Source organism: Pseudoalteromonas ulvae UL12 (genome assembly GCF_014925405.1).
In the GTDB taxonomy this organism is placed as follows: Bacteria; Pseudomonadota; Gammaproteobacteria; order Enterobacterales; family Alteromonadaceae; genus Pseudoalteromonas; species Pseudoalteromonas ulvae.
On sequence record NZ_AQHJ01000028.1, the window covers coordinates 1 to 57,671 of the forward strand.

Below are 57,671 nucleotides of genomic sequence, written 5' to 3' on the forward strand. Positions count from 1 at the left end.
GGCTTGCGCTCATTCTTCGCTTAGTTTAGCCTGCTATTTTCCGCCGTTTATTAAGGCGTTAAATTTCAAAAGAAGTATCGAGATGGACGAAAGAGATCAGAAAGCATTAGATGATATTGAAGAATATGGATGTCATGTTATGAATGTTATGAATGTTATGGAAGGTGATGATGAGCCTTCTTTTACATATTCTATTGGTATTAACAAGAAACAAAATAAGCCGGATGTAGTAATTCTAGGGTTGAAGTCAGAATTGGCCCACTCAATGGCAAATAACTACAAAAATCGTCTTCTCGATGGAGAGGTATTTGAGCCAGGAAATTATTATTCAGACTTTCTTGGTGATTTCGATGTGTGTTTCGTGAAAGTCTCAAAAAAATATTTCAAAGATTATTTTGGTTGGGGACTTTGGCTTCACAAAGGAGACGATTTTGAAATGCTTCAAATGGTCTGGCCTACAACTGACGGTGTTTGGCCCTGGGGCGAGAATAAGTCGGATTTTTACAAGTGGGCACAACCAATATTAAATGAAGATGGTGTGCTAAATGAAATTTAACAAGGCCAGTCAATCTGACCTTCGTAAACTGTCTTCTTTTTTGCAAAAAGACGCAAAAAAGCCGCCAATTCACTCCGGCAGTTGCTGGCGGCGTTAGGTGAATAGGGAATATCTGGAGTATGCTGTCATGGAAGTAGTTAAATATCATCCTGAACATAATTCAACAATGTACTCAGGTTCAAAAGGTGAATATCTCCTGTATGTGCACGTACATGCGCCAAGTGTAGGTTTTGATGTAATTCATGAACTACCTAAACATGAGCTTAAGTCGTATAAAAAAGATCCTGAATCTTATGTTTCCGAAAAGGCTGCATATATGGCAAAGTATCCAACTAGTTTCAAAACGCTATCGGATAAGTAGTGGTGTATTATTCACCTAACAAGAGACTATGGCGTCAATAGCTAATTTTAAATTTTTGGCGCTTCCCACATTACCCCGTCTCTGAGCATCGAATTTAAGATCACAATCATCTTCCTGACACACGCAATAAGCGCTACTTTTTTTGATTTCCCAGCAGCAACTAATCGCTGATAAGTTGATTTAAAAACAGGGTTTGATTGGATGGCTGACATCATCGCCATGTATAAAACGGTGCGCACTTGATGTCGCCCACCTTGAATTTTCCGAAGCCCTTTATAGCGGCCACTTTCGCGATTCATAGGCGCAACGCCAACCAATGCACCGGCTTCTTTATTCGACATATAGCCAAGCTCAGGTAAGTTGCTGATGATGGAAGCAGCGGCAATTTTACCAATGCCTTTCATGCTTTGCAGAATCGTGTTTTTGGCTGAATATTCAGGGCATGATTCAATGAGTTTTAGAATTTTATTTTCAATTTTTTCAATCTGATTTTTAAAGGCTGTTAAAATAGGTTTGATGGTTGAAATCAGCTCTTTTGGTAAAATTTGCAGGCGGTTTTTTTCCATCGTTTGCATGACTAACAGCTGATTTCTTCTGGCAACCAAATCACTCATAATCTGCATGATGTCAGGCTTTAGGGTGGAGAGTGTGGGTTTAATTGCTTCGCCATAATGTGCAATCAACTGTGCATCTAGCTTGTCGGTTTTAGCGCGTTGACCAATGGCACCAGCAAAGCGTTTTATGTGTATTGGGTTGGCAATGACAAAGGGTAAATTGGCCTTTGCACATGCAATAATAAAGGGCATTTCAAGACGGCCAGTGGCTTCAATAAAGATGCGGTTTGGAGAGTGAATTTTGATTTTTTTAATTGCCTCAGCAATCCCTTTTTCATCGTTCTTAACGGTGAAATAGATATCAAGAGGGCGAATATAAATATCGAGTTGAAATTTGCCGGTATCGACACCGACATTAATGTTTTGATTAGTATTTGTTTTCATAATAAGCTAACTCTTGCTTGCATAATGCGGGTTCGAGACCCAGTAGACTATTCGAGTGTGATGCTTGGAGTCTTTTGTGGCGTTCATTCTTGTTATCGGTCTCTCAACAGAGGATCCATCGCTTAATCGAACTACCACAAAAGAGAGCTTTAGTTGCAGCTAAAGCCTGGGTCTCACATTACCCGAACTTGGTTTAAAAGAATAATTAGATGGGTTTATTATCCATACAAGCTAATTAATAAGGACAAAAAACAGTTGGCTGTTTTCGTTCCTCAACATTTTAGCCAACAATTTTTTGCCCATTATTAGGGCGTTACATTTCACGGAGGATTTAGGTTGTCATTTCCAGTTTTAGAGACAAATCGCTTAAGGTTAGATCAATTATCAGAAGATGATTCAAATAGTTTGTTTGAGTTGTTCTCGGACAACACAGTTGTCAAATACTATGATTTAGAAGCATTCACTGAACTGTCACAAGCGAGTAAATTAATAGAATTCTTTAACTCTCGATTTAAAGAAAACTCTGGTATTCGTTGGGCTATTCGCTTAAAAGAAAAAAATGAATTCATAGGTACTTGTGGCTTTAATTCTTGGAGCCCTAAAATGAAGAATGCCACTATTGGTTATGACTTATTGCCCAAGTATTGGAGTAACGGTTTTACCACGGAAGCAGTTCATCGAATAGTTAAAACTGCATTTTTAGGTGAATTATCTTGCGGTAAACTTAATCGTATTCAAGGAGATACCGTTCCGGGTAACTCTGCTTCTGAGTCGCTCCTTTTAAAAATAGGCTTCAAAGAAGAAGGTCTAAGGCGTCAAAGCGGTTACTGGAAAAATCAATTCCATGATCTTAAGTGCTTTGGGTTAATTAGGTCTGAGTATAGAGAAATATAACAATCAGTTGGTGTGCGCCCCTGCGGGGCTGGGACGGTTACACTTCGCTCGTTCCTCGCTACGTTTCACCGCCCCACAACAAAAGCGTTATGTGTCACATCTAACACGGAGAGTAGTTTGAAAAATCCTACAGGGACTAAAAAGAATCATCGTGGCACTTTTTTAATGAATGGTGGTTTAACTCATGTGAGGTATGATCACAAAAGTCGCCCATCAAAATTGATATTAAATGCCCAAATTGTAGTTCTTTAGCAATTGCTAAAGATGAAGAAGTAGGTGACTCTTTATTTGTCGCTGATATGTCACCAAGCTTTAAAGGCTCACCATTTTCAATTACATGCACGTCATGTATGTACCGCAAAAAGAGGTTAGCCTATGAAGAGCTAACTGAACCTTACTTTCAGTTTGAAGGCCGTGGCGAGATTCTTTGGGCATGGAATCGAGAACATTTAGATATGATTTATAAATATTTAAATGGCGTATCGATCAAAGAACATGACTATGAGTTTTATAACACATACATTCATGGTGATTGGAAAAATATAAAACAACTTATTTAAAAACAATTAGTAAAGGTTTAAGTGACACATAACAAGTCATTAAAGCAGGACAAAAAACAGTTGGTTTTTGCTCGTGCCTCGCTTATTTTAACCAACTATTTTATTGCCTCTTAATGAGGCGTTATGTTTTAAGGGAAGTATGAAGAAAGTAATCGGATTATATGTTCTTGTTGTAGTAGTTGGTGTATTCACATCAATAGCTGTTTCAGAAAAGGTAACAGAAGAAACTTTCAAGTTTTATTCTGGAGCCACTATGAATCAAATGGATTATGGTTTAACCCTAGAAAACTCCTTAGCTATTTTAGCTGCATACGAAAACAGTGATGAAGCTGAATTTTATCAATCAAGTTGTGTGCAAATTGATTTATCGCTAAGAGCTTTACGCTTGTACAGTGGCAATATTGATGGGATGCAACAAGTTCGAACAGAGTCTGCTATTACCAAAGGCGATGAAGTACTTTTAAAACTACAGCAATCAGGCAAGTGTTAATTAAAACATAACAAGAGACTATGGCGTCAATAGCTAATTTTAAACTTTTGGCGCTTCCCACATCACCCCGTCTCTGAGCATCGAATTTAAGATCACAATCATCTTCCTGACACACGCAATAAGCGCTACTTTTTTTGGTTTCCCAGCAGCAACTAATCGCTGATAAGTTGATTTAAAAACAGGGTTTGATTGGATGGCTGACATCATCGCCATGTATAAAACGGTGCGCACTTGATGTCGCCCACCTTGAATTTTCCGAAGCCCTTTATAGCGGCCACTTTCACGATTCATAGGTGCAACGCCAACCAATGCACCGGCTTCTTTATTCGACATATAGCCAAGCTCAGGTAAGTTGCTGATGATGGAAGCAGCGGCAATTTTACCAATGCCTTTCATGCTTTGCAGAATCGTGTTTTTGGCTGAATATTCAGGGCATGATTCAATGAGTTTTAGAATTTTATTTTCAATTTTTTCAATCTGATTTTTAAAGGCCGCTAAAATAGGCTTGATGGTTGAAATCAGCTCTTTTGGTAAAATTTGCAGGCGGTTTTTTTCCATCGTTTGCATGACTAACAGCTGATTTCTTCTGGCAACCAAATCACTCATAGTCTGCATGATGTCAGGCTTTAGGGTGGAGAGTGTGGGTTTAATTGCTTCGCCATAATGTGCAATCAACTGTGCATCTAGCTTGTCGGTTTTAGCGCGTTGACCAATGGCACCAGCAAAGCGTTTTATGTGTATTGGGTTGGCAATGACAAAGGGTAAATTGGCCTTTGCACATGCAATAATAAAGGGCATTTCAAGGCGGCCAGTGGCTTCAAAGATGCGGTTTGGAGAGTGAATTTTGATTTTTTTAATAGCCTCTGCAATCCCTATTTCATCGTTCTTAACGGTGAAATAGATATCAAGAGGGCGAATATAAATATCGAGTTGAAATTTGCCGGTATCGACACCGACATTAATGTTTTGATTAGTATTTGTTTTCATAATAAGCTAACTCTTGCTTGCATAATGCGGGTTCGAGACCCAGTAGACTATTCGAGTGTGATGCTTGGAGTCTTTTGTGGCGTTCATTCTTGTTATCGGTCTCTCAACAGAGGATCCATCGCTTAATCGAACTACCACAAAAGAGAGCTTTAGTTGCAGCTAAAGCCTGGGTCTCACATTACCCGAACTTGGTTTAAAAGAATAATTAGATGGGTTTATTATCCATACAAGTTGCTTAAACGGAAAAATAACAGTTGGCCATCGCTTCGCGATTTTAGCCAACCATTATTTTAACGCTTAACTCGTTCCCTTCGGTCACTGGGACACAAACGCAGCGGCGCTTCGCTATTTTGCCGCTACGTTTGCGCCTGTTAGCTTAAAGTTAGTTGCCTTTTCAATACCGCATGTTCAATTTACTGTACACGTATGTGAGAGAAGATTATACTTGTTCCATTAAATGTACATGTGAAGGTTCTTATGAGAATCATATCTTTTACTGAAGCTAGAAATGGTCTTAAAGCTGTCTTGGACGGTGTAGTTAATGATGCAGATACAACAGTCATTACACGTCGTGATTCTGAGGATGCTGTGGTTATGTCTTTAGATTACTACAACAGCCTTATGGAGACAGTGCACTTACTTCGCTCTCCTCAAAATGCTGAACACCTAAACCGATCAATAGCACAGTACCGTGCTGGCAAAACGACAGCACGAGAGTTAATTGATGAGTAGTAGTCAACGTTTACTATCGTGGACTGATGAGGCTTGGGGTGACTACCTGTATTGGCAAACCCAAGATAAGAAAACACTTAAGCGTATCAACAAACTTATTAATGATGTTAAGCGTTCTCCTTTTGAGGGTATTGGTAAACCTGAACCGTTAAAAGAGAACCTATCTGGTTTTTGGTCTCGCCGCATTGACGATACTAATAGGCTTGTTTACGCAGTCGATGATCAAGCAATAACAATAATTTCATGTCGCTACCACTACTAAATCAGGTTCAACGGTCGGGCATCTAACAAACAATTTAAGAGTGATTCAGCACGCTTGGCATTTTTGGTTTGGTTTTAGTTCAGTGTTTACGGTGGTCAAATGGAGTGTCGTGGCTGCGTGCTTCACACCTTAATTGGGCGTTAGAGTGAAAGTGAATTTTATGCGTAATCGTCACTTTGGGGAACATTAATCAAAATGATGAATTTAAAAATTAAATCGCATTTAGTTGCCCGAATACTTTCTATTTATATAGTTACCTTTTTATTATCGGGCTGCTTTAAAGACGTAGATATAAATCCGAGAGTAACAGCTGATAAATTAGTTGGTGAATACTCAAATATGGAACAAGTTTTATTTATTGAATCAGATAAAACTTATCGAATAAACTCAGGGGGTTCAAAAGAGGAAGGTTTCTGGTCTATTCTCGATTCTACAGTTACATTGACTTCAAATAATCAAAAAGTAACTCGTATTAAAGTTTACGAAGTAGAAGGGCTGTATGAGTTAATTACTCTTGATAGAAGCCCGCAGGATCCTGATACTTATGATTTCTCTAAAACAATGAGACGTAAGGCTTTGGAGTAATTTTACTCTAACAAGGCATTAAACAGGGGCGTTAGTAGCAATCCAACAAAAGGAGGAAACATGAAAATCAGTATTGAAACTGAAGTGAAAGCGTCGCCAGCCACCGTCTGGAATGCATGGGTCAGTCCCGAAGATATAACAAGTTGGAATTTTGCTATCGACGAATGGTGCTGCCCCAAGGCAGAAATAAGTCTGGAAGTAGGCGGGAAATTCAATTACCGAATGGAAGCGAAAGATGGTTCTATGGGTTTCGATTTCGAAGGTACTTTCACTGAGATCAATCCACAAAAATCCATTCGTTTCGAGCTTGGAGATTCACGAGTTGTTACTGTGGAGTTCTTGGAAACTGCCGAGGGAGTCAGGGTTATAGAATCATTTGATGCTGAAGATGAAAACTCAGCAGAGCAACAAAAACAAGGTTGGCAAAGTATTCTCAATAACTTCAAAAAGCATGTTGAAAGTAAAAGCAACTAACACAATGAGCCTATCTCTCGTCAATAGGCATTACTTATCTTTTTGACCGCGCAAGCGGTCAAATCCAAATCAATCAACAAATTCATCTGTCGGTTAGCTGTTAAATCGTCAACACATAGAGAGGCTCTCTTAGTGCGATCTTATCGCTGCCTGACGTTTTACACCGGCGGTTAAGGCAAGCAACTGGCTTTGTTAAAGAAGTACCTGACTTCGTAGTCTTCGCAAGTGGTGTTGCTGCTACTGCCTCCATTACTAGAATTCCAGCAGGCAAAGCCTGTTTGGTCATTAACTAAATTTTGCCCAGTTAACAACGAGTCGAGTTTATTGCTTGCAACGCGTGCGACAATGCCAGCAATATCAGTTGATTCACAGCTAGAAGATATGTTTCCTGCATTTTTATGAGCGTTAAATAACTCATTATCGCCATTATTTGGGCCATCAATATTGAGCCAATCTGTCGCGTAAACACCTTCTTCAATTAGTGTGTTAGCTATTTTGTACACGCCTAACGAATTAATTTCTTTACCTTCTTGGCCATGAAAAGCAAAAAGTTGTTGTGTGGTGGTTGAGGAATAAGTGGTACAACTACCAGATTGTGAACCGCCAGAAATACTGTTTCCAGCATTCGAAGTTAGTTTTATGTAATACACAGTGTCGTATCCGTATTTATGATCGTCTGTACAGATGGTGATATCATCAAGATATTCGCCTTTACTGGCGTCAAAACTTAATGTATTTCCCCAATTACCGCTGCTGCCTCCATATGTGACGCAATGCTCTTTAGTACCCACGCTGGCATGACTAATGGCTTGTCTTGTTTCGTAACACGCTTTTAACCCATTGATTCGATTGCCCGAACGCAGTTTCACAGAGCTCAAATTGAGTGCGCCACCTTGTAGTGCTTTGCGTTTTAAGATGCCGATATCATTAAAAGCATCTCCTTTATTGGTTGAGCCTACTTGTGCTTTTTCAACAAATTGCCAATCAATATAATTACTTGAATTAGCATACCAAAAGTCATCAAATGCTTTGTAATAGTTGACCCACACATCATCGTTGTTGAGATTGATGGTCGTTAAGAGTTGGGCATGTTCGTATGCATTAAATGGCATACCGAACGTAAACGATCCGCTTAAGTTTTGGCAGGCTTCAAACCCTGATTGCCACGATCCTTTCGATGTAGATAGCGCCCAATTTCTATTTGCATCAACACATGTGTGATATTGATAGGTGGAGCAGGCTTCATCGATGATGCTTTCATCTGAACTTAAACTTGCACAGTTGCCTGAACCGTTTGGTCGGTTGCTTTTCCACGACCAGATAAAATCTTCAATTTGAACTTCGTTTGCACCATAGCCACTTGCTGCGCTGGTATTGTTTGTTTCAACAAGTGCCAACTCTAATATTTGTGCCCCTTTACTGGCCCATTTTTTGATAACATTTTCGCCTGTTTTGTCTGGGTTGGGGCCATCGGTATTGAGTTGGGTCGCATCATCTATGACGACCGTCATATTGCCGGCTTGATAGTGGGCTGTGTGGTCTTTGTTGACACATTTATCGTTACCATTTTGACAAAATGGCTGGTTGCTTTTTAAGTTACCTGTTGAATCGAAAGCATCAACGCCAATAAAAACGGTATTCCAAAACTTAGAGTAGTTACCTGCATCATGGTGGTTACACAGATCGCTGCTGTCGCGCGGAGTTTGTACAACTGCAACGAGTTGTTTTCCTGCTGCTAGAATGTCTTTTTTTGTCAAGTGGGAAACAGGTAAAGATGCACAGCTCTTATCTTTATAACCCCAATCTGAGGGAAGTAGGAGATAATCACTGATATCATTTTGTAAACGCTCGCCTATTTTATTGTGCCAATTGTTGTGGTCATTATGTTTATAAGCTTCAATTTTCAAAAGAATGACTTCGTCAGGGTTACTCTGTAAAAAGTCTTTTATATCATCAAGGCCTTCTGATAGTTTTGCATGAAAACTGGAACATAAAGCTTTCTTTTCGAGTGAATTATGGCAAAGCATGGGGGTTGAGTCGAAGGTACCCTCAGGGTAAATATCAAACTCCACTACACGGATCCCCCGCTTCAATAAACTGTTAGGTGAGTAGTATTGGTTGACGTCTGTATAGGTACCTTTATTCCAAGAATGTGAAGCATATGCGTTATGAGCGCCTGCCCAAAAAGTTTTAGAAAAAGGGGCAACGTTATCAATTTGTCCTTGTAAATCTAGACGTTTGACTTTTTCATCATTGATTTCTATTGCTGCACTACAAGACAGGCTTAATACCAACAATCCTGATGTAACTAGTTGTGTAAGTTTTGCGATTCTATGAATTGAATTCATCTGAATATTCCTTTGCTTTAAAGTTAGGTTTCAGGCCCTTGTCTGGAGTGTGGTTGAGCTGCCCCCCATCTAAGTGACCAAAGAAACAATAAACATGAAAAGTGCAAACAATGTGAATTAGGATGAAAATAAGGAACAAATATTTAAGCGGCGCTTAGATTGAAAGATTTACTCATCTAGATGACTGATTTATATAAAATTATAAAGAGTTCCTGTTGAAGATCCTCAGGAGTCATGCGCCCATTTTGGATCTTCTTGAATATTCTTGAATCATTTTTAGCAATTAGTTAGCGACTGGCTGTTGATTCAACTGCTGTTCAAGCTTATTGCTTAGGGCTTGCAAAGCGCTAATTTTATCTTTGGCTTCGTTCAGTTGCTCTGTGCTTAATTGTGCGGCTTGGCCGCGGTTAAGCCATTGTGCTAACTCATCAATTTTTGCCTTGCTGGCACGAATATAAGCTTGTTTGATGCGAGTTTGCTGGTTGTGTTCAAACGCTTGGTAGGCAGCTAAGTCGTTTAAGTCGCCTTGATAGCTTTCTTTGGGCGGGTTGTGTTTAGCAATCGGTGGCACATATTGGGGCGCAAAGTCTAAGTGCCGCGGCTTCGAAATTGAGGGCTGTTGATCATGCAGTTTGGGCGCGGTTTGTGTTAATTGTGGCTGAATTGCTTGTGGTTTGGTGTGCATCGCCAATTGAGTGGATTGTGCATGCTGGGTGGAGGTGTCTTTTTTTGAGCTGCGCTCTGTCATTTGTTCTGTTTCAATTGGGTCTTTGCTTTGAAGCCCATTCAGCCACATCACAATACTGATAACACACAAGAAGATAAGCCCAACACAGACCTTAAGTGTATGGGCTTTTTTTGGGCGAAAAGGGCTGGTATTCATATTAAAGTGCCTTGAGCCATTGGGTTTTAGCTTGTTGATAGCGGGCCAAAGCATGTTGTTTTGCCAGCGATTTTGTTGCTAAGTATCGCACGGTTTCGCTTTGTGCTGGGTAGTAACTTTCGGTTTTATCGAATGTTTGAATGACAAGCCATTGTCCTTGTGGCGTTCTAATCACTGGGGATAATGACTGCTCAGGTAAGTTAAAAGCACTTTGGATTAACCAATTGCTGCGGTTGTCTGTGCGAGTTAAGTGGTTTTGATATTTCGCAAAAATATCAGGCTGCTTAAATGTGTCACGGGCGGTGGCAAAGCCGTGTTCGCTTGCTTGATGGTGGAAGCGTAATGCTGTTGCTTGATCTGCAAACATCACCCCAGATGCGTTGACATCACTATGAAAACGAAACTCTGCTTTGTTTTGGCGATAAAACTGATTGATTTGTGCCACAGTCAGTTCTTTCGCGATAGCTTCAAGCACAGGGCTGTGGCTATGCATCATTTCACCGACGCCTAAATAGGCACGCATCGCGGGACTGATGATAGCCGCAGTGGCGATATCAGTTAAATGGCTTAAAGATAAACCATGTTGCTCTAAGGCATTTATTTGGCTTGCTAACTGCTGATAATGCAGCTCATTGTGTATTTCAGCATGTAAATAATTGCTATCGCCTTGATGCAGTTTGAAACGACTTTGCATCGATAAACTGTCATACAGGTGATAAAAATTAAGCGATTGCGATCCTAGTTCGATATTCACTTTACCCAGGGTCTCGGCTGTTTCGGGGTTCAGTTGTCCATTGGCTGGGTATGGCCCGAGCTGTGCGATTAACCAAGGTGCGTTGTATTTTGCCAGCACTTCATCGCTGAGTGTCGGTTGGGTGAGCGGCACTTGGCTATGCTGAATTAAATCAATCAGGTAGCGTTTTACATGATACTCAGTACTAAAACCAACGGCAGATAAACGTGTTGTTAATTGGGGTTGAGACTGCTCAGCTTGCCAGAGCAAAAATTGTTGCTCAAGCAAGTGGTTATGCACGTCTGTCGTGCTCATCTGCGGCGAATGTTGCTGATAGCTCTGGGTGAGCAACGCGATCTCTTGTTGGCTAAAGTGGGCAGTTACTGCATAAATAGGCAGGCTGATTAAGCCCACCAATAAGGTTAAAACTCGCATTTACTGTTGTTCCATCGCGTGATTGAGTAAATGAACGACCATCGCAATGGCATGGGGGATCACTTGTTTGGCGGTAATGACCCGATCATAATGATCTTGAGAGTTGAGCACGATGCCACCTTGCGCATACGACAATGCGCCCCCTTGGGTGAGCAGTGGGCGAATATCTTGGCTTTGACTTGCCAATGGCGAGAACGAATCCATGGCCGCGCTGACTAAACTGAAATCATTTAAAGATTCGTGATCGTAGTAGTCTTTCACCCATGTTTCCCAGCCACTGTGATTGAGATCTGAGGTCGTCCACGTATGGTGTGGTTGCAGCAAATCGGTAGTATGAAACACAAAACCGAGCAGTTGTGGGTTTTTATGAGTTAAGTAACTTTGATACCAATACTGTCCTAAGTTATCGATAGGTTGAAACGGTATTTTTTCAAAATCTTTGTACATGCTGTACTGAGAGTGGCTTTCGATTCGGTAATTTTTTTCGGTGATCTGAAAGCTATTGTACTGGCTTTTGTCTGCTCCAAACCAACCGGTTTGGCCTCCTTGACCATCATCGAGATGATCGCCTTTGAGCCACGTGGCCGCTAAGGTATCAACGGTTCCCCACACTGTTAATTTATCGTAGTTATAGCCGCCAAAATCATTGCCATGGGGATCTGCGCCTTGAGTATGATTTTGAAAATGCCAATAGCTAGTATATTTAACGATGCTTTGCGCTGCTCCCCAAATGGGTGCTTGTACGCAGTTACCAGTAATGGCACCACATAAAAAGGTATCTTCAAAATCATCGACGTCATAGGCTGCTTGGCCCATAAATTCGCCTAATTGCTGTGGGGTGAGTCCGAGTTGTTGGCTCCACGCTTGTAGCTTTTGGTATTGTGTGGTGCTCGGGTGTTGCGCCATATAAGCAACGGCATCTTCTACGATACGTTTATGGGTTTCTTGGCTAAATGCCTGTGCCTGTTGGGTGCAAAGCAGTAAACTTGCAGTTAAAAGTAAGTGTTTCATGGTACCTGTCTCTTTGTTTGTTAAATAGGTACTTGAAAGTGTAGCGTTAGAGTAATGACACTAACTTTACAATAAAATGAAGGTTTAAATTTTATTGAGTATCAGGCGCTCGCTAATAATTAATCTGAACTCTAGCTAAGAGCTGGATTATGCAAAGTTCAGATTAATATGTAAGTATTTTGAGTCGTGGCAATGCTCGTGGAATGCCAGCGTACTACCGTTGATGTGTAACCTTAGCTTGTTAGTTAAACAACATACTGATCGCCATGGCGAGCAATAACCCAGCGAATATTTTTTTGATAAAAGGTACCGGCAAGGTGTGAGCAGCCTTGGCACCTAAGGGCGCGGTAAACCACGACGTAGACACAATGCCCAATAGTGCAGGTAAATAAACAAAGCCCGCAAAGCCATCGGTCAAGGCAAAATGTGCGCTGCCAGAGCTGATATAACCTATCGATCCAAACAAAGCGATAACAATGCCACAAGCAGAGGCGCAGCCGATGGCTTTTTTCATATCTAACGAGAAATACGTCAGTAACGGTACCAACAATGCACCGCCGCCAATGCCGATCATGGCCGAAATACCGCCAGTTAAGGCAGTAAACAACGTCATCACGCCTTTGTGTGGCAAGGGGCGATTTGTGGTATCGCTCTGATTGCTGGATAAAAACATTTTTAAAGCAATCAGCACGACGCTTACCACAAATACGATGCGGACGATCTTATCGGGCAACAGTGCCGCCATAAAACCACTGATCAGCGCACCAAGGGCGACACCTGTCATGATCCAAGGGGCGAGTTGCCATGGCACATTGCCATTTTTATGATGGGCGAGGGCCGAAGACGTTGAGGTAAATAAAATTGAGGCGAGTGAAGTTGCAACGGCGATAATCACCACCTGATCAGGCGGAAAATCAGCTAAATGAGCTAAGATGCTGCTTAAAATAGGCACAATCACTAAGCCACCGCCAATGCCAAGCAGGCCAGCTAAAAACCCAACACCCGCGCCCAATATGGCGCAATAAATAACCAACATCATCATTTCGTTCATTCGGTTGCTCTCTTTTTATTATCAAGTTAGTGGATACACCTTGAACGTTTTTAAGGTGCGATACCTGAAGGGGTCAATGTCACAAAGCGCCCATATCTGTTTGTAATCGGCACTCTTTTTATTCGTTTTCATTATCACAAAATCAGCGTGTTACTTAATCGCCACTGGTAGTTGTAATGAGCTTGAAGGTGCTACAGCTCTGTAGGAGGTTCCACAGCGTCGCTGCAATTTTCGCGGCCAGTATAGCAATTTACACAGCCACTAAAATCGTTTTCTCCTTGATAACTGTTGAATATTCCTCATGTTTTAAATGAAATTAACGCACGTTTCATTATTTAATTTTAGATGTCCATCCATCTAAATGAGTTGTGCGGTTTTTTAGAGTACAGAATTATCATTATCAGCTTTTGCGCTTGTTCCTTTTTACTCATGCATGAAGCAGCTTCAAGTTGCAGGTGAAATTAAACCGTTTTTCAATTTGTACCGATCCACGTATAAATATCATAACGCTCAGAACACAACGCATTTAATCGGTTCACACGAGCATCATTGCATACACATACTGGATACCTGACGACTATGAACACAGACTTTATCTTTACACTCAAACGCACAGCGCTTGATGAACATTACCAACCCGCCAGCAATACGCGTATTACGACTAACTTTGCAAATTTAGCCAGAGGCACAAGCCGCCAAGAGAATTTGCGTAATGCACTGAAAATGATCAATAACCGCTTTAATGCATTAGCCGATTGGGATAATCAGCAAGCCGATCGCTACTCGGTTGAGCTTGAAATTATCTCTGTTGATATTGATGTCGTAGGCAGTGGTGAGGCGTTTCCATCAATCGAGGTATTAAAAACCAACATTGTTGATCATCATACTAATAAGTGTATTGAAGGGATTGTTGGCAATAACTTTTCGTCGTATGTGCGTGATTATGACTTTAGTGTTTTACTGCAAAACCATAATAAAAATCAGCCAACGTTTAGTGTGCCGGATAATTTTGGTGAGCTGCACGGTAAGTTGTTTCAGAGTTTTGTAAACTCCAACGTTTATAAAGACAACTTCACCAAGCCTCCGGTCATTTGTTTAAGTGTCTCAGATAATAAAACTTATCATCGTACCGACAACCAGCATCCAGTATTAGGTATTGAGTATCAGCCAAATGATTCGTCATTGACTGAGCAATATTTTAAAAAGATGGGTTTAGCAGTGCGTTATTTTATGCCACCTAACAGTGTTGCGCCATTGGCCTTTTATTTTATTGGCGACTTGCTCAATGATTACAGTAGCCTAGAGCTTATTAGCACCATAAGCACCATGGAAACGTTTCAAAAGATTTATCGCCCAGAAATTTACAATGCCAATGCAGTGGCAGGGCGAGCTTATCAGCCAAACTTGAAAAACAGTGATCATTCATTGACGCAAATCGTCTACGACCGCCATGAACGCAGTCAGCTTGCTTGCGCGCAAGGTAAATTTGCCGAAGAACACTTTATCAAGCCTTATCAAACTGTGCTTGAACAGTGGTCACAAAATTATCTGTAACACCTTGTACAGTTATTCACCTAAATTACGGCAGTTAACACTATGAAAAGATTATTACCTACTTCAACCGCTGGCAGCTTACCTAAACCCGTGTGGTTGGCTGAGCCCGAGACACTGTGGTCACCGTGGAAATTACATAACGACGAGCTGATTGCTGGTAAGCAAGATGCACTACGTTTGTCGTTACAGCATCAACAACAAGCGGGGATTGATATCGTCAGTGACGGCGAACAAACTCGGCAACACTTTGTAACCACGTTTATTGAACACCTCAATGGCGTTGATTTTGAACAACGTAAAACAGTGAGAATTCGAGACCGCTATGATGCCAGTGTGCCCACTGTTGTTGGTCCGGTGAGTCGCCAAAAACCAGTGTTTGTGGATGATGCCAAATTTTTACGCCAGCAAACCACGCAACCTATAAAATGGGCTTTACCTGGCCCCATGACCATGATTGATACCTTGTACGATGCGCATTATCAGAGCCGTGAAAAACTCGCTTGGGAATTTGCCAAAATTCTCAATCAAGAGGCCAAAGAATTAGAAGCGGCAGGGGTGGACATTATTCAGTTTGATGAACCGGCATTTAATGTCTTTTTTGATGATGTGAATGAGTGGGGCATTGCTTGTTTGGAGCGTGCCATCGAAGGGTTAAAGTGCGAAACCGCCGTGCATATTTGTTATGGCTATGGCATTAAAGCCAACACAGACTGGAAAAAGACCCTAGGCTCTGAATGGCGTCAATACGAACAAGCTTTCCCTAAATTGCAGCAGTCGAAGATCGATATTATCTCACTAGAATGTCACAATTCTCATGTGCCAATAGAATTACTGGCGTTGATCCGAGGCAAAAAAGTGATGGTGGGCGCGATTGATGTGGCAACGCATGAAATAGAAACCCCAGAAGAAGTCGCCAAGACCCTCAGAGCAGCTCTGCAATATGTAGATGCAGATAAGCTCTACCCATGTACGAATTGCGGTATGGCACCTTTACCGGATCACATTGCACAAGCAAAACTGCACGCTTTAAGCGCAGGAGCAAAACTAGTGCGAGAAGAGCTGTTGGCAGACTAGCTACTTCTTATATTTATAAACAGCACTAGTGAGGTTGGAAGTATTGATGACTATTTAAATCTTGAAGTAATGAGAGTGTTTTATCACTCTCATTACTCGTTATTGAGTACTAAACCTTGTTATTTACCGATATTTTCTGCAAAAAATGAAGCCATTTTAGTATAAAAATCAGTTTGATTCTTTTTCTTGTGATAACCATGGCCTTCGTCTCTAACCATAGACTCATAAGCGTAATCAATTTTATCTAAAGCATCTGTTAGAGCATTATATTGTTCCATAGGAACCCTAACATCATCTTCACCGTGCGCGATAAATAATTTAGCTTTTATTTTATCAACATTGAAAGAAGGCGAGCGAGCCTGCATGTCTGCCATATCAATACCGTGGACCATGTCGAGGAATTTTCTTCCTTGCTCAGTCGTTGGGATATCACCACTTTCTTTCATTTCAGGTAAAGAGTAGACGCCGACATAACCAATCGCGCATTTGTAAAGATCAGGTTCTCTAATGACGCCCATCAAGGCAGAATATCCACCGTAACTACCACCATAAATACAGATTCGATTAGGGTCTACAATTCCTTGTTTGATAGCCCAATGTGTAGCATCTGTCACATCGTTTTGCATCTCATTCCCCCATTTTTGGTAGCCGCTTTTTTCAAATGCTCGACCGTAACCACCTGATCCTCTGAAATTGACTTGTATCACTGCATAGCCCAGAGACGCGATATACTGCACTTCTTTATTGTATCCCCAATAATCACGAGGCCCATGAGGACCGCCATGGACCACCACCACAGCAGGTAGGTTTTTATCTGCAAGCCCCTTAGGTATTGTCAAGTAACCATTTAAGTCAATTCCATCTCGGGATTTTATTCTAAAAGGTTCCATCATTGATAAGCTCTTTTTATCAACAGCTTCAGTTGTAGCAGCTATAAATGTGGCTTTTTTTGAATTGATATCATAGAGGTAAAAAGCTGCAGGTGAAGTATCTGCTTCTGCTCTAAAGACAGCTAGATTTTTACGTTTAGAATGACTAGTGAACTCTAATCTGTAATTTTTGAACGAGTCGCTTAAGTCTTTGTAAATAGCATTTTCACCGGAAGTATCAAAATACTGATACTGAGGGTAGTCTGGGTCAAAAGTAGCGCCAATTACATCACCTTTGGGGCCAATAATAGGATTTAAAATATCGACACTGTTATGTCCTGCAAGGAGTAATAATTCTTGAGATTGTAAATCTAAGGTATAAATTGCGGTTGTTTTTCTGCCAGAATCACTGAGGATGTAAGCTTTATTTCCAGCTAAGTTCATCCCTAAAAATGCTAGGGTATCGCCTTTTTTGTATTTTAACTTTTCTAGATTCAGAGATTTCCAATCATCGTTGATTGTTTGTTTAAAATATACGCTTAAATCACCTTCACCTAAATTTTGCTTATCGTTTTCTTGATAATGGAACGCAATTCTTGGGTTGCCTTCAATATCAGTGGTAATGCCAAATACATCTTCTTTTGGTTGACCAGCAATATAATCCATTTTGCCAGTATAAATATTTAGCTTGTGAATTTTTACCGAAAAATCATCATTGTAATGACCTTTGGTGACTAAAATGTTGTTTTTATCTGAAGGTAATGTACTGATTACTCTTAAAGATGATGTCGTCGAAAATAGAATTTCTCGTCTATTCGAACCATCGTAATTGGCTACAACATAATAAGGCCTTCCACCTTTTGTATCTAAATAGCCCACTGTTTTAGCGACTGACATCATCAGTCTTTCATCATTCAGCCAAACGACAGAGTTAATTCTTTGATATTCACCAAATGAAAAGGCAGCTGTTATCTTTCCTGATTCTTTATTGAGAATGACTAATTTTCTTTCAGTATCTTCATTATAAGTTAAAGAGTAATAATCTCCCCCTGGAGAGATCTTAACATCCACATACCCTCCTTTTGCAAAAAAGTTCTCGAGAGTGTTAGTACCAAATGCATTAAAGCTTATTGATATGACACAAAATAAAACAAGCCTGATGAAATACATGGTTATCCTTTTTATTTTTTATGAATTCACTAACATTGTACCTTATTCTCGTTTCAAGCTAAAAGCATGTTTTTATTAAAAAGTTATAAAAAAGTTAGGAGGTAATATCTATCACCCGCCATCTGGTAAACGACAACTTGCATTTAAAAGTGAGTTAAATAAATTTACAAACAGAGCAGTGAGAATATAACAAAATAAGCAAGCAGACCTATTTACAAACAGCCTCACACCTTAATAGTGAATATAAAGCACTGTTTATTTCCAGTGTAAAGTTGGCTCCTCACAGAAGTTGTAAAAGAGCCATAACAAAGTATGAATAGGGTTTCTGTATTGTGGCTGTATTACCTAGGCATGTCTTCAACGTAAAGTTATGATAATGGCATGCTAAATTGCCACTTTGGCTTAGTAATTTAACCTTACGCAGATTTACATCAGACCATTTTGAGCAGTCAAAGAAAATGGCTGTGTCAAGTGACTCTTCATATCCAATAAACATCTAATTTTTTAACGACAATTGAATCGCTCTACTGAGCGTATGAACGAAATTCAAGCACAGTTGTAATAGGCTGTAATAGGATAAAAATCATCAACTTGGTACATTTCGTCTATTGCAAGAGTGCCCCCGATAACCTATTGCAACCATGCCAAAGGAATGAGTGTGACTAGGATAGTTAACGCTCTGGTAATGAAGGACCCATCAACGGATGTGATGTTAAGGACATGCTCAAGATGAGCGAACTGGATCTTAATATGACTAGGTGACGTTTATTTACGCTGTGTTTTTTGAACTTAGCGTCAATTGACTCTTAGAGCCAACTACATATTAAGAACGCACAGGCCGTGCGACCGTTTAGGACGAATGCAGGAGCTAAGAGCCAAGGACGGTTTTTTTATCATCCCCAACCAATTTCCTTTAAGTTATTGGATTCCTTTCTAATAATAGGTTAGAACTAGCAGACTGGAGTGGCCGCCATTTTGACCCAAAAAAGCGCGGCGCTATCAGTAAAACACAACCCAAGATATTAGTTGAGCTAGGGATTGAAATCGCCATGTTGCTTGGAGCGGTATAAAACTTCAGGCGGAAATATAGCAGTTTCGCAGGCCAACCAAGCACGCTCAGACAATGTGCCCATTAGTATCAACACAGTTAGTATCACGGAGTCGGCTAAGTTTTAACAACGCTATTTTTATTTCAATGAAATAGGCAACGGCCTCACTTTGTCATGGCTGAAATAGCGATTATCAACCAATTTTTTATCGATATATCTCCATCAACCTTTTGAGTTAGCAACATCAGCAAAGTCTAATCATTTTTACGTGCCGTGATGCATCCAAATATCCTATTTCCCTTAGAAATTCTTTGTTGTATTTTTTCTTATATCAAATAAAATCAATGAGATATTTATGGCTGTCCTATATTTTTCATTTTTGACAGTAACTATCGTGCTGTTTTATGACCAAGCCAAGCGCATGCCCAGCAATGTTACCAATGAGGATAATTTTGGGGTGTTTGGCCATTGTTCTAGGCAGCAATTGGTGTCGTTTTATCAAGCTTATTGTCCAGAGTTATTAATCGTCAAGCAAGGGATAGAGGAGACGTTAGTGTTGCAACAACAAGCATTAGTAGGTTACCCCGTTTTACCCGCCAAACAGGTTGTCGATACGACCGCAGCAGGGGAGGCGTTTTCTGCAGGGTTTTTGGCTGAGTTTTTATCTGGAGCGAGTATTGGACAAGCGCTCCCCACGGTGAACCTGCTTGCAAGCCAAGTGATATTGGCAGCGGGGGCCATTGTTGATACTTGTGTGCTGCTTCGCTCATTATTAGTACCTATTTCTGCTGAAGGATGCATGTATGAATAAGTCTAATTACCTGTTTGTTATCGCTTTGATTGTTTGTTTTTTCTCCCAAGCTTTCGCTGCAAATACCCCACCATTGATGCCGATGCCAAGTCAGATCCAAGTGCAAGTTGGGCATATTCAACTCGATGAAATTTTACAAGTCAACGTGGCACACTTGCAACAAGGCACCTTACAACCCTTGCTGTCACAGTCATTATTGACCAGTCATTTTAAAGCCATAAAGTGGACAGCTAAGCGTCAGGCACAATTGTTGATAAACGTGGCTGAACAGGCGCCTCCTTTGCCTTATTTGGGCATGGATGAAGGTTATCGTTTGGATATTAATGATCAGGTGATCACTATAAGCAGCCAAAATCAATATGGCATGCTGCGCGGGCTTGCTACTTTATCGCAATTACTGTTTTTTGCTGAACAACCCCGCCAACTACAACATTTAACTATAAATGATGCACCGACTTACTTATGGCGTGGCTTGTTATTTGATGGGGTACGCCATTTTTTACCCGTTGAAGATGTAAAGCGCACTTTGCGCGGATTAGCCTCAGCAAAATTAAATGTTTTTCATTGGCATTTAACTGACGACCAAGGCTGGCGAATCGAATTAAACAGTTATCCCAAGTTACATCAAACGGCATCGGATGGCTTGTATTACACGCAAGCACAAATTAAAGATGTAGTGGCCTATGCTGCGCAGCTTGGTATTCGTGTTGTGCCTGAGTTTGATGTGCCCGGTCACGCCAGTGCGATTGTATTGGCTTATCCATCTCTTGGGAGTGGCACAACTTTAGCGAAAATGGAACGCCATTGGGGTGTGTTTAAACCGCTATTGGATCCAAGTAACTCAGCAGTCTACCAATTTATTGATGACGTGGTGGCTGAATTAGCAGGCTTATTTCCTGATCCCTATTTGCACATTGGAGGGGATGAAGTCGACGACAGTGATTGGCAACAAAACCCGAAAATCCAAGCGTATATGGCAAAAAACAAACTCGTTGATAGCGATGCACTGCATGCTTATTTCAATCAGCAAGTTGCAGTCATTTTAGCTAAATATAATAAGAAAATGATTGGCTGGGATGAGGTGCTGCATTCAAGTTTACCAACAGAAACTTTAGTGCAATCTTGGCGCGGGCATCATTCATTAGCAGCGATCCGAGAGTCTGGGTTTGATGGTTTGCTCTCCAGTGGTTTTTATATCGATCAGCCACAGTGGACAAGTTACCATTATCGTAATCACCCAATCGCTCAGACTGAGCAAATGGTGACGGCGACGCAACTGCTGGGTGGTGTCAGTTTTACTCTGACTCGCTTAAAAGGGGCGGCGGTGACCGGAAATGTTGAGGTATTTCGCAATCAACAGAAAAGTTTGAGTGCGCGAATAGAGATAAACGGAAAAGGGCAGTTTATTAGCGATAAGGTTGAGGCGCTCAGTAACAAAGGCCAGTATAGGGTGACACTCGATACATGGATGGGGCCAACAGATCTTCATTTTAATACACAAAAAGATAGCCAGTTTGAGGCATTTATTGGCAATACGCCCTATGGGTTTTCGGCTAAGGTCAATCGCTCCGCCCAATCACTTAGCGAGTTCAATGCACAATTGAGGGCTAAACAACAACGGTCGCAATCAGGTCAAGTACTTGGCGGTGAAGCAACCATCTGGTCAGAAATGGTCACCACAGACAATCTCGATACCCGAATTTGGCCAAGGCTTTATGCTATTGCCGAGCGTTTATGGTCATCGCCTAGTGTAACTGATGAGCAAGACATGTACCAAAGGCTCGGTAAAATTACGCGTTATGCTGCCGATCATGTTGGCTTATTGCACGAACAGCAATTGATGCAGCGTTTAAAGCAAGAGTTCGGCATAAAATCAGAGGATTTAGATGCATTACTCAGCTTTAGTCAGCTAATTGAACCTGCACATTATTATACGTTACATCATTTAGCCTATTTGCGAGATGAATATCATCAATTAGCACCACTGGATCAGTTAGTTGATGTGTTGCCGGTAGAAAGCCTGCAATTGCGAGAGTTCGACCATCAAGTGGCAGACTATCAAGCGAAATGCCAAGGAGCTGTGCTATCGGGTTTACAAGCTCAATTGTTGTCATGGCAAAAAATGATTGAAGAAAATCATCAACTCTTTATTGCAATAAAAGAGTGGCAAGTTAGCTATCGAGCTATCCTACAGGCATTAAAACAACACACTGATTTGAGTGTTTTTCAGCCCGTTGTTAATCACAACGGCACGGTGTCACAGGTGATAGCCTCTATCAACAAATTAAAAATGGCACAAAGGCAGTGTTTGTAAGTCGTGCTTATGAACTTTAAGTTGTGTGTGAGCCTGATAACTTTGCAATGTTGCTGTGGGTGAGAGTGGCATCGGTGTTATTGGTAAGCTGTTTGTGTAAACGACTTTATGTCACGATTGGATATGTTGTAAACGTGATGTTCAATGCGCTTTTTGATCCGAGGGGTGAGCAAAATAATACTGTTGATGAATACAGTGTTTATGATTTTTCCCATATCATCAAAATAGCCTCAGTCAGTATCTGTTTACACGATTAAAATTCGTTGGCATTATTGGAACATGTTAAAACCCATCAAAATGGTGTGTTTAAAAATCCCATTTTGGGACAAGTTAAATTGTTATATATACAAGGAAAGCCCAATGAAAATTTTTACCATAGTGCTACTGTTCATAACTTTTAACCTATCAGCCAAAGAAGAAAGCGGAGTTATTGTGAAAATACTTCCTGATTCTTTAGTTTTAAATTCAAGTTGTAAAGCTATGGCAGATTTAGTTGCCCAAGATTTTTCAATCTTATATGCCTGTACAGACTCCTTTCAACGTATGTACTTTTATAATTTCAGACTAAATAATATAGATTTAGTGGCTGATTTTAAAAAGGATTCAACTGACGTTGTAGTAAATATAAGTCAGTTTAAGTCTTATACTCTCTACGAAATAACAGCAAAAAACTCAGACAATAAGCCAATAAAGGCTGTTTCTTATTGTACAAAGGAGCTATGTCTAGATTTAGTCAGCGATGAGGAATATGAAAAATCTATTCAAGACTCAATAACATCACAATTACGAGGCTAGTATTTATAAGGCAGGCCTTTGCTAATAAGCCTGTGTCTTAAGGGAGAGGTTCAATGATTATCAAGGGCAAGCAGCCGACTCGCTGCGTTATCGGTTGTAATCGACGTTATACAACGATATCTATTCTCATCATTGCTTTAAACCGTTACTTTAAACAAATTAATAACTTATAGTATGAAAACACGCAAATTGCTTCTACGTAAATGAACTCACTGACGCTCTTAAACTTCCGCAGAGTAATGCGTTAGCCAACGGATATAGTTCGGTGAAATATACATGAAACTGTACATAAATACAGTGGTATGTATAATCCCCAATAATTTAGATGACGAATGCGCAGGGAATTTATGCTAGAAGATTTAGAAGTGTCCGCACCAAAGGACTTTGATTTTATAATTGGTGATTGGAATGTAAAACATCGTAGGTTGAAAAATTTATTAAATGACTGTGATGAGTGGGTTGAGTTTGAAGGAAAATCTTCCACACGAAAAACCATGGGAGGGTTTGGAAATTTAGAAGATGTTTACCTTCAATTTCCTGAGTCGTCATTTAGAGCTGTTGCCTTACGCTCTTATAATGCAGAATTAAATTTATGGTCTATCTGGTGGTTAGATGGGCGCTTTCCTGATGTATTAGATGTGCCAGTGGTAGGTCGGTTTACTGAAGGTGTAGGAGTATTTTGTGCAGATGATGTACTCAACGGAGTTAATATAAAAGTGAGATTTAAATGGATCTCGTTAGATCCAAGTAAGCCAAGGTGGGAACAAGCATTTTCAAAAGATAATGGTGAAACTTGGGAAACTAATTGGACTATGGAATTTTCACAAAGCCAATAATCTGTAATGTATTGGTTAACAAGTGCATTAAATTTGGCTGTGCAAGCTGAGCGATTTTTGCAAAAATCAAAAGGCGAAAAAAAAGTGTCTAACTTGCTCTGCAGTTTATGCGGGCCTCGGTACAAAAAGGACTTTGGTGGTGTTTGAAAGTATTGCGATTTATTCAGGGTTAATAGCAACTATTTGGATCGTCATTGGTGTTTATATTGCGAGCCGATTTTATAATGGTTATAGCCACTCTAAACAATTTTGTAGTGAATTAGGTGCAACAGGTAGCCCAACAGAAAAGCTGTCTCCTTTAATCAACAATTACCCTCTAGGCTTTTTATTTTGCTTTTTTGGTTGGTATTTGGCGCAACTCTCAGACGTTTCAATCTTGGTTAACATTACAGGTTGGCTTGTTATTATCCATGGTGTGGGCACGTGGGTTGCGGGTTATTTCCCCATGGACGCAGATCCTTTTACTCAAAGTCCAACGTTTAATTGTAAGGTTCATTCTTGGGCTGGTTTCATTATGTTGCTTTCGTTAGTTGTAGCACCCATCTTAGTTGCTATCAGTCCAACGACGGAAGTTATTCCTCTGTATTTCCGTATTTTTTCAGTTGTTTCTGTTATGGCGGCTATTTATTATCTTGTTGCTATGGCTAAAGCTGTAAAATCTCAAACCAATCCAGGCACTCATCAGCGTATTTCTTATGGCTTTCAACTGTTGTGGCTAAGTATATTTTCATTAGTGTTGGTATAATCAATAAATCCCAAAAAACATTGTGTTAAATGTCCATTCAACATCAACTAAATGATTGAGCCAAAATAGGCATTCAGTTATCGTGTGTTGATTAATAAATTAAAAACGAGTCGTTCTACAGGCTCGTTATGCGTATCTAAGGTTCATATGGTGTTTGAAAAACTGGCTAAACATCACGCTAGCCAACTTTTAGATTTTGAATTAGACAATAAGCAATGGTTTGAGACACTCATTGAACCTAGAGCTAAATCGTTTTATTCAATAAAAGGTGTCACCGAACATATTGATTTATTAAACGTTCAAATGGATAACGGTACTGGATATAGTGGAGTATTACTTCAAGATAACATAATAGTTTCACGCGCAAATATTAAAGACATCTCCAATAATGAAGCGTTTGTTGGTTATCGTGTAGCAAAAGCGTTTACCGGTAAGGGGGTTGCTAGTTTTTGTTTATCACAGCTAATAAATATTGCTCAGAGTAAATTTAATATTACCGAGCTGAAAGCTCTGGTCTTGGAAAATAATCCTGCATCAATGCATGTATTAAGAAAATTTGGTTTCGAAGCTACAAGTAGAAATGTAAACACTAAAACCTTAAATGGTAAGCAGCTAAGCTGTATAGAGTTCTTTGCAAAATACTCATAACAGATATGATCCGATCTCTCGTTAATAGGCATTACTTATATTTCGACTGCGAAGAAAAAATAGGTGTCGTATATTTCGCATAATATTGAAACGCTACAGAACAGAATGCACTAAGTAAAGTTAACCTTAATTAGCCTTAAAAATGCCGCAACACCCCACTGAAACCTTATAAAAAACCTCAATTCAAAGTATCAATTTAAACGAACTAAACAATTGAGTCAAAATAGGAACTAGGCTATTGTTTGTTAACAATTAAACATCAATAAATAGAGCCAATGTTCGGCTCATAGATTAACCTATTGGGCTTTTTATAATGAAAAATAATTTTGTATTTGTCGCTTTGTCTGAAGAGTTGTTTGCATCTTATACAGACATGAGTGATTCTGAACTTTTGCAACATAATGCGATGTGGTTAACCGTTGATTCTTGCCCTGGCTACCCATGTCGGGTGTCATTACAAGATGCACAAGTGGGCGAGCAGGTGCTAGCTCTTTCTTTTACGCATCATGATGTCGCATCCCCTTATAAAGCCGCGGGCCCGATTTTTGTCAGAAAACAAGCAAAAAAACGACATGTGTCCCGGGTGAGGTGCCTACAATGTTACGCCATCGATGCTTATCATTACGAGGCTATACCTCTGATGGCATGATGATTGATGCCGGAGTAGTTGAAGGCCGTGATTTAGAAAATCACATCATTACAATGTTTGATAACAAAAGCGTTGAATATATTCATGTACATAATGCAAAACCAGGTTGTTTTAACTGTGAAGTGCGCCGTGCATAACTCCTCGCACCTTTATCTATCCCAGCTTTGTATTCATTGAGAAATGCGATATTGAATTTCTATTGATACTATTTAAAATCAAAGAGATATTTTTTAGGTGTTGTTTTGTCTGTGAGTTAGTAAAGCTAACTTGTGGTGTTGATAGATAAAAATACTCAATTTTTAGGCGTGAACCAACAGGCGAAAACTAACAGGGGTGAGCAAACACTCGTTGAGCAATTTTCATGGAGTGCGCAGTACTCGCCAGATGTGATAACACGAAGAACAAACAAGCATTGTTTATAAAAAAGGATGAACCATGTCGATACAAAAGTGGGGTGGGATTGCCGCTATTATTGAGGCGGCTGTGTATATTTTTGGATTTGTCTTATTTTTTGGAGTGTTAGATTCTACAGATTACGACACGCCGGAACGTTATTTGGTGTTTTTAATTGAAAATCGCGATACGTTTTTTGTTGGTTATTTAATTATTGGGATTGTGTTTAGCTTTGCGTTGATTGTGTTGGTGCAATCCACTTATCAGCGTTTCAAGCAGGTTTCCCCTGAACTAATGAAATTTTCAGCTGCGGTGGGGTACCTTTGGGTCGGTATTGTATTGGCCAGTAGTTTAATTTTTTTGACGAGCCTGGGCGTGGTTGCAAAATTTCATCAGGTAAACCCAGAAGAGGCTTTAATCATAAATCGCGGTATTTCTATCATTGTAGACGCCTTAGGTGGGGGGATTGAACTTGTTGGCGCGGTGTGGGTATTGGTCATCAGTTATGTTGCTTTAAAGAGCCGTGTTTATAGCCCGCTACTTCATTATTGGGGGATGTTAGTGGGGATCGCAGGTGTGTTATCTCTTTTTTCTGGGCTGTCTTTTTTAGCCTCGAATGTATTTTTTGAAGCGACTACCGCTATTTTTGGTTTAGGCCAGATTGTGTGGTTTTTAGTATTAGGGATCGTTATGCTAAAGGATCAGCCTCATACACCGACTTCGTTTGCTTAGTCATTGAGTCAAACCAGCATACGTGTTCTTGTGTGTTGGTTTGCTCCGCTCCACCTTCATTTGCCTTAAAATAATCAGTGGATTCAGTTTAACGCATTAAATAGCGTGTTAATCGATTTGTTAATTTATCTGATCACAGTCTTGCTACACTGCGTATCCAATCAGAATAATAATTAAGCTAGGTAGTCTTTTGAACGCGCGAACTCTTTTGTATCCCATATCGGTTGTATGCCTGTTGCTTGCAAGTCAAGCATATGCCGCAAATGTCATTGTTGAGCCCATCAAACTTGAACGCACTGAGCACAGTGTGCAAGCGGTGGGCAATGCAGAAGCCGCAAAATCGGTCGAAATTTATCCTGCGGTGGGCGATAAAGTGACAGGGATATTTTTTAAACCAGGGGATCATGTCCAAGCGGAGCAGATATTGCTGACATTGGACTCTCGTCGGCAAGAGGCGTCACTGCAGGAGGCTAAAATTCGTTTGGCCGATGCACAGCGTACCTTGACTCGCCTCAAAGAGAGTCAAGTCAAAGGGGCTGTGCCACAAAGTGAGGTTGATGATGCGATGACAGCTCATGAACTGGCTAAAGTGGTGGTGATGCAAGCGAAAACAGAGCTTGAAGATCGCCATGTCCTTGCGCCATTTTCAGGTGTGATGGGGCTAACCGATGTGGAAGTGGGCGATCGGATCACCCCGCAGACGATGATTGCTACTATTGATGACATCGAGCAATTATTTATTAATTTTAATGCGCCCGAAAATACGATAGCGATGCTCAAACAAACACCTTCGATTACTGTCAGTCCTTGGCAAAGTGATCAGCAGCTAGACGCTAACATTGCCGAGCTCGATTCACGGATCAATCCACAAACTCGGACATTACGTACCCGTGTCAGCATCAACAACGAAGCTGGACAATTTATGCCTGGCATGAGTTTTCGTGTGCACATTAAAGTCAATGGCGCACAATACGCCGCAGTGCCTGAAGCCGCCTTGTTATGGGGAGCAACGGGTCCTTATGTCTGGAAAAGTGTCGACAACAAGGCGAGACGTGTTGATGTGAAAATTGAACAGCGTTTAGCGGGGCGGTTACTGGTTGCAGGCGATTTAACACAAGGTGAGATGCTTGTGGTGGAAGGAGTGCAACGCCTAAGAGCGGATCAAGAATTGACCCTGACCCAACCTGTCACCCGTTTGCAGGATTAAGTGATGAAACAATTACCTATGCTGCAAGATTTACCGTCGATGGCGATCCGCCGTCCTATTTTAATTGTGGTGCTCAATTTGCTGATCATCATTGCGGGCATCGCCGCGATAACAGCCATTGAAGTACGAGAGCTGCCAGATGTGGATCGCCCATTTTTGACGGTCAGCGCGTCTTTTCCGGGGGGCTCGCCTGAAACAGTCGATACAGAAGTTACCAGTAAACTCGAAGGGGCAGTGGCACGTGTCAGTGGGGTAAAATCCATTCGCGCCCAAAGTGAAGAAGGCAGCGCTCGCATCGTGGTTGAGTTTCGACCTGGCATCAACTTAGAAGATGCGGCCAATGAAACGCGAGAGTCAGTGGCACGGGTGCAGCGTGAGTTGCCAAAAGAGGTTGAACGGGTTTCAATTATTAAAGCCGACAACAATGCCGAATCAGTTGTGTCTTTGACTGTATCAAGTGCAACACTCCCCCTGGAGGCATTAACGGAGCGGGTCGAAATAGACTTAGCGCCGCAATTTTTAACCATTCCCGGCGTGGCGGATGTGCGCTTAAATGGCGATCGCCGCCGAGTTCTGCGAGTCCGAATGGATCCGCTAAAATTGGCGAGCTTTAATTTAACCGTACCAGATGTCGCAGAAGTCCTCAGACAAGCGCCATTTGATGTGCCTGCAGGTAGTTTAAAATCCGATGACCAACAAGTTATAGTCCGCGCCGATGCAACGTCAGTCACAGCTCAAGAAGTTGGAGATATAATTGTCCGCGATGACACACGAATTCGCGATATTGCAGCAGTCTATTTTGGCCCGGCCGATCCGCGTTCCATGGTGCGTTTAGATGGGCAACCCGTGCTTGGTATGGAGGTTATTCGCCAAGCGCAATCGAATACCATTGAAATTTCAAATGAAGTGCTGGCTTTGCTTGAGCACATGCGTGTGCGCTTTCCTGAACTTGAATTTACCCTCACTTCTGATGATGCGCAGTTTATTCGCAGCTCCGTGGACGAAGTGATTTATTCGTTGATCTTAACTGTGTTGTTGGTGGTGATCACTCTTTGGGTGTTTATTGGTTCTTGGCGCGCGACGTTAGTGCCTGCGTTTGCAATTCCCGTCGCACTCGTGGGGTCGCTTGCGTTAATTTGGACGTTAGGCTTTTCAATTAATATTTTAACCTTGCTTGCGCTTGTGCTGGCAACGGGTTTGATAGTCGATGATGCCATTGTGGTCAGTGAAAACATTCAGCGCCAACGCGCCGAAGGATTAGGGCGCCGTGCAGCGGCTGTCATTGGTACCCGAGAAGTGTTTTTTGCAGTGGTGGCCACCACTGCGGTGCTCGCGGCGGTGTTTGTGCCGATTGCTTTTTTACCTTCTACCGCTGGACGATTATTTAGAGAGTTTGGTGGGGTGTTAGCGGGTGCAGTTGTGATTTCGAGCTTTGTCGCGCTGTCACTGGTGCCGGCCTTGACCTCTAAACTAAAACTGAAACAAGCAAAAAAAGCGCATCCTTTTGCAAAAGTCGGTGGCTATCTTGTTGAGTTTTATCGTCTTTCGATTGCTTGGGTACTCAATCATGCGTGGCTCACTCTTTGTGTGTGTTTATTGGTCGCGGTAGGTTCTGGAGGCTTGTATTTAACTTTAGATAATGAGCTGTTGCCCAAAGAAGACAGAGGTAAAATCCGTATTTTTGCACGAGGCCCAGATGGGGTCGGGCTTAATTTTATGGATCGCCAAGCCATTGCAATGGAAGATATTTTATTGCCGTTTGTCGAAAGTGGTGAAATTGAATCAATTTATACTGTGGTGGGTCAATGGGATCCCAATATTGTATTTATCACCGTACCATTAAAACATTGGGACGAGCGTCATTTTAGCCAACAAGAAATCATCAATAAAATTCGCGGGCCGCTGAGTCAGATCCCAGGTGCGCCTGGGTATCCATCGGGTTCTAATAGTTTGAATTTACGGGGCCAAGGAGGCGGGATTGAACTGGCCTTGTTAGGGCAAGATTACAGCGAGATTTTTATTGCTGCTCAGGCATTTTCTGAACAGATAGAGCAAGCAATCGAAGGTGTGGGTAACGTACGGGTGTCTTACCAACCATCTCAGCCGCAATTGCGCGTTAATATTGACCGGCGCCGAGCCGACGAGCTGGGTGTTTCGCTCAGTGATATTGCGGTGACGCTGCGAGCGGCGATTAATGGGGATGATATTGCCGATTTAAATATTGGCGATCAATCCGTGCCTATTATGCTGCAAGCTCAGAATCAGACGATTAACGATCCGCGCGATTTAGCAAATTTACATCTTAAAACCCGAACTGGACAACTGGTGCCGCTAAGCAGTGTGGCGACGATTAGCGAAGAGGGCGTCGCTGCAGAGCTCGAACGCCATGCACAACGTCGTGCTATTGAACTGGATATGGAGCTTCCACCGAATATGAGCATTGCTCAATTGGTGACAAAAATTCGTGAACTCTCTTTAGAAACATTACCTGATGGGATCACTATGGTATTTAAGGGAGAGGCGTTAACCTTCGAAGAAACCGCCAATGAAGTGCTGCTAACTTATGTATTGGCTTTTTTGATTGTATTACTGGTACTGGCTGCGCAGTTTGAAAGTGTTAATAGTGCGGTAGTGGTAATGATTACGGTTCCGTTTGGTATTACGTCGGCCATTTTGGCGCTTTATTTAACTGATACGTCACTGAACATTTATTCGCAAATTGGTTTGGTCATGTTAATTGGCTTAATCGCCAAAAATGCGATTTTATTGGTAGAGTTTGCTGATCAATTACGTGATAAAGGCTTATCAGTGCGAGATGCGGTTGAACAAGCGGCGATAGTGCGTTTACGACCAATCACCATGACCTTGGTATCGACCTTACTGGGGGCGTTACCACTTATTTTATCAACCGGAGCGGGTGCAGAGGCGCGTAATGCAATTGGTTGGGTGGTATTTGGTGGTTTATCTCTTGCGGTGGTGTTTACTTTGTATTTGACTCCAGTCATTTATCTAGGTTTGGCCCGTTTTACTCGAGCCCGAGGCGACGAAACCGCGCAACTGGTGAAAGAGCTCGAACACGTTTCTTGATTTATTACTAGCTAAAAAGGCGACAGTGAGTCGCCTTTTTTATTTGTGTTACGAAAAGAAAGTGTGTTTTGATAGATGAAATAAACGCCACTAGCAAGCGTGACGTTTTAGGCGAGTAAAACAACGTAATTGGGGCAAAATAGATGGACAGTGTGACTCAAGGATTATTGGGTGCGGTCATGGCTCAAGCAGGGGCAAAACCTACAGAGCTAAAACAGGCGACTGTGATTGGCTTTATTGCACCGCAATTAGCTGATGCAGATGTGTTCATTCGCTCGTCAACAGACTCACTGTTAACCTTGCAGTTTCATCGTCATTTTAGTCATTCGTTGTTGTTCATTCCATTGGGAGCCTTGTTGGCTGCGTTGTTGTTATGGCCATTTTTTCGTAACAAAATCGCTTTTTCACGGATCTACGTTTATAGCCTACTTGGTTATGCAACCGCGGGTTTTTTAGACGCACTTACTAGCTATGGCACTCATTTATTATGGCCTTTTGTTGATCAAAAGATTGCTTGGAGTGTGATTGCGATTGTCGATCCGCTCTTTTCTGCCGTGTTGATGATTGCCTTGTTGATGAGTTTTATACGCGTGCGCCCATCATTTGCCCGCTATGGTTTGTTGGTTGCAGGGTGTTATGTATGTTTTGGTGCCTTGCAACAAGCTCGTGTCCAGCAACACATTGAGGCACTTGCGCTAACACGGCAGCACTCTATCTCCCGTCAAATCGTCAAGCCTACATTAGGTAATGTAGTGCTTTGGCGCTCAATTTATCAAAGTGAAAATCATTATTATGTTGATGCTATTCGTGTAGGGATGTTTGGTGATATCACCGTCTATGAAGGTGCGGCGGCTAAGGTATTTGATTTGAAAGCCGACTCAAAAAAATTACCTTCTACTAGTGTTTTATTCAACGATATTAGTCGATTCAATGATTTTAGTGATGGTTATCTTATCTGGATGCCATCGCAGGTCGATGCACTTGGCGATATTCGCTATGCCATGTTACCTCAGCACATTGCCCCGATGTGGTCGATAGTGTTCGACAGTAACAAACCAAGCCAAGCTGTCACAGTGAAAACCGACCGACACTTGAGTAAACAACAGCGGGATATGTTTTTAGCGATGTTATTAGATCAACCTATCAACACCAAATAATGGTGTGTATGTGTTTTTAAATATATCAGGGAAAACAGAATATGTTATCAAGGTTCATTTTAGATAATACCCGCTATCGAGCCATTTCTAGCTGCGATTGCATGATTACTTACACATAAGTAGGTGCGTAACTACATTACTACAACAAGTTGATATTCCTTTTTAAAAACTCTTGCCTTTTTACATTCGAACTTTGAGCTTTGTCATGAATATTTATGGCGGCATAGATTATTCTTAAAATAAATATCGGTAATTCATTGTCTTGGCTCGCGGATGTATCTGAGGTGCACTAAAGTGTTAATACGATATTTTTACATTGTGCTGCTTGTAACAGTTAAGCTGGGAGTGTTTAGTAATGTTAACTTTGTTTTTAGAAAAAAGTACCATTAAAACTAAGTTCAATACCGTTGTATTGTTACCATTTATGATTATCACGTTGTTACTGAGTTATCTAGTTTGGCAAAATATAAACGCATCCCAACGACAACAGTCTGTACAGGCCCGTTTATTACAAGCTGAAAAACTTGCGGCAGTTGCCCATCATTTTGCAGTAGAGCGAGGCTTAACAGCAGGGTACTTGGCTCGTAAAGGCGGCGACAGTGATGCTTTAAAAAAGCAATACATCAATGCAGACAATGCTGCTTATGAATTGATAGGTATATTGCCTGCGCTAAAGCTGACTGCGCATCGTGATGAACTAAGATTATTAGATCTGTTGGAAAAAGAGATATTAAAACGGGATACACTGCGACAAGGGGTGCTTGAGCTTAGTCCTCCTCACTCACCTTTTACCTATTATTCAAATATTAATGCGACTGCGTTGACAGTATTAGAGCAAGTGATGACAGAGATGAACGATCCTCTCGCAAGTCAAATGTTCAGAGCTTATCTTGCCCTCACGTGGTTAAAAGAAAAGGCAGGCCAAGAGCGAGGGGCGTTGAATGGTGTATTTACATCAGGGGAGCTTCCGATCAGTAAAGCTGTGGCAATACAGAGCTATCTCTCAGAGCAACATTATTTCCAAGAGCGGTTAATTCACTTTAGTTCTGATGAGTTTAATCAGCAATTTGATGTGTTGCTCAATGATGATGCAGTCAAGCAGGTCAATGCAATGCGTGATGTGTTTAATCAAACACTGTTACTTAAGCAAAATACTAATCGCTTAGTCTCTCTGTTATCTACAGGTAACAAAGGGGCATTTAATGCATTTAAAACTGAACTCAATCAGCCACACGCGTTATTTTCTGATACACAACGTAACCATTTACTGAGTATTCTTGAAAATATTAATGAGGCTACTTCAGACTCACAAAAATACGCAGTTTTTCAAGGTATCCAACAGTTTGAAAAGATGTATAACCCGCTATTGTCAGTCAACGCCAGTGACTGGTTTTCAGTTGCAACGAGAAGAATTGATTTATTGAATGAACTAGTTAAGAAAAAGTCAGCACAATTAGCTATGTATGTGAATGAGAAAGCCAACACTTTGATGTGGATCTCGATTTTAGAAGTGCTTTTTGGTGTTGTCTTATTGGTTGCTTTGTTTGGGATCGGTCGCGCGATTGCAAATAAGATGGTCAAAGATTTAGCCATTATTAATAATTCAATCAGTGATGTATCAAACAGATTTGATTTTAAAACCCGCTCTAAGATAGTCGGTGAAGATGAAATAGCCATCACATCCACAATGTTTAATCGTATGTTAGATAAATTAGAGGGCGCGATAGGGGAAGCCGTCTATGTTTGTGATGCGATTGCTGAAGGTGATTTTTCTAAACGTATCAATGGTGAGTTCGTCGGCGATCTAGCCTCGTTGAAAAAAGGGATCAATCGCTCGGCAAACAGTGTCGCGTCGACAATGAGTTCACTCGAAATGGTCATTGATGGCTTAGCCGAAGGGCGGTTAGATGTCAGATTGCCTGATGATGTTAAAGGGCAATTGCGAGATAAAGTGAATACTGCAATGTCACAAACCGAACAAGCGCTCATACAAATAGAGCGATCGGTTAATGGCATTAGTCAGGGAGATTTTAGCCAAGAAATCAACGTACCCCTTAGTGGAACTCTTGATGCAGTGAAAATCAGTATTAATTCGGCGCTCAAGAGTATAAATATTTCGGTTTCTGCTATCGTCCAAGCGATGCAGGCTGTGGAAAAAGGTGATTTCTCTGCTCATGTTGATGGGCAATACCAAGGGGCATTTGCTCAATTGCAACATTCAATAAATCAATCCGTAAAAGTAAATCAACAAGCGTTAAATGCCATTAAGCAGACGTTTTCGTATTTAGCAGAAGGTGAATTTAAAACCCTTAATGTTGAGGTATTGCAAGGTGATTTTGCTTTATTAGGTAAAGAATTAAATCACACAATTTTACAATACAGGCAAACGTTTGAAGAAATTGTTCGTGCATCTAACGATATTGCTGAGGGGCATTTATCGGTTCGTATTTCGGAAAAATTTCCAGGCGAACTGGGTAAATTGAGCCAAGCACTCAATCGCTCTACACATCAATTAGAAGTGGGAGTAACGAATATAAATAGTGTGATGAAACACGCCTCAGCAGGGGACTTTGGCCATCAAATCACGGCTAACTTGGGCGGTGATTTAGCCACGCTAAAACAAAATATTAATAAAATGATTTCTGATACAAAATCGGCTGTTTTAGATATTGCTGATGCGATTCAGCAACTTTCACAAGGGGAGCTTAGCGATCCTATTATGGTGAGCTATGAAGGGATATTTGGCCAACTGAAAGACGATACCAATTTCACTATTGCTAAACTCAAAGCTTTTATTAATGGAGATTTATCGACCATCATGGATGCAGCAAAGGCCGGCCAGTTAGAAACACGCATTGACCTAAATGCGAAGCAAGGGTTTTATATGCAAATTAGTGATGGGATTAATCAAATTGTTGGCCGATGCGCTGATGTCATTGAAGATTGCCAACATGTGATGTCTAGCTTGGCTAACAGTGATCTTAGCCCAAGGATTGAGCGCGAATACCAAGGAAGCTTTAATGAATTAAAGCAAAATACCAATGCATCTTTGGATCACCTTAGCAACGTAATAGAAAAGATAAAATTAGCCTCACTTGCAAATCTCAATGGCATAGACGAAATAAGTAAAGGAAATACAAATCTAAGCCAACGTACAGAGCAACAAGCTGCGTCACTTGAAGAAATAAACGCCACTATGTCAGACATTACCGATATGGTTTCGCAAAATGCTGATCAAGCTAAATTAGTTGAGTCTCGGATGCAAACCACTAGTGACACTGCTGAGGAAGGAGGCACAGTGGTTGAGCGTGCTATTGCCAGTATGTTAGAAATTAATCAAGCCAGTAAAAGCATCGAAGACATTATCAGTGTGATTGATGAAATTGCTTTTCAGACTAATTTACTTGCATTGAATGCCGCGGTTGAATCGGCACGGGCTGGGGATTCTGGCCGTGGTTTTGCGGTTGTCGCTGCAGAAGTACGAAACTTAGCTCAGCGAAGTGCAAGTTCAGCGAAAAAAATTACTCAACTGATTGCTGAGACGGTGAGTAAAGTCGAGCATGGCTCAGTATTAGTGCAAGAATCAGGGGCCACGTTACGTCAAATTATCAGTTTGATACGAGAAGCGGCCAGCAGTGCGACCCAAATAGCGACCGAATCGATTGATCAACAATATCGTGTCAAAGAAACAAAAACCGCGATAGAGCAGCTCGATAAAGTGACACAAAGTAACTCAGCACTGGTAGAGCAAATTGCCAGCGCAAGTCAAAATTTAGCCGGGCAATCTCAAAGTACCTTAACGCTTTTAGAGAGCTTCAAATTATCTAAACAAACAGGGAATGGTTCTGGCGTGTTACTGTTAACGCAATAATAGAAGAGATTGACCAGTGTTAAATGATTAACGCTGGTCGTTTAATGGCAAGAGGATTAATTCCCCCAAGGGTTGCTGTCACTTTGGCGTTTTTTACGATCGCGGGCGAGGTCTTTATTGCGCTTTTTTTCTTGGATGCGTTTTGCATCACTAAAGCTTAGTTCACAAGGTGTGCCCGGTTGATGATCTTCAGGGATCACTCTGTCACGTGGTGGCAATTGATATTGAACATCGTCAGGTTTTGGCAGGTTTTTAAGTCGATATAAATAAAAGTTTTCGACTTTTTCTTGTGCCCATTGTGTTTTACGTAAAAACTTCACCGTTGCTTCTAAGCTTGGGTTGTTTTTAAAGCAGTTTATTTGCAAATACGCATGTAGTAATTCCCATCCATATTGATCGACTAACTCGCTGACTACTTGCTCTAGTTTGACACCTTGTAGCGGATTGTTGCCGAATAGTTCTTTATTACTCATGTTTTGCACTCTTAAAGATATACTTAAGGCGAATTATAAGATTTCATAGCGTGAGCACAATGCTATTTTTAAATTTAGGATGAATATGTTTGTAGTTATTTTTAGGGCGAAGCCGGGACAGCAAGATCAGCAGTACACAGAGATGGTTGCGAAAATGAGGGAACTGGCGTTTGAAAAATATGCTTGCCTTGATTTTGTAGCCGCCACAGAAGGTGAGCAGGAAATCGCGATTTCATACTGGCCTGATGAAGCCTCAATACTCGCTTGGAAAAATGATCCATCTCATGCATTAGCGCAATCAATGGGACAAAATAAATGGTATCAGTCATACCGTGTTGAAGTGCTGGAGCTCAAACGTGAGTATACGTTTGAATCTACAAGCAAAGTCGCAGGTTAACCGTTGTAAATTTAGGGCAAGCATAAGCCGAAAAACAGAGTTGTTCGGCTTAGTTTATTGTATTAGCGGGTTTTTATTCGGGCAATAAGAGTCTTAAACCAGTGGCATCAGCAATGACTAAATACGATTGACCAAAGTCGCCACTACATAAATCAATGGGATTGTCATCAATAATTAAACCATCTGCACATTGGGTGATAGATAAAGCGTCAGTCACTTTACCTGCTTGGATTTTATTATTTTGCGCGACCCCATTGAGAGTAAAACTGAGATCCTGATGGGTAAACACTCGTATTTTATAGACACCACTTTGGTTTGAGGGGGCTTTTTTAATGCTTGTCATCGCGTAATCATTGCCATTATGCCAAGCTATCGCCCAATACTGATGTTTGTTGGATAAAGTGTGGTTTGTATGGGCTGACTGGCTTAAGTTCAAACTATCAATCACACCGACATGAATGGAATTTTCAATTAAACTGTAGCGATAGCGATAAGAAGTCGAGGCGCTATTTTTTTCTACATCGCTGACAATGCTGTATTTATCTTCGAATAAATTGTCGACATCACTTTTTCGTAAAATATCATTGCGCTTTAAATGAAAATTGCTCATATCATCAAGGCTATTCACAAAGGTGATGTCCACTTCACCTTCGTCTATTTTGTCAATGATAGTCTCCCCGCCACAGCCGCTCAGCAGGGTAAGCATACTGGTACTAAACGCCGCCACAAGTAGTGATAATTTATTCATATTTTCCATCCGTGTTTTATTTCAATTAAGAGATGATACGGATGGACGTGCAACGTGTTCAACATTTTAAATGTTCGATTTTGTTTGCATGGCGCTAAGAAGGAGCCATCAAAATCACAAAACAGCTTTTAGGCTAAAAGGAACAGGGTGGATGATTTGCCAATACAACAGACACCCATTGACCTAATTACTGTTGTAATGGGCCGTCAATATTCAGCTCAGAAATGATAGGCAATAATTCTGCTGGCTGACCTGTGATCGTTTCATAAAACACCATGGCTGTTAAGAGGCTGCCGAGTGGGTTGGCATGATTGCCATCCTTGCTATGAAAAGACAAGTCAGGGCGTTGAGCCATGGCGTAATCCCAAACAAGGCCAACAGGTGCGACGCAGCTACGTTGTTGTTCATTGATTGACTGATGCATATCGTAGACTCGTTGAGCTTCTGTGCTGTTGCCTTTTTGAGGGTGCTCAGGAAATAAAATAGGGGTTGCGCCGAGGGATTTTGTTTTTGCGATCAGTGTTTGGGCTGCGGTGGTGCTGTACTCTATGGTCCCTGATTGTGAATACTTTTGGCCTTGTAAGATGACATGTGTCCAATTGTTATCTTCAAGAGTGTTAATGGCCGCAGACTGAGTGAGTTGCTCGCTTAAATAACCGCCACTGAGTGATTGAGTCAATGTGGTGACGTTAGGGTTTGCGTGGCGGATTAACGTGGTAATCAAAGAGCCTTGGCCTGCAATGTGGCTATTACCAAAGAGGAGAATTCTAAAAGCACTGACATTGGTATTGTCTGTAATAGCGAGATTGTTATTGATGTCGACAATGCTGTTTTGTTCATTGTTTATAGCTTCAGAATGCGTGCTGCCCCCGCAGCCTTGCAATAAAACTAAGATAATAAACACTGTGAGACTAAATCTGTAGTCTAGAGCCATCTAGAGTGATCCTTTGTAATTAATTAGCCGTGTTGGCTTACAACCTATTGAGGCTGTTTGAACAATTGAGTGTAATCGACATTGTTCAATAAATGAACCTGTCTCAGTTATGAATAATCATTGTTTTGCAGAATAAACCATCAAATTGTCTAATTATTTTGTGTTTATATGCGTGTAAATGGCATTTATTGGCATTTTTATAGGTTGATTGTCGACAATTATTAAAAGTGTCACTTGACTTACTGGTTGTCATCACCCATAGTTCGATTCATTAATTGTCGACAATGATAACCAATGGATTCAGATAACAGCGTTAAAACAGCATCAGATAAAGTTTTTGTCGACATTCGTCAGGCAATTGTTGAAGGTGATATCCCTCAGGGTAGCAAGATTTCTGAACCAGAATTAGCAAAACGCTACGGGGTCAGCCGCGCAACTTTACGCGAAGCGCTCAATCGCTTGGAAAGTTGTCACTTAGTCGAACGTAAAGCCAATGTAGGCAGTCGCGTCGTCGCCTTGACTGAAACAAAACTAAAAGAAATTTTCCAGGTGCGTGCTTCTCTTGAAGGGCTTGCTTGTCGGCTGGCTGCGCAGATGATGTCTGATGAAGAAGTATCAGAAGTAAAAGCTTTGCTTGATTTGCACTTGACGGAGCAGCGGGTTAAACAAGGTGAATCGTATTATCAAGAAGCGGGTGATTTAGACTTTCATTATCGCATCATCAAAGGCAGTAAAAATAGCCATCTGATCCACCTGTTATGCAATGAGCTTTATCAGTTAATTCGAATGTACCGTGTGCAAATGGGCATGAATGGCCCCCGTGTTAGCCGTGCGTTTGATGAGCATTTGGCCATCATTAACGCGATTGCTGCAAAAGATGGCGAATTAGCTGAGTTATTGATGAAGCGTCACATTGCCTCATCAGGTGCGAATATCGAAACAAAATTTAATGTGGCCGCAGATGCCACCTAGCGACTCTAACCGTTCAAATTGAGTAAAAGACTTAGGAGAAGATTTACATGTCAGCAGGAAAAAAATTCAGACTTGCCCTCGCAGCAAACAAGCCACTGCAAATAGTCGGCACTGTTAATGCGTATTGCGCAATTATGGCTGAGCAGTTGGGACATCAGGCTATTTACCTCTCTGGAGCCGGTGTTGCCAATGCGTCTTATGGTCTGCCTGATCTTGGCATGACTAGCCTTGATAATGTGTTAGAAGACATCCGCCGTATTACTGCGGCAAGCAGCCTGCCGTTATTAGTGGATGCTGATACAGGTTGGGGCGGGGCATTTAACATTGCACGCACAGTGAAAGAAATGACCAAAGCCGGTGCTGCTGGGTGTCACATTGAAGATCAAGTAGCTCAAAAGCGTTGTGGTCATCGCCCAAATAAAGCCATTGTATCAACTGAAGAAATGGTTGATCGCATTAAAGCGGCGGTTGATGCGCGAACTGATCCGGACTTTTTTATCATGGCACGGACCGATGCGTTTGCTCAAGAGGGGTTAGAGGCCGCAATTGAGCGAGCCAAAGCCTATGTTGCAGCAGGTGCCGATGGTATTTTTGCCGAAGCGGTCAAAACAGAAGAGCATTATCGTGCCTTTAGCGACGCATTAGATGTATCAATTTTAGCGAATATTACAGAGTTTGGTCAGACTGAGCTTTGGAACAAAGATGAATTAGGCGAATGGGGAGTGAGCATGGTGCTTTATCCACTGTCAGCATTTAGAGCGATGAATAAAGCAGCAGAATCTGTTTATGCGTCAATTCTCGAACAAGGCGATCAAAAAGCTGTGGTCGACAGCATGCAAACACGCATGGATTTATACAAATATTTGGGTTACCACGATTACGAACAAAAGCTTGATTCGTTGTTTGCTGAAGGCAAAAACAAGTAAAGCAGTATAAAAATATATCAATAGGATGAGTGTCATTAAGACAAACGACACTAACAAAATTAGGGGCTTTAATATGACAGATAAAAAACTAAGTGGTGCAGGCTTACGGGGTCAAAGTGCTGGTGAAACAAAATTGTGTACTGTGGGTAAATCAGGTTCAGGGTTGACTTATTGTGGTTACGATGTATCCGACTTAGCCGATAATGCCACGTTTGAAGAAGTCGCGTACTTATTATTTAATGGTGAATTACCAACCGCTGCGCAATTGAGCGAATATAAGGCAGCCTTAAAGTCGCAACGTGATTTACCACAGGCACTAAAAGAAGTCTTACAACGTATTCCTGCCGATGCACATCCGATGGATGTGATGCGTACCGGTTGCTCTTTTTTAGGTAACTTAGAACCAGAAACAACGTTTGAAGCGCAACACACCGCGGCTAATCGATTGTTGGCCGCGTTTCCAGCCATCATGTGTTATTGGTATCGCTTTAGTCATGAGAATATCGAGATTGAATGTACAACGGATGAAGAGTCTATCGGTGGTCACTTCTTGAAATTACTCAGTGGTAACACGCCATCAGAGCAGCATCGTAAAGTAATGGATGTATCATTGATTTTATATGCTGAGCATGAATTCAATGCCTCGACTTTTACCGCGCGTGTATGTGCTTCTACATTGTCAGATATGTTTTCATGTGTAACAGGGGCAATTGGTTCTCTTCGTGGTCCACTGCATGGTGGTGCGAATGAAGCTGCGATGGATATGATCCAAAAGTTTACTTCTCCTGAAGATGCAAAAACCCAAATGGCGGGCATGCTTGAACGCAAAGAAAAAATCATGGGCTTTGGTCATGCAATTTATCGCGAATCAGATCCGCGTAACGTGATTATTAAACAGTGGTCAGAAAAACTGGCTCATGAATTTGGTAATACATCGTTATATGATATTTCTGTCGCGTGTGAAGAATATATGTGGGATACGAAAAAATTATTCTGTAATGCTGATTTCTTCCACGCATCGGCGTATCACTTTATGGGTATTCCAACTAAATTATTCACGCCTATTTTCGTGTGCTCACGGGTAACAGGTTGGGCAGCGCATGTGATGGAGCAACGTGCCAACAACCGTATCATCCGCCCAAGTGCAGATTATATCGGATCTGAACCTCGTAAAGTTACGCCTCTTAACGAGCGTTAATCAAGTGTGTGCCCTTATTGCCAAATAAGGGCACTGTTTTGTGCCTGACAAGTTGTAAATGTCACACCAACAACATAACAAAGTGTATTTCACCTCGTCTGGTATTTCGCCGTCACTTATTTGGAACATATTATGAATAGCCAATTTCGCAAACCCTTACCCGGCACCTCTTTAGACTATTTTGACACGCAAGCTGCGGTTAACGCATTAGAAGCCGGCGCGTACGCAAAACTTCCTTATACCTCAAAAGTATTGGCTGAAAACTTAGTGCGTCGCTGTGAACCCGAAATGCTTAACGATTCACTAAGGCAATTAATCGAGCGCAAACGTGATTTAGATTTTCCATGGTTTCCTGCTCGTGTTGTTTGCCACGATATTTTAGGCCAAACAGCTTTGGTTGATTTGGCTGGTTTACGTGATGCAATTGCTGAAAAAGGCGGTGATCCGTCAAAAGTGAATCCAGTTGTGCCGACTCAATTGATTGTTGATCACTCATTGGCTGTTGAACATGCCGGGTTTGACAAAGACGCATTTGCTAAAAACCGCGCTATTGAAGACCGCCGGAACGATGATCGTTTTCATTTTATTAATTGGACTAAAACCGCGTTTAAAAATGTCGATGTGATCCCGCCAGGGAACGGCATTATGCATCAAATCAATCTAGAGCGGATGTCGCCTGTCATCCAAAGCCGAGGCGGAGTGGCTTTTCCTGATACCTTAGTGGGTACCGACAGCCACACACCAATGGTTGATGCGCTAGGCGTGATTGCCATTGGGGTTGGGGGGCTTGAAGCTGAAAGCGTGATGCTAGGGCGTGCATCTTACATGCGTTTACCAGACATCATAGGCGTTGAGTTGATAGGGAAACCTGCCGAGGGGATCACAGCAACAGATGTTGTATTGGCATTGACAGAATTTCTACGCGCTGAAAAAGTGGTGAGCTCGTATCTTGAATTTTATGGAGAAGGCACAAAACACCTAACGCTTGGTGATCGGGCGACTATTTCTAATATGACACCAGAATATGGCGCCACCGCAGCCATGTTTTATATTGATGAGCAAACCATTGATTATTTGCGACTAACTGGCCGTGAAGATGAGCAAGTTAAGCTAGTTGAAACTTATGCAAAACAAACAGGTTTATGGGCTGATGAGTGTACAGATGCCCAGTACGAACGCACTTTACAGTTTGATTTGAGTAGTGTGTGTCGCAATATTGCGGGTCCTTCTAACCCGCATAATCGTGTGCCTACCACAGAGCTTGCGGCACGTGGGATTAGCGGCGTGGTTGAAAGCGATGGTGATAACATGCCTGATGGCGCAGTAATTATTGCAGCGATCACCAGTTGTACCAATACCAGCAACCCACGCAACATGATTGCGGCTGGATTATTAGCCCGTAATGCGAATGCAAAAGGTTTAACACGTAAACCGTGGGTGAAATCATCTTTGGCACCGGGCTCAAAAGCCGTTCAAATGTATTTAGAAGAAGCTAATTTATTGCCAGAACTAGAAGATTTAGGTTTTGGTGTTGTCGCCTTTGCTTGTACGACATGTAATGGTATGAGTGGGGCGCTTGATCCTGTGATTCAACAAGAAGTGTTAGAGCGCAAACTGTATACCACAGCTGTGCTCTCTGGTAATCGTAATTTTGATGGGCGAATTCACCCCCATGCAAATCAAGCGTTTTTAGCCTCTCCTCCGCTGGTGGTTGCTTATGCGATTGCTGGCACTATTCGTTTTGATATTGAGAAAGATATTTTAGGCTATGACCACAGTGGTGAGCCGATCACCCTTAAAGACATTTGGCCTACGGATGATGAAATTAATGCAGTGGTTGCCAGTGCTGTAAAACCTGAGCAATTTAGAAGCGTTTATAACCCAATGTTTGACTTAAAAGTGGAATATGGTGACCACATTAATCCGCAGTATGATTGGCGCCCTCAAAGTACGTATATTCGTCGCCCGCCATATTGGGAAGGTGCATTAGCGGGTGAGCGTACTATGAAAGGTATGCGACCGTTAGCGGTACTTGGGGATAATATCACGACCGATCATTTATCACCGTCAAACGCAATTCAGTTAAACAGTGCCGCTGGGGAATATCTCGATAAAATGGGGCTGCCTGAAGCCGATTTTAATTCGTATGCGACCCACCGTGGCGATCATTTAACTGCCCAACGTGCCACGTTTGCTAATCCTAAATTGTTTAATGAAATGGTGACCGAAAACGGCCAAGTGAAACAAGGCTCGTTAGCACGTTTAGAGCCTGAAGGGCAGCAAATGCGCATGTGGGAAGCGATTGAAACGTATATGACGCGCAAACAACCGTTGATTATTATCGCGGGAGCTGATTATGGCCAAGGCTCTTCACGAGATTGGGCAGCCAAAGGGGTGCGCCTAGCGGGTGTAGAAGTGATTGTTGCGGAAGGTTTTGAGCGGATCCATCGTACAAACTTAGTGGGAATGGGTGTATTGCCTTTAGAGTTTGTTGCAGGTGAGAACCGCCATACCCACCACATTAATGGCACCGAAACGTATGATGTCATCGGTCAACCAACACCGGGAGCCATGCTTACTTTAGTGATTAATCGTCTCGATGGTTCAAAAAATGAAGTGACGGTTAAGTGCCGATTAGATACCGCTGAAGAAGTGTCAATTTATTCTGCTGGTGGTGTATTGCAGCGTTTTGCGCAAGATTTCCTTGAATCTGAGCAGGCCTAATGTTATTTGCCTCAAGCTTGGCTTGAGGCGTGCTATTTTGGAGGCCAAGAATGGCGTTTAAACCACAAATTAAAATTCCTGCAACCTATATGCGTGGCGGAACTAGTAAAGGGGTGTTTTTTAACCTGAGCGATTTACCCGTTGCTGCTCAAGTGCCAGGGGCTGCCCGTGATGCGCTGTTATTAAGGGTGATTGGGAGCCCTGATCCATATGGGAAGCAGACTGATGGCATGGGCGGTGCGACATCAAGCACCAGCAAAACAGTGATTTTGTCAAAAAGTACCCAAACAGATCACGATGTTGACTATTTGTTTGGCCAAGTCGCGATTGATAAGCCATTTATTGACTGGAGTGGAAACTGCGGAAACTTAACCGCTGCAGTTGGCTCATTTGCAATTAGCAATGGCCTTGTTGATAAAGACCGCTTACCCGAAAATGGTTTGGCAACTGTGCGGATTTGGCAAGCTAATATTAAAAAAACGATTATTGCTCAGGTACCTATCACTGATGGTCAAGTTCAAGAAACGGGCGACTTTGAGTTAGATGGAGTGACGTTTCCTGCTGCAGAAGTTGAAGTTGCGTTTGTTGATCCTGCAGATGGCGAAGGGGCGATGTTCCCAACAGGTAATATTATTGATCGGTTAGTGGTGCCTGGAGTAGGTGAATTTAACGTCACACTCATCAATGCGGGGATCCCGACTATTTTCTTAAATGCTTCGGATCTGGGTTTTACAGGGTGCGAGTTGCAAGACGATATTAATAATGATGACGCTATCCTCGCGCGCTTTGAAACAATTCGTGCGCATGGTGCGTTAAAAATGGGCTTGATTAGTGATCTTGATGAGGCAAAAAGCCGCCAACATACTCCCAAAGTAGCGATTGTTGCGCCTGCCAAAGGTTATGTCTCTTCGAGTGGCAAAGTCATTGAGCAATCGGCTATTGATGTCAATGTGCGCGCGTTATCTATGGGCAAACTGCATCACGCTATGATGGGCACGGCAGCTGTGGCCATCGCAACCGCGGCAGCAATTCCTGGCAGTTTAGTCAATATTGCCGCAGGAGGAAAAGAGCGTACGGCTGTCACATTTGGTCACCCATCAGGGACGCTTAAAGTTGGCGCACAAGCGCTGTGTGTCGATGAGCAATGGCAAGTTGAACGTGCAATTATGAGTCGCAGCGCTCGGGTGCTGATGGAAGGGTGGGTCCGTATCCCACAAGAGTAACGGTTACTTTTATAAAAAACACCACGTTATGTGGTGTTTTTTTATGCATAGAGCCAGTGTTTAAACACTTTAATCTAAAGAGCTAAAATTTCATTTTTGTTGCTCTCAGACCAGACTTTATCTGCGGCGGCGTGTTGTGGCAGCCAGATATAATCAGTGTGCTCAGAGGGATCGAGGATAATTGCTACCTCATCAGGCACACATATAGTAAAGACATGTTCAGTATTGATGAGCGCATTGTCGTGATAACGATGGCGCCAACAATCTCGGATTTGATACTGATTTGTTTTGTGCTTATCAATAATTGTTAAACCCAAAGCATGCGCATCGATGCCCGTTTCTTCTTTTAGCTCCCGATAAGCCGTTTCAAGAGGCGTTTCTGTATGCTCGATCCCCCCTGTGACAGATTGCCAAAAATTTGGGTCGTCAGCACGTTGAATTAATAAGCATGATTTATTGACAGTATGGATAACGACTAACACTGACAGAGGTTGGCGCAAGGAAATTGAATGTGGCACATGAGTACTCTGAAAATAATTATTCATTAATAGTAACGGGTTTAGAGACTGAACTCGAGTGATTCTAGCAAGTGTTGGTGCACTTGCTAGATTGGGCTTAAATGCATCGGGCAGGTTTAGGTAAGCCAGCAATTTTTGTTGCTTGTTTGGCTGGGCCTTTAGGAAATAATTTATACAGATACATGCTGTTCCCTTTATCTTCGCCGAGTTTTTTTGCCATTGCTTTTACCAACATGCGAATAGCAGGGCTAGTGTTAAATTCAATATAAAACTCTCTGACAAAATTGACCACTTCCCAGTGTGCTTCGGTTAGCGTGATTTGCTCAAGTTCTGCAATTTGTTCAGCTAAGTCTTGGCTCCAGTCAGTGCTATTGAGTAGATAGCCCTCTTTATCTGTTTCGATTTCAATGTGTTGATGAATAAGCATAGTTACCACGAAATAATTTGTTGATGAGTCAGTGTTAGTTCTACCCATTGAGAATGTGTAATGGTGTTAAGCTGCGCTAGGTCATCTGTCGATAAACGCGCTGTGGCATCTGGTGCCAACAAAAATAAGTGTTGCCCATTGATTTGTTGATAGCGAGCAAAATCATAGCAGGCATCAGCAATAAGTAGCACGGTATCGTCAGCTGAAACGAGCGACTTTAACCTGTATAAGGATACATGCTGAGATGTTTTTGAAATAATATGTAATGTCATAACGTGACGATATGCTCCTGCTGTTCAATCAGCGTCTTGATTTCAGATGCATTGAGTGGTGTAACGGCAAGGGACAGTGATTCAGTTTGGAGCTGGTAGTCATCCAGTGATTGTTGACAAACATAGAGATGTTCTACATCGTAGAGATCTAATGTTTTGAGCGTTTTGAAGTAATCTTTCAACTGCGCGGCTTGCGGTTGTTGGTCTGGTTTTAGGCACAGCACTGCATCGCCTTGAAATAATACAGAAACATGCTGATCGATGGCAGCAAAAATCAACGCCGTATCGAGTGCCTCTCTGCCGTTTTGATGTAAAAATGGACTGCTGTGATTAATCACTAAAATATGTTTCATTTAAACTGTATCCACTTGTCAGTTTTGGCTGTAATCATTGCAAACTCGGCCAATCCTGCCACAGTAAACGGGGCGGTTGCTGTGAGGTTCACCCCGCGTTTTTCAGCGGCAGTCACACATAATAAAAGTGGGATATCACGGCCTGCTAATCGTTGCCATTGCTGATTGAGTTGATATTCGTCAGTTGGAGTAACGATGTGTGGGCTTGCATGCCACACTGCATCTTGATAAAGAAATATCGCTTTGATTGAATGATCTGCATCCAATGCCGCATCAGCAAACTGAATTAAGTTTTGCGCGCTTGTGTAGTCAGATTGACTGGAGTGAAGAGAAAGAACAAAGCTAGCCAAAATTCACCTATAAAAAAGCCCCGAAATAACGGGGCTAGTTTAACAGGTTTCAAAAATTAATCATCTCCACCGAATGCACCAAGTAAGTGAAGCATTGAGGTGAATAAATTATAGACATTTAAGTAAAGAGACACTGTCGCACGAATGTAGTTTGTCTCACCACCATTGATAATTCGACTTGTGTCAAACAAAATTAGCCCAGACATAATAAAGACGACAGCGGCATTAATCGCTAAAAAGGCAATACTACTGCCAATAAAGATGTTGACTAAACTTGCAACAATGACCACTAACAACCCTATCATTAGGAAGCCACCTAGATAAGAGAAGTCTTTTTTCGTTGTCATTGCATAGGCAGATAAACCAAAAAATACCAGTGCTGTAGAGCCTAATGCCTGCATGATTAACATTGGGCCACTTGGCATCGCTGCATAATGGTTGAGTAATGGACCCAATGAAGCTCCCATTAAACCAGTAAAAGCGAAAATCCAAAAAATACCTGATGCACTGTCAGCTTTTTTATTAACAACAAACAGCAAACCAAACGAAATCAAACTAAACACGATACCCATGAAATAAGGTAGGTTTAGTGTCATCGATACACCGGCGGTCACTGCACTGAAGGCGAGTGTCATACCCAGAAGCATATACGTATTACGTAATACTTTATTGGTATCGAGGATTGAGCTAGCCGATTTCTCGGATGTATAAGCGTGATTAAACCCCATAATAGGACTCCTTGTGTGAAACTCGTTCCTGTGTCAGTTTCAAAGTTATAAAAATCAGGTAAAGATTAACAAGTCTTGTTGCCCAGAGCAATCAACCGACTGAAATACCATCTAGTTAGTTCGCTGATTATCGACAAAGTTCAATATGATATGTGGGGGAGGGCATGAATTTTTTCAATATATTGCATGGGAATTAAACAAACAAGCCGATTTTTGAGCACTTAACACTAAAATGAAAAAAAACACTTCACAAATAGCGGGCACTTAACTAATATGCACCCCGCAGCGGAGAGATGGCAGAGTGGTCGAATGCACCGGTCTTGAAAACCGGCATAGGTTTGTAGCCTATCTAGGGTTCAAATCCCTATCTCTCCGCCACTAAATTTGTATTGTAGTGCCAAGGCGTTACAACCGACCAGTTATATACAACACGTATTATGACGGAGAGATGGCAGAGTGGTCGAATGCACCGGTCTTGAAAACCGGCATAGGTTTGTAGCCTATCTAGGGTTCAAATCCCTATCTCTCCGCCACTTCCTTCCCCAGCCACTCATTGAGTGGCTTTTTTTTGTTTCAAATTCAGTATTAGACTTTTGTCTGCTAGGCAAGTCATAACTGATAAGCGATGCTAACTTTAATTTAAGTAAAGAGTGTTGTTTATGAAGTCGTCCATTTTAAAAAGTATTCTTTATTCATTGTTGTCGCCAATTTTGGTGGGATCAATGATTGGTGTGTATTACTGTTTAAGTATTGAACAAGCTGATTCTCAGCTGTTTTTTTCAATTTTAATGACTGCATTGTCTAATGCTCATATTGTTGGCTTAACCATGGCTGCGTGTGTGGTGCCTGCATATTTGTTTTTAATAAAGCGTGATAAAGTGTCTTATTCAAGTATTTTAACTGTGGCTATGTTAGGTGGTGCGGTGTTTTCGTATGTTTTTAGTGCTTCAGGTGGGGCGATATTTTTAGTCAACACTGTTATGTCACTCCTTGCTGGCGGTTTATTTTTGTTTACGCTTAGAAAAAACATTCAAGTCTAAGATGCATAAAAGTGTCTGGCCGATGAGTGAATCAAAACGCTTGATTAGTAAATAGACAAAGTAACCTTTTTAGCCTGATTTTAACGTTTTTTTGTTCGCTAGAGGTTTCATTTCCTTCCTTGAAAGAGTACCTTAAGCAGCTGTATTATTTTTTTAATAGTTGTACCGTATGGAAAAAAATGCATTTTATCAGTCTCTCGTACAGCAAGCTGAGGGATTAATTGCTGGTGAACGTAATGTGGTCGCGAATATGGCTAACATTAGTGCATTATTATTCATGAGCTTAGAAGATATTAATTGGGCTGGCTTTTACCTAGTGGATAATGACGATGAGTTGGTGTTAGGTCCTTTTCAAGGAAATCCAGCTTGTATTCGTATTCCTATTGGTAAAGGCGTGTGTGGTACTGCTGCACAACTAAATGAAACGCAACGAATTGATGATGTTCATCAATTTGCGGGTCATATCGCCTGTGATGCTGCTTCAAACTCTGAAATTGTGATTCCTATTATTAAGGATAACAAAGTAATAGCGGTTCTCGATATTGATAGCCCAATTTACAATCGTTTTGATGCTGAGGACCAAGCGGGACTCGAGCAATTAATTCGTACTTTTGAGCAACAGCTTTAATGAAAGACTTATTAAACGTTCAAGATTTTCTTTATTCTGATCAAGATGTTGGTGATTGGGAAGGTGATGAAGAACAGGTAGCTGAAAATCTGAATGAGTTAATTCATGCAGCGTGGCAGCAAATTCCTGAAGACACATCATGCGAATTGATTGAAGAAATTATTACTGGCATTTGGGATGTTCTTCGAGGAGATACTGCTATCTTAGAGGCAGACTTTGAAGAACTGATCGACTGGGTTAATCAATATGTCCTTTCGTCACTTGATGAAAAGATGTAAACAAAGGTTTTAAACATGGACACCACTAACAAGCTAAAAGATGTTACTGAGGTATTAGGTTACCTATATAAGCAGTTTCCAAACTGTTTTTCTGAAAAAGACGGCATAAAGCCGCTTAAAGTAGGAATTTTTAAAGATGTCGCCGCGCGTATTGAAGGCGATGAAACTGTGAGTAAAACACAAGTTCGTCAAGCTCTTCGTAAATACACGTCAAATTGGCGTTACCTTGAAGCTGTAACAAAACACGAATTCCGCATTGATCTTGACGGCAACGACTGTGAAAAAGTTGAGCAAGAGCATATTGATCATGCAGTTAAAGCACTTGAAGAAAGCCGTGCGAAGTTTGCACAGCGCAAAAAGCAACAGCGTCCAAAACAAGATGCAGACAAAAAATCTTACAAAAAGAAACCTCATTCTTCAGATACTTCTGCAAGTAAAGGAACTAAAGTAGGTTCTAGTAAGACTAAACAAGAAAAAGCGCCTCGCCGTACTGGAAAGATGGAAGCCTTACCTGCTGATAAAATTAAAGTGAATGAACTAGTTAAAGTTAAACTAGGCCAAGCGCTGATTAACGGCACGATTACAGAAATCAATAAGGAAGAAATCCACGTCATTCTAGCAACCGGTATGCAGGTGAAAATTAAGGCTGATAGTCTGTATTCAATCTAAGGAGACGATGTATGAGTAAAAAGTTCAAACTCATTCCTATTGCAGCAGCATTTTTAGCATTCAATACCTTTGCTAAAGTAGACAATATAACACTCGCTGATTTACCTGTTTTAAAACAAGAAAGTCAACATAGTACCGCTAGCAAAAGAGTGACAAACTTTTTTACTCGTGCTCATTATAAGCTTATTCAATTGAACGATGAGCTTTCGTCAGAAATATTCGACCGTTATATCGAGTCCCTCGATTATAACCGTCGGATATTTTTACAGTCTGATGTCGATAGCTTTGAAAAATACCGCAACCTAGTTGATAACTCGCTCAGTACGGGCAAGTTAGATTTTGCATTTGATGTGTTTAATGTCAGTTTAAAACGACGTTTTGAGCGTTACCAGTATTCAATTGCATTACTTAATACGGAAATGACGTTCGACGCAGATGATTTGTATTACTTTGATCGTGAAGATTCGCCATGGCCAAAAACAACTGAAGAGTTGAACGAAATTTGGCGTCAAAAGGTTAAATATGATGCACTTAGGCTCAAGTTAACCGGAAAAAATTGGGACGAAATTAAAGACGTTCTTGAAAAACGTTATAGCTATACACTTAAACGTTTAGTTCAAACTAATAGCGAAGATGCATTCCAAATTGCAATGAATTCTTTTGCACGTAGCATTGAAGCGCATACCTCATACTTATCTCCACGTCGTGCAGAGCAATTTAAAATGGACATGGATCTTGAACTTGAAGGGATCGGTGCTGTACTTGGGTATGATGAAGATTATACGGTTATCCGCAGTTTAGTGCCGGGTGGCCCAGCAGATAAATCTGAAAAAATTAAAGCGAACGATCGCATTATCGGTGTCGCACAAGGCTCTGAAAAATATGTTGATGTGATAGGTTGGCGTTTAGATGATGTCGTTGAATTAATTAAAGGCCCGAAGGGGACTAAAGTTCGTCTGCAGTATTTAAAAGGCGTTGATGCCCATGGAACGCCTTCTGAAGTCGAAATTACCCGTGATAAAATTAGATTAGAAGATAAGGCCGTTAAATCATCTGTATTTGAACCTAAATACACTGAACTAGATACGAAAATCGGTGTGATTGATATCCCTGGTTTTTACAATAACTTGTCTAAAGATGTCAAAAAAGAACTGACCAAACTTAAAGAAGAGCAAGTCGATGGCATTATTATTGATTTGCGTCAAAATGGCGGTGGTTCGTTATATGAAGCGACTCAACTAACAGGTTTATTTATTGACCAAGGTCCTGTTGTCCAAATCCATACATTAAATGGACGTGTTGAGCAGCAAAAAGATACAGATGGCGTCACTTTTTATGATGGCCCATTAACAGTATTAGTTGACCGTTATTCAGCATCAGCCTCTGAAATTTTTGCAGCAGCAATGCAGGATTATGGCCGTGCTGTGATTGTTGGTGAACAAACATTTGGTAAAGGTACAGTGCAACAGCACCGTGGCCTTGGACGCAATTACGATTTATACGACAAAGAGCTTGGCAGCGTGCAATACACGATCGCTAAGTTTTATCGAATAAATGGTGGCAGTACGCAGCATAAAGGGGTGATCCCAGATATTTCACTGCCATCGCCAATCGATCCTGCGGACTGGGGTGAAAGCCAAGAAGATAATGCGCTTCCTTGGGATCAAATTGCCAACGCGAAATATAACTCATTGGCTAATTTGAACTCGGCTATTACGTTTTTACAGCAAAAGCATGATGAGCGAATTAAAGCTGAGCCGGAGTTTGATTATGTCTTTGACGATATATCACGTTATAAAGAAGAAAAAGATCGTAAAACGATTTCTTTATTAGAGAAGCAACGCGTCTCTGAACGTGATGATAATGATAAACTCGCGCTTAAACGTACCAATGAGCGATTAAAACGCTTAGGTCAACCGCAGATAGAAAAACTAGACGATGTCCCAGACATTATTTCTGAATTAGATCCGTTTTTAGAGGAAACGGCTCAAATCACGTCTGACTTTATAAAATACGGGCGATACGCCAAAAAGTAAAAAAAGCGCTTCGGCGCTTTTTTTATGCCTCTTTATTCTTTAAATGCCGAAGTTCTAAGCAGTTATCCATTTTATACTTTGATATACTGTGCCGATAAATTATTAAAATCTACACGCAATCACGCTCGACAATGATCGATATAAATAACAATAAATCAGATCTACAGAGTGTTTTAACAGAGGTTACCCAGTGCAAGCAATCAAACAAGCAACCCTGACGGATGCCATCATTCCCGTCTTATTTCTAATTATCTCTCTTGGCGGCTCCGTCTATCTATTTGGCGATAGTTCATCGAGTGGACCCAATCAAATCGCGCTCTTATTTTCGACAGCCATTGCTTTATTGATAGGGCTAAAAAATGGCTTTAGTTGGGATGTACTCGAGGATGCGATGATCAAAGGGATCACATTATCTCTCGGTGCAATTTTAATCTTATTTATGGTTGGTTCACTCATCGGAACTTGGTTACTTTCGGGAACAGTTCCAACCTTGATTTATTATGGTTTACAAGTGATTAATCCGAGTTGGTTCTATGCTGCCAGTTGTATCTTATGTGCAATCGTCGCGATGAGTATTGGTAGTTCTTGGACAACAGCGGCAACAATAGGGGTTGCATTATTAGGCGTTGCAACTGGATTAGGGCTTGATCAGGTGGTCACCGCAGGTGCCGTGATATCAGGTGCATATTTTGGTGACAAATTAAGCCCATTATCAGAAACAACAAATTTAGCCCCGGCTGTAGCGGGCTCCAATTTATTTGATCATATCCATCATATGTTATGGACCACTGTACCAAGTTTTGTCATTGCAGTGATTATATTTGTCTTTATGGGATTTAATGCAGCGGATGTGGCTGAAGCATCGCGTATTGATGAAATAAACCAAATTTTACAAGGTAATTTTAATATTGGTTTAATCATGTTAGTTCCGCTTGCTGTTTTACTCTTTTTAGCATTAAAAAAGATGCCAGCATTTCCTGCGGTAGCGATTGGTGCGACTTTAGGCGCTGCATGGGCGTTGATTTTTCAACAAGATTTAATCAACGCACAGATTAGTGCCACTGACTCATATTTAGTAGGCAGTATCAAGCTAGTTTGGACTGCGTTTTTTGATGGTTTTAGTATTGTCACAGGTGATGCCAGTATGGATAGCTTGTTAAGTGGCGGTGGTATGGCAGGCATGCTTAATACGACCTGGTTGATTATGATTGCGTTGCTGTTTGGCTCAGTGATGGAGAAAGTCGGCCTTTTAGAAGTGTTTGTACAAAGCATCTTAAAAGTAGCAAAAAGTACCGGCTCGTTGATTACTGCAACCATTGCCACGTGTATTGGCACTAATATGATTGCTGCAGATCAGTATATGGCGATAGTAATGCCTGGCAGAATGTTCAAAAAAGAATATGAAAAGCGAGGCTTATCTACGGTTAATTTATCGCGGACACTAGAAGATGGTGGCACTATTACGAGCCCGCTTATTCCTTGGAATACTTGTGGTGCATACATGCAAGGCGTCTTGGCGATCAATCCTCTTGACTATGCGGTCTATGCCTTCTTTAATTTAATAAATCCAGTTTTAGCAGTAATTTACGCATATTTAGGGATTAAAATTCTTAAGATTACTCCTAAACACTTAGTCGAAGACAAATAATCAAATCGCGCCTTTGGGCGCCTTTTTAATGGCGATTTTTTATGGCTGCACAAGCAAAATACCTCAAAGATTATCAACCAGTTGATTTTACTATCGATGATATTTCTCTCACTTTTGATCTGTTTGAACAATCGACTCGGGTGGTCGCCGTTTCAAAAGTTACACGATTAAATTCATCTGCGACACAGTTTGTTTTAGATGGTGTAGAGTTGACACTTGTTGAAGTTAAAATCAATGGCCAGAAAACAGAAAGTTATCAGTGCCATGCTGAGACAATGACACTGAATGTTGACGAAGATTCTTTTGAGTTAATGATTATCACCGAAATAAACCCACTTAAAAACACATCGTTGGAAGGGTTGTATTTATCGGGTGGGGCTTATTGCACCCAATGTGAAGCTGAAGGCTTTCGTAAAATTACTTACTTCCCAGATCGCCCTGATGTATTGGCAACTTATGAAGTGAAAGTGATTGCAGACCGCTCATTTCCATTTCTATTGTCTAATGGTAACAAAGTCGAAGAAGGGGAGCTTGCAGATGGACGGCATTTCACTGTTTGGAAAGATCCATACAAGAAGCCTTGTTACCTTTTTGCATTAGTTGCTGGTGACTTTGATGTGCTCAAAGATACGTTTATCACACAAAGTGGTCGGACAGTTGAATTAGCTTTATTTGTAGATAAAGGTAATTTAGATAAATCTGAGCATGCTATGACCTCATTGAAACAAGCAATGAAATGGGACGAAGAGGTCTACGGTTTAGAGTATGATCTCGATATTTATATGATTGTTGCTGTTGATTTTTTCAATATGGGCGCAATGGAAAATAAAGGGCTCAATATATTTAACAGTAAATGTGTGTTGGCTAATCAAGAAACAGCAACAGATAAAGATTACCATACCATTGAGTCAATCATAGGCCATGAATATTTTCATAATTGGACTGGAAACCGAGTCACGTGCCGAGATTGGTTTCAATTATCTCTGAAAGAAGGGTTAACGGTATTTCGTGATCAAGAATTCAGTGCTGATTTAGGTTCACGGGCACTCAATCGTATCGCGGCAGTCAAAGTGATGAGAACCCATCAATTTGCAGAAGATTCAGGTCCGATGTCTCACCCAATCCGCCCTGAAAAAGTGATCGAAATGAATAACTTTTATACCGTTACTGTCTATGACAAAGGCGCGGAAGTGATTCGAATGATCCACACGTTACTGGGTAAAAACGGGTTTAGAGCCGGGATGGATCTTTACTTTGCACGCCATGATGGTCAAGCCGTGACCTGTAATGATTTCGTCAATGCAATGAGTGATGCATCGGGTGTGGATCTGACTCAATTTAAACGCTGGTATAGTCAGTCGGGTACTCCTGAGCTTTCTGTCGTTGATCATTATGATGCAACGACAGCGACTTACCATTTAACGGTCAAGCAACATCATCCATTGACTGCAGATCAAGCCAGCAAACAGAATCTACATATTCCGTTTGCGATTCAATTACTTGATGAACACGGAAAGGTGTTTGCTCTACAAAATAATGGCCAAGCGATTTCAAATATTCTTAATTTAACAGATTCTGAACATACCTTTGTGTTTGAAGATATTTTACAAACACCGACACCTGTGTTACTTGAAGATTTTTCAGCACCTTGTCTGCTTAATTATGATTATCAAACATCACAATTGATCACTATTGTGAAACATGCCCACAGTGAATTTTCGCGGTGGGATGCACAACAAACCTTATTTACTCAGCTTATTAAAGGCGCGGTGTTGACTAAGCCTAATAAACTGCTCAGTGCCGATGTCGTTCAATTAATTCAAGATATCATTGTTGATGAAAAAATTGAGAAAGAATTAAAAGCGGAGTTATTAAAACTGCCAACTTTTGAAACAATTGCCGCACAGTTTAAAACCGTACCCATTGATGACATTTTACTCATTGTTGAGCAATTCGAATCGGAAATCGCGAGTGAGTTTTCTGAATCGTTTATTGCTCTGTATCGCCAACAAGCTGATCACGGGGCCATTTCTGCTGAAGCAGTCGGGCAGCGCGCCATTAAATCTGTGTGTTTATATTACATTGCAAAAGTAGATGTCTCAGAAGGTAATGAGTTACTTATTAATCAATTTAAATCCAACAATATGACCGATGTATTGGCTGTATTACATGCAGCGGTAGTATCGTCACACTCTTTAATGCATTCATTTTTGAGCCAGTTTGAACAAAAGTGGCAAAAAGATGTGCTGGTGATGGATAAATGGTTAGCGGTGAATGCTTTAATTAAGCAAGGTGATGTTATTAAACACATTCAACAACTGTATCAACATCCGTGTTTTGATATAGCTAATCCAAATCGTGTACGTGCTTTGGTTAATAGTTTTACGTTTTTTAATACCGCTTTTTTCCATGCTAAAGATGGTTCTGGTTATCAATTGTTAACTGATTTATTGATCCAGCTGAATGAGATCAATCCACAAAATGCCTCTCGATTGATCACTCCTTTAATGGGTTGGAAGCGTTTAGACACAGTGCGTCAAGAGTTAATTCAGTCACAATTAAAACGTTTAGTGTCGTTACCAAATTTAAGCCCTGATTTGTATGAAAAAGTCGTCAATGCATTAAAGTAACCGTGTTTATGAACGAGTATTATTTTTCAGTATCAATTAGTTATGAAGAGTGCTTGCAGTTTTATCATGGGACGGTCAAATCTGTTCAAGTTATATCAGAGCAAAGAAAATCTATACGATTACCTGCGGAGAGATTTCGTCCCTTTATTTCAACGTTAGGCATTCGAGGACGCTTTAG

Annotated in this window: 53 protein-coding genes, 2 tRNA genes and 1 pseudogene (1 of these 56 running past the window's edge); 39 read left to right on the top strand and 17 right to left on the bottom strand. The window is 41.2% G+C overall.

Annotated features, from left to right (window positions below):
* Together PULV_RS10315 and PULV_RS10320 are read left to right on the top strand one after the other, a co-directional pair.
* On the top strand, positions 1-556 hold a 556-nt coding region (locus PULV_RS10315), incomplete at its 5' end, for a DUF4262 domain-containing protein (protein WP_227009391.1).
* 127 nt (positions 557-683) lie between these two features.
* Entirely contained in the window at positions 684-917 is a 234-nt protein-coding gene (locus PULV_RS10320) for a hypothetical protein (RefSeq protein WP_193331642.1), read from the top strand.
* Between the two features lie 47 nt (positions 918-964).
* On the opposite strand, the gene PULV_RS10325 is transcribed toward PULV_RS10320, so the two are convergent.
* A complete protein-coding gene (locus tag PULV_RS10325; RefSeq protein WP_193331643.1) occupies positions 965-1,915 on the bottom strand; it encodes an IS110-like element ISPtu2 family transposase in 951 nt (316 codons plus the stop codon).
* Positions 1,916-2,251: 336 nt separating this feature from the next.
* Here PULV_RS10325 and PULV_RS10330 point away from each other — a divergent pair, with 336 nt between their 5' ends.
* The 3 genes from PULV_RS10330 (at position 2,252) to PULV_RS10340 (ending at position 3,859) form a co-directional block, all read left to right on the top strand.
* Positions 2,252-2,809 (top strand): GNAT family N-acetyltransferase, encoded by a 558-nt coding sequence (locus PULV_RS10330; protein WP_193331644.1) that lies wholly within the window; start codon positions 2,252-2,254, stop codon positions 2,807-2,809.
* Positions 2,810-3,108: 299 nt separating this feature from the next.
* Positions 3,109-3,369 carry a hypothetical protein gene (locus PULV_RS10335; RefSeq protein ID WP_193331645.1) on the top strand — a complete coding sequence of 87 codons (261 nt, stop codon included), beginning with the start codon at positions 3,109-3,111 and terminating at the stop codon, positions 3,367-3,369.
* 139 nt (positions 3,370-3,508) lie between these two features.
* Positions 3,509-3,859, top strand: coding sequence for a hypothetical protein (locus PULV_RS10340; RefSeq protein WP_193331646.1), 351 nt, complete (start codon positions 3,509-3,511; stop codon positions 3,857-3,859).
* 39 nt (positions 3,860-3,898) lie between these two features.
* Here PULV_RS10340 and PULV_RS10345 read toward each other — a convergent pair whose 3' ends face one another.
* On the bottom strand, positions 3,899-4,846 hold the full coding sequence (locus PULV_RS10345) for an IS110-like element ISPtu2 family transposase (protein ID WP_193331647.1): 948 nt from the start codon (positions 4,844-4,846) through the stop codon (positions 3,899-3,901).
* A gap of 477 nt (positions 4,847-5,323) precedes the next feature.
* Between PULV_RS10345 and PULV_RS10350 the strand changes: the two genes are divergently transcribed.
* The 4 genes from PULV_RS10350 (at position 5,324) to PULV_RS10365 (ending at position 6,899) form a co-directional block, all read left to right on the top strand.
* Positions 5,324-5,578, top strand: coding sequence for a type II toxin-antitoxin system Phd/YefM family antitoxin (locus PULV_RS10350; RefSeq protein WP_193331648.1), 255 nt, complete (start codon positions 5,324-5,326; stop codon positions 5,576-5,578).
* The gene (locus tag PULV_RS10355; RefSeq protein ID WP_069509627.1) at positions 5,571-5,840 is read left to right on the top strand and encodes a Txe/YoeB family addiction module toxin; all 270 of its coding nucleotides are present in this window, start codon (positions 5,571-5,573) and stop codon (positions 5,838-5,840) included. Before PULV_RS10350 ends, PULV_RS10355 begins: the two co-directional genes overlap by 8 nt.
* A gap of 195 nt (positions 5,841-6,035) precedes the next feature.
* On the top strand, positions 6,036-6,425 hold the full coding sequence (locus PULV_RS10360; RefSeq protein ID WP_193331649.1) for a hypothetical protein: 390 nt from the start codon (positions 6,036-6,038) through the stop codon (positions 6,423-6,425).
* A 60-nt stretch (positions 6,426-6,485) separates the two neighbouring features.
* Positions 6,486-6,899, top strand: a complete 414-nt coding sequence (locus PULV_RS10365; RefSeq protein WP_193331650.1) for an SRPBCC family protein — start codon at positions 6,486-6,488, stop codon at positions 6,897-6,899.
* A 170-nt stretch (positions 6,900-7,069) separates the two neighbouring features.
* Here the strand turns inward: PULV_RS10365 and PULV_RS10370 are convergent, their stop codons facing one another.
* From PULV_RS10370 to PULV_RS10390, 5 genes are all read right to left on the bottom strand, one after another.
* Positions 7,070-9,247 carry a phosphatidylinositol-specific phospholipase C domain-containing protein gene (locus PULV_RS10370; RefSeq protein ID WP_227009392.1) on the bottom strand — a complete coding sequence of 726 codons (2,178 nt, stop codon included), beginning with the start codon at positions 9,245-9,247 and terminating at the stop codon, positions 7,070-7,072.
* A 283-nt stretch (positions 9,248-9,530) separates the two neighbouring features.
* On the bottom strand, positions 9,531-10,130 hold the full coding sequence (locus PULV_RS10375; RefSeq protein WP_193331651.1) for a hypothetical protein: 600 nt from the start codon (positions 10,128-10,130) through the stop codon (positions 9,531-9,533).
* 1 nt (position 10,131) lies between these two features.
* Positions 10,132-11,298 (bottom strand): peptidyl-prolyl cis-trans isomerase, encoded by a 1,167-nt coding sequence (locus tag PULV_RS10380; RefSeq protein ID WP_193331652.1) that lies wholly within the window; start codon positions 11,296-11,298, stop codon positions 10,132-10,134.
* Positions 11,299-12,309 carry a phospholipase gene (locus PULV_RS10385; RefSeq protein WP_193331653.1) on the bottom strand — a complete coding sequence of 337 codons (1,011 nt, stop codon included), beginning with the start codon at positions 12,307-12,309 and terminating at the stop codon, positions 11,299-11,301.
* A gap of 241 nt (positions 12,310-12,550) precedes the next feature.
* Positions 12,551-13,360 carry a sulfite exporter TauE/SafE family protein gene (locus PULV_RS10390; protein WP_193331654.1) on the bottom strand — a complete coding sequence of 270 codons (810 nt, stop codon included), beginning with the start codon at positions 13,358-13,360 and terminating at the stop codon, positions 12,551-12,553.
* Between the two features lie 579 nt (positions 13,361-13,939).
* Here PULV_RS10390 and PULV_RS10395 point away from each other — a divergent pair.
* Together PULV_RS10395 and PULV_RS10400 are read left to right on the top strand one after the other, a co-directional pair.
* Positions 13,940-14,914 (top strand): DUF1852 domain-containing protein, encoded by a 975-nt coding sequence (locus PULV_RS10395; RefSeq protein ID WP_086744904.1) that lies wholly within the window; start codon positions 13,940-13,942, stop codon positions 14,912-14,914.
* 42 nt (positions 14,915-14,956) lie between these two features.
* Positions 14,957-15,988 carry a methionine synthase gene (locus PULV_RS10400; RefSeq protein ID WP_086744905.1) on the top strand — a complete coding sequence of 344 codons (1,032 nt, stop codon included), beginning with the start codon at positions 14,957-14,959 and terminating at the stop codon, positions 15,986-15,988.
* A gap of 119 nt (positions 15,989-16,107) precedes the next feature.
* On the opposite strand, the gene PULV_RS10405 is transcribed toward PULV_RS10400, so the two are convergent.
* Positions 16,108-17,928: an alpha/beta hydrolase family protein gene (locus PULV_RS10405; protein WP_227009393.1), complete on the bottom strand. Its 1,821-nt coding sequence runs from the start codon at positions 17,926-17,928 to the stop codon at positions 16,108-16,110.
* A gap of 1,503 nt (positions 17,929-19,431) precedes the next feature.
* On the opposite strand from PULV_RS10405, the gene PULV_RS10410 reads away from it, so the two are divergent.
* The 12 genes and pseudogenes from PULV_RS10410 to PULV_RS10465 all read left to right on the top strand — a co-directional run bounded on the left by PULV_RS10410 (position 19,432) and on the right by PULV_RS10465 (position 36,321).
* Entirely contained in the window at positions 19,432-19,887 is a 456-nt protein-coding gene (locus tag PULV_RS10410) for a PfkB family carbohydrate kinase (RefSeq protein ID WP_193331657.1), read from the top strand.
* Positions 19,880-22,201 carry a family 20 glycosylhydrolase gene (locus PULV_RS10415; protein WP_193331658.1) on the top strand — a complete coding sequence of 774 codons (2,322 nt, stop codon included), beginning with the start codon at positions 19,880-19,882 and terminating at the stop codon, positions 22,199-22,201. Before PULV_RS10410 ends, PULV_RS10415 begins: the two co-directional genes overlap by 8 nt.
* A gap of 360 nt (positions 22,202-22,561) precedes the next feature.
* Positions 22,562-22,996 carry a hypothetical protein gene (locus tag PULV_RS10420; protein WP_193331660.1) on the top strand — a complete coding sequence of 145 codons (435 nt, stop codon included), beginning with the start codon at positions 22,562-22,564 and terminating at the stop codon, positions 22,994-22,996.
* A 332-nt stretch (positions 22,997-23,328) separates the two neighbouring features.
* Positions 23,329-23,832, top strand: a complete 504-nt coding sequence (locus PULV_RS10425; RefSeq protein ID WP_086744911.1) for a DUF1579 domain-containing protein — start codon at positions 23,329-23,331, stop codon at positions 23,830-23,832.
* 139 nt (positions 23,833-23,971) lie between these two features.
* On the top strand, positions 23,972-24,577 hold the full coding sequence (locus tag PULV_RS10430) for a DUF998 domain-containing protein (protein ID WP_086744912.1): 606 nt from the start codon (positions 23,972-23,974) through the stop codon (positions 24,575-24,577).
* 147 nt (positions 24,578-24,724) lie between these two features.
* Positions 24,725-25,225 carry a GNAT family N-acetyltransferase gene (locus tag PULV_RS10435; RefSeq protein ID WP_193331662.1) on the top strand — a complete coding sequence of 167 codons (501 nt, stop codon included), beginning with the start codon at positions 24,725-24,727 and terminating at the stop codon, positions 25,223-25,225.
* A gap of 406 nt (positions 25,226-25,631) precedes the next feature.
* A pseudogene (locus PULV_RS10440) lies at positions 25,632-26,011 on the top strand (DUF1203 domain-containing protein).
* A 298-nt stretch (positions 26,012-26,309) separates the two neighbouring features.
* Complete coding sequence (locus tag PULV_RS10445; protein ID WP_193331664.1) at positions 26,310-26,999, top strand: DUF4386 family protein; 690 nt, start codon at positions 26,310-26,312, stop codon at positions 26,997-26,999.
* A gap of 190 nt (positions 27,000-27,189) precedes the next feature.
* A complete protein-coding gene (locus tag PULV_RS10450; RefSeq protein ID WP_227009394.1) occupies positions 27,190-28,206 on the top strand; it encodes an efflux RND transporter periplasmic adaptor subunit in 1,017 nt (338 codons plus the stop codon).
* Positions 28,207-28,209: 3 nt separating this feature from the next.
* On the top strand, positions 28,210-31,293 hold the full coding sequence (locus tag PULV_RS10455; RefSeq protein WP_193331666.1) for an efflux RND transporter permease subunit: 3,084 nt from the start codon (positions 28,210-28,212) through the stop codon (positions 31,291-31,293).
* A 143-nt stretch (positions 31,294-31,436) separates the two neighbouring features.
* Positions 31,437-32,450 (top strand): metal-dependent hydrolase, encoded by a 1,014-nt coding sequence (locus PULV_RS10460; protein WP_086744917.1) that lies wholly within the window; start codon positions 31,437-31,439, stop codon positions 32,448-32,450.
* 355 nt (positions 32,451-32,805) lie between these two features.
* Positions 32,806-36,321, top strand: a complete 3,516-nt coding sequence (locus PULV_RS10465; protein WP_086744918.1) for a methyl-accepting chemotaxis protein — start codon at positions 32,806-32,808, stop codon at positions 36,319-36,321.
* Between the two features lie 56 nt (positions 36,322-36,377).
* On the opposite strand, the gene PULV_RS10470 is transcribed toward PULV_RS10465, so the two are convergent.
* Complete coding sequence (locus PULV_RS10470) at positions 36,378-36,794, bottom strand: VF530 family protein (RefSeq protein WP_086744919.1); 417 nt, start codon at positions 36,792-36,794, stop codon at positions 36,378-36,380.
* Positions 36,795-36,879: 85 nt separating this feature from the next.
* On the opposite strand from PULV_RS10470, the gene PULV_RS10475 reads away from it, so the two are divergent.
* Positions 36,880-37,191 carry an antibiotic biosynthesis monooxygenase family protein gene (locus tag PULV_RS10475; protein WP_086744920.1) on the top strand — a complete coding sequence of 104 codons (312 nt, stop codon included), beginning with the start codon at positions 36,880-36,882 and terminating at the stop codon, positions 37,189-37,191.
* A 73-nt stretch (positions 37,192-37,264) separates the two neighbouring features.
* Here PULV_RS10475 and PULV_RS10480 read toward each other — a convergent pair whose 3' ends face one another.
* Together PULV_RS10480 and PULV_RS10485 are read right to left on the bottom strand one after the other, a co-directional pair.
* Positions 37,265-37,939 (bottom strand): hypothetical protein, encoded by a 675-nt coding sequence (locus PULV_RS10480; protein WP_140372861.1) that lies wholly within the window; start codon positions 37,937-37,939, stop codon positions 37,265-37,267.
* 187 nt (positions 37,940-38,126) lie between these two features.
* Positions 38,127-38,873 (bottom strand): SGNH/GDSL hydrolase family protein, encoded by a 747-nt coding sequence (locus tag PULV_RS10485; protein ID WP_193331667.1) that lies wholly within the window; start codon positions 38,871-38,873, stop codon positions 38,127-38,129.
* A gap of 294 nt (positions 38,874-39,167) precedes the next feature.
* Between PULV_RS10485 and PULV_RS10490 the strand changes: the two genes are divergently transcribed.
* The 5 genes from PULV_RS10490 (at position 39,168) to prpF (ending at position 45,916) form a co-directional block, all read left to right on the top strand.
* Entirely contained in the window at positions 39,168-39,845 is a 678-nt protein-coding gene (locus PULV_RS10490) for a GntR family transcriptional regulator (protein WP_086744923.1), read from the top strand.
* A gap of 47 nt (positions 39,846-39,892) precedes the next feature.
* Complete coding sequence (gene prpB / locus PULV_RS10495) at positions 39,893-40,771, top strand: methylisocitrate lyase (RefSeq protein ID WP_193331668.1); 879 nt, start codon at positions 39,893-39,895, stop codon at positions 40,769-40,771.
* Positions 40,772-40,844: 73 nt separating this feature from the next.
* The gene (gene prpC / locus PULV_RS10500) at positions 40,845-41,969 is read left to right on the top strand and encodes a bifunctional 2-methylcitrate synthase/citrate synthase (protein WP_086744925.1); all 1,125 of its coding nucleotides are present in this window, start codon (positions 40,845-40,847) and stop codon (positions 41,967-41,969) included.
* Positions 41,970-42,101: 132 nt separating this feature from the next.
* Entirely contained in the window at positions 42,102-44,693 is a 2,592-nt protein-coding gene (gene acnD, locus PULV_RS10505) for a Fe/S-dependent 2-methylisocitrate dehydratase AcnD (RefSeq protein WP_193331669.1), read from the top strand.
* A gap of 50 nt (positions 44,694-44,743) precedes the next feature.
* Positions 44,744-45,916, top strand: a complete 1,173-nt coding sequence (gene prpF, locus PULV_RS10510) for a 2-methylaconitate cis-trans isomerase PrpF (RefSeq protein ID WP_193331670.1) — start codon at positions 44,744-44,746, stop codon at positions 45,914-45,916.
* 74 nt (positions 45,917-45,990) lie between these two features.
* On the opposite strand, the gene nudB is transcribed toward prpF, so the two are convergent.
* The 6 genes from nudB to PULV_RS10540 form a co-directional block, all read right to left on the bottom strand.
* Positions 45,991-46,461 carry a dihydroneopterin triphosphate diphosphatase gene (nudB, locus tag PULV_RS10515; protein WP_086744928.1) on the bottom strand — a complete coding sequence of 157 codons (471 nt, stop codon included), beginning with the start codon at positions 46,459-46,461 and terminating at the stop codon, positions 45,991-45,993.
* Positions 46,462-46,531: 70 nt separating this feature from the next.
* Positions 46,532-46,861, bottom strand: a complete 330-nt coding sequence (locus tag PULV_RS10520; protein WP_086744929.1) for a TusE/DsrC/DsvC family sulfur relay protein — start codon at positions 46,859-46,861, stop codon at positions 46,532-46,534.
* 2 nt (positions 46,862-46,863) lie between these two features.
* Positions 46,864-47,133: a DsrH/TusB family sulfur metabolism protein gene (locus PULV_RS10525; protein ID WP_193331671.1), complete on the bottom strand. Its 270-nt coding sequence runs from the start codon at positions 47,131-47,133 to the stop codon at positions 46,864-46,866.
* The gene (tusC, locus tag PULV_RS10530) at positions 47,130-47,486 is read right to left on the bottom strand and encodes a sulfurtransferase complex subunit TusC (protein ID WP_193331672.1); all 357 of its coding nucleotides are present in this window, start codon (positions 47,484-47,486) and stop codon (positions 47,130-47,132) included. The genes PULV_RS10525 and tusC overlap by 4 nt, the downstream gene beginning before the upstream one ends.
* Positions 47,483-47,836 (bottom strand): sulfurtransferase complex subunit TusD, encoded by a 354-nt coding sequence (gene tusD / locus PULV_RS10535; RefSeq protein WP_193331673.1) that lies wholly within the window; start codon positions 47,834-47,836, stop codon positions 47,483-47,485. The genes tusC and tusD overlap by 4 nt, the downstream gene beginning before the upstream one ends.
* A gap of 56 nt (positions 47,837-47,892) precedes the next feature.
* Positions 47,893-48,564: a Bax inhibitor-1/YccA family protein gene (locus tag PULV_RS10540; RefSeq protein WP_193331674.1), complete on the bottom strand. Its 672-nt coding sequence runs from the start codon at positions 48,562-48,564 to the stop codon at positions 47,893-47,895.
* A gap of 287 nt (positions 48,565-48,851) precedes the next feature.
* On the opposite strand from PULV_RS10540, the gene PULV_RS10545 reads away from it, so the two are divergent.
* The 10 genes from PULV_RS10545 to PULV_RS10590 form a co-directional block, all read left to right on the top strand.
* Positions 48,852-48,942, top strand: a tRNA-Ser gene (locus PULV_RS10545).
* A gap of 64 nt (positions 48,943-49,006) precedes the next feature.
* Positions 49,007-49,097, top strand: a tRNA-Ser gene (locus PULV_RS10550).
* A 126-nt stretch (positions 49,098-49,223) separates the two neighbouring features.
* Positions 49,224-49,604, top strand: coding sequence for a hypothetical protein (locus tag PULV_RS10555; RefSeq protein ID WP_086744934.1), 381 nt, complete (start codon positions 49,224-49,226; stop codon positions 49,602-49,604).
* 169 nt (positions 49,605-49,773) lie between these two features.
* The gene (locus tag PULV_RS10560) at positions 49,774-50,232 is read left to right on the top strand and encodes a GAF domain-containing protein (RefSeq protein WP_086744935.1); all 459 of its coding nucleotides are present in this window, start codon (positions 49,774-49,776) and stop codon (positions 50,230-50,232) included.
* Positions 50,232-50,510: a hypothetical protein gene (locus tag PULV_RS10565; RefSeq protein ID WP_086744936.1), complete on the top strand. Its 279-nt coding sequence runs from the start codon at positions 50,232-50,234 to the stop codon at positions 50,508-50,510. Before PULV_RS10560 ends, PULV_RS10565 begins: the two co-directional genes overlap by 1 nt.
* A 15-nt stretch (positions 50,511-50,525) precedes the next feature.
* A complete protein-coding gene (gene proQ / locus PULV_RS10570) occupies positions 50,526-51,179 on the top strand; it encodes an RNA chaperone ProQ (RefSeq protein WP_086744937.1) in 654 nt (217 codons plus the stop codon).
* Positions 51,180-51,190: 11 nt separating this feature from the next.
* Positions 51,191-53,215: a carboxy terminal-processing peptidase gene (gene prc / locus PULV_RS10575; protein WP_086744938.1), complete on the top strand. Its 2,025-nt coding sequence runs from the start codon at positions 51,191-51,193 to the stop codon at positions 53,213-53,215.
* Positions 53,216-53,405: 190 nt separating this feature from the next.
* Entirely contained in the window at positions 53,406-54,863 is a 1,458-nt protein-coding gene (gene nhaC / locus PULV_RS10580; protein WP_193331675.1) for a Na+/H+ antiporter NhaC, read from the top strand.
* Positions 54,864-54,904: 41 nt separating this feature from the next.
* Positions 54,905-57,493, top strand: a complete 2,589-nt coding sequence (pepN, locus tag PULV_RS10585) for an aminopeptidase N (RefSeq protein ID WP_193331676.1) — start codon at positions 54,905-54,907, stop codon at positions 57,491-57,493.
* Positions 57,494-57,501: 8 nt separating this feature from the next.
* Positions 57,502-57,671: the 5' portion of a DUF2835 domain-containing protein gene (locus PULV_RS10590; protein ID WP_086744941.1), read on the top strand. 52 nt of this gene lie beyond the right edge of the window; 170 of the gene's 222 nt are visible here — the first part of the coding sequence; its start codon is at positions 57,502-57,504; its stop codon lies off the right edge, out of view.

What these genes read in the sequence shown, in the direction of transcription:
- PULV_RS10395 (WP_086744904.1), top strand. Translation starts at nt 13,940, where the DNA reads ATGAACACAGACTTTATCTTTACACTCAAACGCACAGCGCTTGATGAA.
- PULV_RS10465 (WP_086744918.1), top strand. Translation starts at nt 32,806, where the DNA reads ATGTTAACTTTGTTTTTAGAAAAAAGTACCATTAAAACTAAGTTCAAT.
- PULV_RS10480 (WP_140372861.1), bottom strand. Translation starts at nt 37,939, where the DNA reads ATGAATAAATTATCACTACTTGTGGCGGCGTTTAGTACCAGTATGCTT.
- pepN (WP_193331676.1), top strand. Translation starts at nt 54,905, where the DNA reads ATGGCTGCACAAGCAAAATACCTCAAAGATTATCAACCAGTTGATTTT.
- PULV_RS10380 (WP_193331652.1), bottom strand. Translation starts at nt 11,298, where the DNA reads ATGCGAGTTTTAACCTTATTGGTGGGCTTAATCAGCCTGCCTATTTAT.
- PULV_RS10415 (WP_193331658.1), top strand. Translation starts at nt 19,880, where the DNA reads ATGAATAAGTCTAATTACCTGTTTGTTATCGCTTTGATTGTTTGTTTT.
- PULV_RS10490 (WP_086744923.1), top strand. Translation starts at nt 39,168, where the DNA reads ATGGATTCAGATAACAGCGTTAAAACAGCATCAGATAAAGTTTTTGTC.
- PULV_RS10435 (WP_193331662.1), top strand. Translation starts at nt 24,725, where the DNA reads ATGGTGTTTGAAAAACTGGCTAAACATCACGCTAGCCAACTTTTAGAT.
- PULV_RS10385 (WP_193331653.1), bottom strand. Translation starts at nt 12,309, where the DNA reads ATGAAACACTTACTTTTAACTGCAAGTTTACTGCTTTGCACCCAACAG.
- PULV_RS10525 (WP_193331671.1), bottom strand. Translation starts at nt 47,133, where the DNA reads ATGACATTACATATTATTTCAAAAACATCTCAGCATGTATCCTTATAC.
- PULV_RS10565 (WP_086744936.1), top strand. Translation starts at nt 50,232, where the DNA reads ATGAAAGACTTATTAAACGTTCAAGATTTTCTTTATTCTGATCAAGAT.
- PULV_RS10345 (WP_193331647.1), bottom strand. Translation starts at nt 4,846, where the DNA reads ATGAAAACAAATACTAATCAAAACATTAATGTCGGTGTCGATACCGGC.
- PULV_RS10325 (WP_193331643.1), bottom strand. Translation starts at nt 1,915, where the DNA reads ATGAAAACAAATACTAATCAAAACATTAATGTCGGTGTCGATACCGGC.
- prpB (WP_193331668.1), top strand. Translation starts at nt 39,893, where the DNA reads ATGTCAGCAGGAAAAAAATTCAGACTTGCCCTCGCAGCAAACAAGCCA.
- PULV_RS10390 (WP_193331654.1), bottom strand. Translation starts at nt 13,360, where the DNA reads ATGAACGAAATGATGATGTTGGTTATTTATTGCGCCATATTGGGCGCG.
- PULV_RS10355 (WP_069509627.1), top strand. Translation starts at nt 5,571, where the DNA reads ATGAGTAGTAGTCAACGTTTACTATCGTGGACTGATGAGGCTTGGGGT.
- PULV_RS10420 (WP_193331660.1), top strand. Translation starts at nt 22,562, where the DNA reads ATGAAAATTTTTACCATAGTGCTACTGTTCATAACTTTTAACCTATCA.
- nudB (WP_086744928.1), bottom strand. Translation starts at nt 46,461, where the DNA reads ATGAATAATTATTTTCAGAGTACTCATGTGCCACATTCAATTTCCTTG.
- prc (WP_086744938.1), top strand. Translation starts at nt 51,191, where the DNA reads ATGAGTAAAAAGTTCAAACTCATTCCTATTGCAGCAGCATTTTTAGCA.
- PULV_RS10335 (WP_193331645.1), top strand. Translation starts at nt 3,109, where the DNA reads ATGTCACCAAGCTTTAAAGGCTCACCATTTTCAATTACATGCACGTCA.
- PULV_RS10370 (WP_227009392.1), bottom strand. Translation starts at nt 9,247, where the DNA reads ATGAATTCAATTCATAGAATCGCAAAACTTACACAACTAGTTACATCA.
- prpC (WP_086744925.1), top strand. Translation starts at nt 40,845, where the DNA reads ATGACAGATAAAAAACTAAGTGGTGCAGGCTTACGGGGTCAAAGTGCT.
- acnD (WP_193331669.1), top strand. Translation starts at nt 42,102, where the DNA reads ATGAATAGCCAATTTCGCAAACCCTTACCCGGCACCTCTTTAGACTAT.
- PULV_RS10560 (WP_086744935.1), top strand. Translation starts at nt 49,774, where the DNA reads ATGGAAAAAAATGCATTTTATCAGTCTCTCGTACAGCAAGCTGAGGGA.
- PULV_RS10470 (WP_086744919.1), bottom strand. Translation starts at nt 36,794, where the DNA reads ATGAGTAATAAAGAACTATTCGGCAACAATCCGCTACAAGGTGTCAAA.
- tusC (WP_193331672.1), bottom strand. Translation starts at nt 47,486, where the DNA reads ATGAAACATATTTTAGTGATTAATCACAGCAGTCCATTTTTACATCAA.
- PULV_RS10320 (WP_193331642.1), top strand. Translation starts at nt 684, where the DNA reads ATGGAAGTAGTTAAATATCATCCTGAACATAATTCAACAATGTACTCA.
- PULV_RS10360 (WP_193331649.1), top strand. Translation starts at nt 6,036, where the DNA reads ATGATGAATTTAAAAATTAAATCGCATTTAGTTGCCCGAATACTTTCT.
- PULV_RS10365 (WP_193331650.1), top strand. Translation starts at nt 6,486, where the DNA reads ATGAAAATCAGTATTGAAACTGAAGTGAAAGCGTCGCCAGCCACCGTC.
- PULV_RS10540 (WP_193331674.1), bottom strand. Translation starts at nt 48,564, where the DNA reads ATGGGGTTTAATCACGCTTATACATCCGAGAAATCGGCTAGCTCAATC.
- PULV_RS10555 (WP_086744934.1), top strand. Translation starts at nt 49,224, where the DNA reads ATGAAGTCGTCCATTTTAAAAAGTATTCTTTATTCATTGTTGTCGCCA.
- proQ (WP_086744937.1), top strand. Translation starts at nt 50,526, where the DNA reads ATGGACACCACTAACAAGCTAAAAGATGTTACTGAGGTATTAGGTTAC.
- PULV_RS10425 (WP_086744911.1), top strand. Translation starts at nt 23,329, where the DNA reads ATGCGCAGGGAATTTATGCTAGAAGATTTAGAAGTGTCCGCACCAAAG.
- prpF (WP_193331670.1), top strand. Translation starts at nt 44,744, where the DNA reads ATGGCGTTTAAACCACAAATTAAAATTCCTGCAACCTATATGCGTGGC.
- PULV_RS10400 (WP_086744905.1), top strand. Translation starts at nt 14,957, where the DNA reads ATGAAAAGATTATTACCTACTTCAACCGCTGGCAGCTTACCTAAACCC.
- PULV_RS10340 (WP_193331646.1), top strand. Translation starts at nt 3,509, where the DNA reads ATGAAGAAAGTAATCGGATTATATGTTCTTGTTGTAGTAGTTGGTGTA.
- PULV_RS10460 (WP_086744917.1), top strand. Translation starts at nt 31,437, where the DNA reads ATGGACAGTGTGACTCAAGGATTATTGGGTGCGGTCATGGCTCAAGCA.
- PULV_RS10475 (WP_086744920.1), top strand. Translation starts at nt 36,880, where the DNA reads ATGTTTGTAGTTATTTTTAGGGCGAAGCCGGGACAGCAAGATCAGCAG.
- PULV_RS10410 (WP_193331657.1), top strand. Translation starts at nt 19,432, where the DNA reads ATGGCTGTCCTATATTTTTCATTTTTGACAGTAACTATCGTGCTGTTT.
- PULV_RS10375 (WP_193331651.1), bottom strand. Translation starts at nt 10,130, where the DNA reads ATGAATACCAGCCCTTTTCGCCCAAAAAAAGCCCATACACTTAAGGTC.
- PULV_RS10455 (WP_193331666.1), top strand. Translation starts at nt 28,210, where the DNA reads ATGAAACAATTACCTATGCTGCAAGATTTACCGTCGATGGCGATCCGC.
- PULV_RS10350 (WP_193331648.1), top strand. Translation starts at nt 5,324, where the DNA reads ATGAGAATCATATCTTTTACTGAAGCTAGAAATGGTCTTAAAGCTGTC.
- PULV_RS10445 (WP_193331664.1), top strand. Translation starts at nt 26,310, where the DNA reads ATGTCGATACAAAAGTGGGGTGGGATTGCCGCTATTATTGAGGCGGCT.
- PULV_RS10520 (WP_086744929.1), bottom strand. Translation starts at nt 46,861, where the DNA reads ATGCTTATTCATCAACACATTGAAATCGAAACAGATAAAGAGGGCTAT.
- PULV_RS10485 (WP_193331667.1), bottom strand. Translation starts at nt 38,873, where the DNA reads ATGGCTCTAGACTACAGATTTAGTCTCACAGTGTTTATTATCTTAGTT.